Here is a 56,477-nt window from a genome sequence, read left to right on the forward strand (position 1 = left end):
CGTGCCGATGGTGAAGTCGTAGGCCTGACGGAAACCGTCGCCCTTGTCGAAGGCGCCCAGGTAGGCGTTGGCTTCGGCGCCTTCGAAGTTCTGGCGCAGGATCACGTTGACCACGCCGGCGATGGCGTCGGAGCCGTAGATGGTCGAGGCGCCGTCCTTCAGGACTTCGATGCGCTCGACAGCGGCGGTCGGGATGGTGTTGAGGTCGACTGCGCCACCGAGACCGGTGCCGCCGACCCAACGACGGCCGTTGACCAGCACCAGGGTGCGGTTGGAGCCGAGGTTGCGCAGGCTGACGCGGGTTTCGCCGCCGACCCAACGACGGCCGTTGACCAGCACCAGGGTGCGGTTGGAGCCGAGGTTGCGCAGGCTGACGCGGGTTTCGCCGTTGCCGCCGTTGTTGAAGGAGCTGTTGAGGGTCGAGCCGTTGGCCGTGATGTTCTGGATCACGTCGCCGACCGAGGTCAGGCCCTGCGCGGTGATGTCTTCGCGGCTGAGCGAGAAGATCGGCTGCGAGGTCTCGATATCGGCACGCTTGATGCGCGAACCGGTGACCTCGATGCGGTCAAGGGTGGTGGCTTCTTTCTCGGTTTCCTGTGCAAAGGCGACGCCGGTGCCTGTGGCAGCGGTGGCGCCCACTGCGAGGGCGAAGGTAATCGCCTCGCGGAGCTGGGTGGTCTTCAAGGTCATCTCTCTCTCCAAGTCAGTCTTGGTGTCCCATGGGAGCCTGCCGGGTGGCGCAAAACGAGTGGCCTAAGTCGGCAAGGCTGGGCCGATACTAGCCGCCCCCCGTGAGTAATTAAAGTGTCGTTAACTGACTAGGGGCAGTCTCGAGAGTTGATGAGATGGCACACAAAAAGATACGGCCCCGTATGGGGCCGTATCGGGGTACTACCGGATTTGGAGCCGATCAGAACTTCTGCGCGTAGCGGAAGTAGACGAAACGGCCTGGGACTTCGTACTGCGGATCGAACGAGTTGGCGAAGGTGGTGGCCGACACCGGCGGGTTCTTGTCGAAGATGTTGTTCACGCCGATGGTGACCTTCGCGTTCCACGGAGCGTTCCAGAAGAAGCTCGCGTCGTGGTACGTGGTGGCACCGATATGGCGCTCGGCCGCGTTGCGCTGGGTGAAGCTGTCGCCGCCGGCCACGCCGTCCCAGACGCCGTTGGCGTTGGCGTCGGTGGGGATGGCGACGATGCGGTCCGGGTCGCTGCACAGGAAGGCGTAGCCGTAGTCTTCCAGGGCCTGGCAGTTTTCGGTCTGCGACGAGTAGTAGCGGATGTTCCAGGTCGCGCCGATGTCGCCCTTCTCCCAGCGCGTGGCCAGGTTGGAGCGGATACGCCAGGCGTTGGACTGGTTCGGGCCGTCGTATTCGCCGACCTGGTTGCCGCCTTCGTTGAAGCGCAGNTGCGACGAGTAGTATCGGATGTTCCAGGTCGCGCCGATGTCGCCCTTCTCCCAGCGCGTGGCCAGGTTGGAGCGGATACGCCAGGCGTTGGACTGGTTCGGGCCGTCGTATTCGCCGACCTGGTTGCCGCCTTCGTTGAAGCGCAGCTTCTGGCCGATCACCGGCACGTCCTGCTCGTTTTCGCCGTAGATGCCGTTGCCGTTGAGATCGTCCTTCTGGCTGGCCAGGTAGGTGGTATCCCAGACGAAGCTGAACTTGCCCCAGGCGGTTTCCGGCAGACGGTAGTTGACGGTCAGGTCGTAACCCTCGACCTCGGTGCCGCCGATGTTGGTGGTGGCGTTGAGCAGGGTCTGGATGTTGCCGTCGGAACGGCGGGTATACAGGCCGCAGGTCAGGCCGGTGCCGGCGCTGTCCAAGCACTGCTGGATGATGTTGGCGCCGCCGCGGGTGGTGAGGGCGTCCTCGATCTTGATGTTCCACCAGTCCAGATTGATGTCCAGGCCTTCGATCCAGCTGGGGCTGTAGACCAGACCCAGGGTGGTGGTCTCGGCGCGCTCGGCCTTCAGGTTCGGATCGCCACCGACCGAGATGCGGATCTGCCGGTTGTCCTGCTGGTAACCGCCGTTCGGCACGCCCTCGGCGACGCAGCGCGCCCGAGCGGACGGGGTCTGATTGCCGAAGTTGGCATTGTTGCAGGGGTCGCTGAGGAGCGGGAACGAGTCGGCGATGCCGGAGAACAGCTCGGAGATCGACGGCGCGCGGAAGCCCTGCGACCAGTTGCCGCGGATCATCAGGTCGTCGATCGGCTTCCAGCGGAAACCGAACTTGCTGTTCAGCGTGTCGCCGAAGTTGCTGTAGTCGGAGTAGCGGGTCGCATCAGGTCGTCGATCGGCTTCCAGCGGAAACCGAACTTGCTGTTCAGCGTGTCGCCGAAGTTGCTGTAGTCGGAGTAGCGGGTCGCGACCGAGAAGTCGAGCAGCTTGGCGAACGGCACATCCGACAGCACCGGGATCGCGAGTTCGAGGTAGGCCTCGTCCAACGAGTAGGAGCCGCTGGTGGAGGCGCGGCTGTTACCGGTGGTGTTGCCCGAGTTGATCAGCGCGTCCGGCGAGTCGTAGCCGGACTCGGAACGGTGCTCGATGCCGAACGAGAAGCCCAGCGGGCCGCCCGGCAGGTTGAACAGGTCGCCGCCGATGTTGGCGTAGTAGCTGTTCTGGAGATAGTTGTACTCGTCGTGCGCGGTGAACGAGACGAAGTTCAACATGTCCGGGGTGATGCTGCCGACGCCGCCGAGCAGGTTCAGCGGCACGCAGCCATTGATGGTGGCGGTGGGGGTGCCGCAGCGCGCCGCGCCGCGTGCGTCGCGGAACGACGGGCCCAGTGCCTGCTGCAGGGCGATCATGTTGAACAGGCCGTAGGTGGTGTTATTGGCCTTGTTCTCGCCGCGGAAGTAACCGGCTTCCCAGTCGAAGTACTTCTCGCCGACGGTCAGCGTGCCTTCCAGGCCGGCGTTCATCGCGAACGTGCGCACGTCCTGGTTGAACGAACGACCGCCCGACTCGGTGATGCGGCGGTTGATGCGCGAGATGTCCTGGCCGAACGGGTTGTAGATGCTGTTGCGGCTGATGAAGATCTGCTGNAACGAACGACCGCCCGACTCGGTGATGCGGCGGTTGATGCGCGAGATGTCCTGGCCGAACGGGTTGTAGATGCTGTTGCGGCTGATGAAGATCTGCTGGCCCGGCACCGTGGCGCCCGGGGCGGTGCCCAGCACGATCGGCATCGAGGCGAGCAGTTGCTCGGACTCGCGCTGGTTGTAGGTGATGGTGGTCTTGAAGCGCAGGCTATCGGTGATGTCCAGGGTGCCGGACGCGAACACCGAACGGCGTTCCTGCGGAGTCAGCAGGTAGTTCTCGGGCGCGAAGTTGTAGATGTCGCCGGGCGCCACGAACGGACGCGGGGCGCTGTTGCCGCCCGCATTGTAGGTGAAGGTGCCGGGGCCGCCGTTGAAGTTGGTCTGACCACCGGTGCACGCGCCATTGCTGTAGCCACCGGGGCACAGGGCGAAGCGGCCGCCCGGGCTGGTGCCCGAGCCGAAGCCGGTGCCGGTGCCGATCTTCGGCTCCTTGGAAATGTAACGGTCGCCGGCCATGACCGGCTCTTCCTTGACGTAACCGAAGCCGAGCATCGCGCTGAAGCGGTCGGAGGTCGCGCCGATGGTGAAGTCGTAGGCCTGACGGAAACCGTCGCCCTTGTCGAAGGCGCCCAGGTAGGCGTTGGCTTCGGCGCCTTCGAAGTTCTGGCGCAGGATCACGTTGACCACGCCGGCGATGGCGTCNCGTGCCGATGGTGAAGTCGTAGGCCTGACGGAAACCGTCGCCCTTGTCGAAGGCGCCCAGGTAGGCGTTGGCTTCGGCGCCTTCGAAGTTCTGGCGCAGGATCACGTTGACCACGCCGGCGATGGCGTCCGAACCGTAGATSGTCGAGGCGCCGTCCTTYAGGACTTCGATGCGCTCGACCGCGGCGGTCGGGATGGTGTTGAGGTCGACCGCGCCACCGAGACCGGTGCCGCCGACCCAACGACGGCCGTTGACCAGCACCAGGGTGCGGTTSGAGCCGACGTTACGCAGGTTGACGCGGGTTTCGCCGTTACCGCCGTTGTTGAAGGTGCTGTTCAGCGTCGAACCGTTGGACGTGATGTTCTGGATCACGTCGCCGACCGAGGTCAGGCCCTGCGCGCTGATGTCTTCGCGGCTGAGCGAGAAGATCGGCTGCGAGGTTTCGATATCGGCACGCTTAATGAGATCGGAAGAGCANTAGGACTTCGATGCGCTCGACCGCGGCGGTCGGGATGGTGTTGAGGTCGACCGCGCCACCGAGACCGGTGCCGCCGACCCAACGACGGCCGTTGACCAGCACCAGGGTGCGGTTGGAGCCGAGGTTGCGCAGGCTGACGCGGGTTTCGCCGTTGCCGCCGTTGTTGAAGGAACTGTTGAGCGTCGAGCCGTTGGCCGTGATGTTCTGGATCACGTCGCCGACCGAGGTCAGGCCCTGCGCGGTGATGTCGTCGCGGCTGAGCGAGAAGATCGGCTGCGAAGTTTCGATGTCGGCACGCTTGATGCGCGAACCGGTGACTTCGATGCGATCGAGGGTGGTCGGGTCCTTGCTCTCTTCCTGAGCGAAGGCCACGCCCGTGCCGGCGGCGGCAGTAGCGCTCACGGCGAGCGCGAACGTAATCGCCTCGCGGAGCTGGGTGGTCTTGAAGGTCATCTCTCTCTCCAGAAATCGGAATTGGTGTTGCCCATGGGACCCAGCCGGAGGAGTCAAGCAAGACGCCAATTTCAGCAAGGTGCGCCGGATCGTAGCCGCTCGTTATGCGAATTCCAACACGGTTTTAACGATATTTTTCGCGCACTACATGCATTGGCACGCAATGCGCTGAGTGCGCGCACACAATGCGTTTCTTCGTAACTTCGTATCGGTGACTAATGCTCAGAATCCAGGCACATGTCTGATGTGAAGTTGATTGTCATAGGCACGCGAAGAGCATGCTTTTACGAATAGCGCGTGCGCGTTTGGCGCTACTAAGTACAGGCTGTAGCGAGAGTATTCAGTGCGCAGACGTGCGCGCGCTGTGCGGTGCGAATGCAGGCGATGACGGTGCATGCCCGATCGCTACGCCGGGTCGAGCGGTGTCGCCGATAGCGGGACGGCGCCGCGCGCCGCCAAAAAAACTACGGCCCCGTGAGGGGCCGTAGCGGTTACTGCGGATGTCGCGGAGTCGATCAGAACTTCTGCGCGTAGCGGAAGTACACGAAGCGGCCCGGGACTTCGTACTGCGGGTCGAACGAGTTGGCGAACGAGTTCAGAACCACCGGCGGGTTCTTGTCGAAGATGTTGTTGACGCCAATGGTGACGCGAGCGTTCCACGGTGCATTGAAGAAGACGCTGGCGTCGTGGTACGTGGTGCCGCCGATGCGGTGCTGCGATTCCTTCAGCACGTTGATGCGATCGCCGCCGGCCGTGCCGTCCCAAACACCGTTGCGGTTGGTGTCGGACGGGACACCGATGAAGCGGGTCGTATCCGAGCACTTGCCCAAAGCCTCGAACTGCGCCGAGCAAGCTTCCGTCTGCGACGAGAAGTAGCGCATGTTCCAGGACGCACCGAAGTCGCCCTTCTCCCAGCGCACGGCCAGGTTGGAGCGGATCCGCCAGCGGTTGTTGTTCTGGGCGAATTCGCCGACCAGGTCGCCGCCTTCATTGAAGTTCAGGCGCTCGCCGATCTTGGGCTCGCGCTGGCGGTCCTCGCCATACTTGCCGTCGCCGTCGAGGTCCTGGAGGCTCTTGGCCAGGTAGGTGGTGTCCCAGATGAAGCCGAACTTGCCCCACGCGGTTTCCGGCAGACGGTAGTTGACCGTCAGGTCGTAACCCTCGACTTCCCGGCCACCGATATTGATGGTGGAGTTGAGCAGGGTGTTGATGGCGCCGCCGGGGCTGCGCGTGTACAGGCCGCAGGTCGAATCGGTACCGCCGGAGTCGACGCACTGCTGAATGATCGTGCTGCCGCCGAGCGTGGTGATGGCATCCTCGAGCTTGATGTTCCACCAGTCCAGGGAGATGTCCAGGCCTTCGATCCAGCTCGGGCTATAGACCAGGCCCAGGGTCTTGGATTCGGAGGTTTCCGGCTTCAGCTGGGGGTTGCCGCCGACGGTGATGCGGATCTGCGTGTTCGGCTGGACGTAGCCGCCGACCGGCACGCCTTCGGTGACGCAGCGTGCCTGGGCGACCGAACTCTGCTGACCGAACTGCGCGGTGTTGCAGGCGTCGGTGACGGTCGGGAACGAGTCGGCCCGACCGGCGAACAATTCGGAGATCGACGGTGCACGGAAGCCCTCGGACCAGTTGCCGCGGATCATCAGGTCGTCGATCGGCTTCCAGCGGAAACCGAACTTGCTGTTCAGCGTGTCGCCGAAGTTGCTGTAGTCGGGGACCAGTTGCCGCGGATCATCAGGTCGTCGATCGGCTTCCAGCGGAAACCGAACTTGCTGTTCAGCGTGTCGCCGAAGTTGCTGTAGTCGGAGTAGCGGGTCGCCACCGAGAAGTCGAGCAGCTTGGCGAACGCCACATCGGCCAGCACCGGGATCGCGAACTCGACGTAGGCTTCGTCGACCTTGTAGCTGCCGGCGGTCGCGGTGCGGGCGTTGCCGGTGGTGTTGCCGGAGTTGATCAGCGCGTCCGGCGAGTCGTAGCCGGACTCGGTGCGGTGCTCGAGGCCGAACGAGAAGCCCACCGGGCCGCCCGGCAGATCGAACAGGTCGCCGCCGATGTTGGCGTAGTAGGTGTTCTGTTCGTACTTGAACTCGTCGTGCGCGGTGAACGTCACGTAGTTCAGCATATCGGGCGTGATCGAGCCCGGCGCGCCGAGCAGGTTCAGCGGCACGCAGCCGGTGATGGTGGCGGTCGGGGTACCGCAGCGGGCGATGCCACGGCCGTCACGGAACGACGGGCCCAGCGCCTGCTGCAGGGCGATCAGGTTGAACAGGCCGGTGGTGGTGTTGTTGGCCTTGTTCTCGCCGCGGAAGTAGCCGGCCTGCCAGTCGTAGAAGTTATCGCCGAAGGTCAGCGTGCCTTCCAGCATCGCGTCCATCGCGAAGGTGCGCACGTCCTGGTTGAACGAGCGGCCGCCGGTTTCCCTGGCGCGGCGCTCGACCGCGGTCACGGTCTGGCCGAACGGGTTGTAGATGTTTTGCGCGCTGATGTTGATCGCGCGCTGCGCCGGCGTGGTGTTCGGCGCCGTGCCCAGGCTGATCGGCATCGAGGCGAGCAGCTGCTCGGACTCGCGCTGGTTGTAGGTGATGGTGGTCTTGAAGCGCAGGTTGTCGGTGATGTCCAACGTGCCGTTGGCGAACACCGAACGGCGCTCCTGCGGGGTCAGCAGGTAGTTCTCGGGCGCGAAGTTGTACAGGTCGGCCGGCGCGACGAACGGACGCCAGTTGGTGCCGCTCTGGCCCGGGTTGTAAGTGAAGGTGCCGGTGGTGCCGTCGGGACGGCGGCCGTTGAGCGAGAAGTTGCCGAAGATCGTATTGGTGCTACCGCGGGCGTTGCCCGTGCCGACCGTCGGTTCCTTGGAGATGTATCGGTCGCCGGCCATGATCGGCTCTTCTTTGACGTAGCCGAAGCCCAGCATGGCGCTGAAGCGGTCCGAGGTCGTGCCGATGGTGAAGTCGTAGGACTGGCGCCCGCCGTCGCCCTTGTCGTAGATGCCGATGTAGGCGTTGGCTTCGGCGCCTTCGAAGTTCTGACGCAGGATCACGTTGACCACGCCGGCGATGGCGTCGGAGCCGTAAATCGTCGAAGCGCCGTCCTTCAGGATTTCGATGCGCTCGACCGCGGCGGTCGGGATGGTGTTGAGGTCGACCGCGCCACCGAGGCCGGTGCCGCCGACCCAGCGCTTGCCGTTCACCAGCACCAGGGTGCGGGCCGCGCCCAGGTTACGCAGGCTGACGCGGGTCTCGCCGTTGCCGCCGTTATTGAAAGAGCTGTTGAGGGTCGAACCGTTGGCGGTGATGTTCTGGATCACGTCGCCAACCGAAGTCAGGCCTTGCGAGGTGATGTCTTCGCGGCTGAGCGAGAAGATCGGCTGCGAGGTCTCGATGTCGGCGCGCTTGATGCGCGAACCGGTGACCTCGATGCGGTCGAGGGTGGTGGCTTCCTTGCTCTCTTCCTGAGCGAAGGCAACACCGGTGCCGGCCGCGGCGGTGGCGCCCACCGCGAGCGCGAAGGTGATCGCGTCGCGAAGCTGGGTGGTTTTGAAGGTCATCTCTCTCTCCAGAAAATCAAAATAGGTGGAACCCATGGGACCCGGCCGGGGGAGTCAAGAAAGACGCCAATATCAGCAAGGTGCGGCGGATCGTAGCCGCTAGTTCCAGCGAATCCAACACGGTTTTAACAGTGTTTTTTTGGCGCTACATGTATTGGCACTCAATGTGATGAGTGCGTGCGCGTAATGCGTTTCTTAGTGAGTTCTTATTGGTGCCTAACGCAAAAAATATCTGTGCGCTTATGGTGTGATGAGTATCAATTTAGACACTCGAAAGGCATGTTTTTCGCGCTGTTATTGCTCGCATGGCGCTCGGCATGCAGACGATCCGCTAGGTCTGCCTTGCTGCGTCGCGCACGTCTCGATGACGCGTTGCTGCGCTTGTTGGAAACATGCGCAGCTATGCCGTCGTTCTGCCGCGGTGGCATCAAAGGATGAGGATTTGGTTTTGGCTGGCGAGATGCCTGCCAAAAAACACGGCCCGCACCGGGGCGCAATGTCAGCGGGCGATGACGCGATGCGCGCGCTGCGGCGCGTTATGTCGCGACGAAGTTAGAGGTGGGCGAGATTCGCCGCGTCGTCTCGCGGTGGCGTCGTTGACCGATTAATCGCGTGCGACGCGAGCACACCGCGACACATGATGTTGCGACGAAGTCGGAGGCGGGCCAATCGCTACCTCGTCACTCGGCAGCGTCGCTGCCGATTCATGCATGTGACATGCGCGCGTCGCGATACATGATGTCGCGACGAAGTTGGCGGCGAGCGAGTCGCTGCATCGTCCCGCGCTGGCGTCGTCGGCCGATCGCTGTCGGGCGAGACGGGTGCCGTACAAAAAACTACGGCCCCGTGAGGGGCCGTAGCGGTTACTGCGGATGTTACGGGGTCGATCAGAACTTCTGCGCGTAGCGGAAGTAGATGAAGCGGCCCGGGACTTCGTACTGCGGGTCGAAGCTGTTGGCGAAGGTCGACGCGGAACGCGGCGGATCCTTGTCGAACAGGTTGTTCACGCCAACGGTGATGCGAGCGTTCCACGGCGCGTTGAAGAAGACGCTGGCGTCGTGGTACGTGGCGCCGCCGATGCGGTTCTGCGGACGCAGCTGCGGGCCGTCCGGAGCGGTGCCCGGGTCGTTGCCGTCGAGGTTGGTGATGCGGGTCGGATCCGAGCACAGATTGACGCGCTGTGCGGCGGCGATGGTGGCGCAGGACTCTTCCTGGTGCGAGAAGTAACGCACGAACCAGGTCGCGCCGAAGTCGCCCTTCTCCCAGTTCAGGGCCAGGTTGGAGCGGATGCGCCAGTTGTTGGTGCGTGCCGAACCGCCCTGATACTCGCCTGCCGTGTTGCCGCCTTCGCCGGTCACCGGATCTTCGGAGACGATGCCGTCGCCGTTGACGTCGGTGGTCGACTTGGCCAGGTAGGTCGTGTCCCACACCACGCGGAACTTGCCGTACGAGGTTTCCGGCAGCTTGTAGCCGACGGTCAGGTCGTAGCCTTCGTTGAAGATCGTACCGACGTTGGACGGGGTCGACTGCAGGCCGGAGATCTGGCCGTCAGGCGCGCGCTGCACCAGGGCGCAGGCACTGGCGGTGCCGTTGCGGTAGCAGTTGTCCAGGATGGCCTGCGCGGTCTGGGTGAAGATCGCGTTTTCGATCTTGATCTCCCACCAGTCCAGCGAGATGTCGAGACCTTCGGCCCAGCTCGGGCTGTACACGAAGCCCAGGGTCTTGGAGGTGGAGTTCTCCGCGCCCAGGTTCGGGTTGCCGCCGGTGGTGGTACGGATCTGGGTGTTGATCTGGTTGTACGCCGGCACCGAGCCGCACGCCGCCGGGCGGTTGGTGTTCGGAGCGCCCTGCAGCGAGCCGTTGCAGGGATCGGTGATGGTCTGGAACGTGTCCGAGACGCCGGTGAACAGCTCGGCGATCGACGGAGCGCGGAAGCCTTCCGACCAGTTGCCGCGGACCATCAGGTCGTCGATCGGCTTCCAGCGGAAACCGAACTTGCTGTTGAGCGTGTCGCCGAAGTTGCTGTAGTCCGAGTAGCGGGTCGCCACCGAGAAGTCGAGCAGCTTGGCGAACGGCACGTCGGCCAGGACCGGCACCGACAGTTCGAGGTAAGCCTCGTCCAGCGAGTAACCGCCGGCGGTCGCCTTACGGGCGTTGCCGGTGGTGTCGCCGGTGTTGACGATCGCGTCGGGCTGGTCGAAGCCGGACTCGGTGCGGTGTTCCATGCCGAACGAGAAGGCCAGCGGGCCGCCCGGCAGGTCGAACAGGTCGCCGCCGACGTTGGCGTAGTAGGTCTTCTGCTTGTAGCCACGGGTGTCGTGGGCGACGAAGCCGGAGTACGCAGCCATTTCCGGGGTGAAGCCGCCACCGCCGCTGAGCAGGTTCAGCGGCACGCAACCGGCGATGATCGCGGTCGGGGTGCCGCAACGGGCCACGCCCTGGCCGTCGCGGAACGACGGGCCCAGCGCATTGCGCAGCGCGCTGATGTTGTACAGGCCGAAGGTGGTGTCGTAGCGCTTGTTCTCGCCGAAGAAGTAACCGGCTTCCCAGTCGAACGCACGCTCGCCGACTTCGAAGCTGCCTTCGAGGCTGCCGTCGAACGCGAAGGTGTTCACTTCCTGGTTGAAGCTACGGCCGCCGAGCTCGGTCGGACGGTACTGGATGCCGGTGACGGCCTGGCCGTAGGGGTTGTAGATGTTCTGCGCCGAGATCGAGATGTTGGCGCCGTTGGTGCCCGGAGCCGCGGTGCCCAGGGTGATCGGGCTAGCCGCCAGCAGCTGCTCGGAGATGCGCTCGTTATAGGTGATCGTCGTCTTGAAGCGGACGTTGTCGGTGATGTCGAACGAACCCGACGCGAACACCGAACGACGCTCCTGCGGGGTCAGCAGGTAGTTGTCCGGAGCGAAGTTGTAGGCATCCGGCGCGGTGAAGGGACGGAACGCCGTCGAACCGGCGCCGGTCGGGGTCGGGATGAAGGTGCCGACAGTGCCGTCCGGGCGGCGGCCGCCGGCCAGCGAGAACTGACCCTGCGGAGTGGTGCCCGAGCTGCCGAAGCCAGCGGTCGAGCCGAAATTCGGCACGGCCGAGATCTTGCGATCGCCAGCCTTGACCGGCTCTTCCTTCACGTAGCCGAAGCCCAGCATCGCGCTGTAGCGGTCGCCGGACGTGCCGATGGTGAAGTCGTAGGCCTGACGCTCGCCGTCGCCCTTGTCGAACGCGCCGATGTAAGCGTTGGCTTCAGCGCCTTCGAAGTTGCGACGCAGGATCACGTTGACCACGCCAGCGATGGCGTCCGAACCGTAGATCGTCGAGGCGCCGTCCTTTAGGACTTCGATGCGCTCGACCGCGGCGGTCGGGATGGTGTTGAGGTCGACCGCGCCACCGAGACCGGTGCCGCCGACCCAACGACGGCCGTTGACCAGYACCGCCGTTGTTGAAGGTGCTGTTCAGCGTCGAACCGTTGGACGTGATGTTCTGGATCACGTCGCCGACCGAGGTCAGGCCCTGCGCGCTGATGTCTTCGCGGCTGAGCGAGAAGATCGGCTGCGAGGTTTCGATATCGGCACGCTTAATGCGCGAACCGGTCACTTCGATGCGGTCGAGGGTGGTCGGGTCCTTGCTCTCTTCCTGAGCAAAGGCCACACCCGTGCCGGCAGCGGCAGTGGCGCCCACGGCGAGCGCGAAAGTAATCGCGTCGCGGAGCTGGGTGGTCTTGAAGGTCATCTCTCTCTCCAGAAAATCGGAATTGGTGGTACCCATGGGACCAAGCTGGCGGAGTCAAATAAGACGCCAATTCCTGCAAGGTGGCGCCGATACTAGCCGTCAGAAGTGAGTAATTAAAGTGTCGTTAAACGTCGTCTTTTGACAAATTCTTCACACTATTCAGCTGGCGTTCCAATTGAGCGGGTTTACGTTCAATTTCAGGCCTAAATACGCATGCGTACAGTGTTTTTGTGCGTGATTAGCGCGACGGACGGTGCGAATTCACGACACGATTGGTGCGGTGGATCACCGCTTTGGCGCAAACGAGGCACTACTCAGCGACGCGCGCTCACGCGGGGGCGTTGCGCGTCGTTACAGGGGCGCAACGAGGCCATCGGCATCGTCTTGGGCGCCGATTCGGGGCGGTTCGGGAGTGGCGCATCGAGGGCCAAGCGCCGAAGGCCATGCTTCTCGTCCGAGGCGCGCTAGTCAGAGGGGCTTGCGAGCCGGCGCAAAGGCAGGCTGAAGCCACCGGCTTTGGCTGCCGGTTCGGTCTGGGCGATTCGATAGCGCGCGTCGAAAGCCCGACGCGGCGAAGGCGTTGCCTTAGAGGTCTTGCTCGTAACGGACGTAGGGCACGGTGCCTTCGTCCTTGTCGGTGTTGCCCGGCGCGAACGGGTTCTTGCCGCGCGTAATCACGTTTTCGGCGCCCACCGTGAGCTGGCCGCTCCAGGGCGTGCGCCAAGTCAGGCCGACGCCCAGACCTTCCCACTGACCCGGCTGGCCGGGGGTGTCGACCACGCGGCCGACGATATTGGCGCCGAAGTTGCCGTAGCCGGCGCCGATGGTGAGGCTCTTGCTGTTCCAGCGGTCGGCGATGGTCGGCATTTCGCCGGCCGGGATCAGGCGCGCGCGCGCCCAGGTGCCGCCGATCGACACGGTGGCCTCGCGGCCGATGTTCTTCTGGCCGTAGACGGTCAGGGTGTTCTGGTCGAGCTTGCTGTTGCGGCCGTTCGGGCTCAGCCAGGCCGGCAGGGTGTCCTTGCCGTTGCCGATCGAGAGTCCGATCTTGCCGCCGGGGCGGCTCAGCGCGGCGCCCGCGGACACCTGACGCGAACCGCCGCGATCGTCTTCGTCGAGCGCGGCGAGCATGCAGTGATTGGCGAGGTTGCCGATCGCGCCGGCCAGGCCGGTCTTGCGGTCGCAGACCAGGCCCAGGGTATCGCCCGCATCCAGACCGAATGCGGCGTCCAGCGAATTGCTGCCCACGCGCCAACGCGCGCCGGCCACCGGTGCATTGGTGGGCTCGAGCTGCAACAGGTATTCGACCTTGCCGTTGGACTGGTTCCAGACCGGCAGATACGTCGTATCGCTGCGCTTCGCGGTTTGCGCATGCGCAGCCGATGCCGCGCCGAAGGCGAGCATCAAGGCGAACGACAGACGTAGCGAGCGTGCGTGCATGGTGACGATACGACCGGGCTGGGCCGGTCAAGTTCCCCTAGAACCTGGAATGGGACTATAGACGGTTTATGTTTATTTAACAAACCGAGACGGCCGTGTGAAGGGCCTATTGCAACCGGTCCGGTGCCGCGACCTCGGTGGCCGCAACCGCGAACAAGTGACTGATTTGGTTACTGTTGAAACGATAGGTCTGGCCACAGAACTCGCACCGCACCTGGGCCTCGCCGTCGGCCGCGGCGGCGGCCGCTTCGGCCTCCTCCTGACCCAGCGAGACCAGCATGGCCTCGACCCGCTCGCGCGAGCAAGAGCAGGCGAAGCTCAGCGGCTTGCCGCCCAGCAACTGGACACCGTCCTCATGGAACAGGCGGGTCAGCACGGTGACGGTGTCCCAGCCCAGCAGCTCGCCGGGTTGGAGGGTGTCGAACAGGGCCCCGGCCCGGGTCCAGCCGTCCTCGTCGCCGCCGTCGCCGGGCAGCTTCTGCAGCATCAGGCCGGCCGCGCGCTCGCCGTCGGCGGCCAGCAGCAGGCGGGTCGGCAGTTGTTCGGACTGGCGGAAGTAGTCCTCGAAGGCGCCGCTGAGGGAGTCCGAATCCAGCGCCACCAGGCCCTGGTAGCGGGCCGGATCGCGGTCGTCGCCGGCGCGCCCGCCGATCGGCGGGTTCTCGATGGTGATCGCCAGCACCGCATCCGGGCCGAGCTGGCGCAGGTCGCGCGAGACCTCGCCGCCGTCCTCGGCCAGCTGGGCGATGCCGCGCAGGGTGCCGGCGGCGGTGCACTCGGCGAACAAGGTGCGCAAGGCGCCGTCGCCGCGCAGCTGCACGGACAAGCGGCCCTCGACCTTGGCGTGTCCGGTGAACAGGGCGGCCGCGGCGGCGGCCTCGCCCAGCAGTTCGGCCGCCGCAGGCGGATACTCGGAGCGCTCGCGGATCTGGCGCCAGGTCTGGTCCAGGTGCACGTGCACGCCGCGCACACCGGCGCCCTCGATCAGGAATCGGGTCAGGCGGTCGTGGTCGTGGTCGGGGCCGACGGCGTCGGTGGGGCTGGAATCGTTCATCGCTGGACTCGTGCGGCGGCGCGCGCTCTATCGCGGATAATGCGCGCGACCGCGTGAAAGGGGAGACCGGGCAAGATGGGGATGGAGTGCAGACAGTGCAAGTCGTGAACGAGACCGTCCCCGCGCCCCCGGCCACGCGCCGGCGCCGTCGCTGGCTGCGCTGGCTGATCGCGCTGCCGTTCCTGTTCCTGGCCGCTTCGATCCTGCAGGTCGCGGTGCTGCGCTTCATCGATCCGCCGTTCAGCGCCTTCATGGCCGCGCGCCAGTTCCAGGCCTGGGGCAGCGGCGATTTCGGCTTCCGCGTCGCCTACGACTGGCGCGACCTGGACGAGATCTCCTCCAACGTGCCGGTGGCCCTGGTGGCCTCCGAGGACCAGAACTTCGCCGAGCACTTCGGCTTCGATCTCAAGGCCATCGAGAAGGCGCGCAAGAACAACGCGCGCGGCCGCAAGGTCCGCGGCGGCAGCACCATCAGCCAGCAGACCGCCAAGAACCTGTTCCTGTGGAGCGGGCGCAGCTGGGTGCGCAAGGGCGTCGAGGCCTGGTACACCCTGCTGATCGAACTGATGTGGCCCAAGCACCGCATCATCGAGGTCTACGCCAACATCGCCGAGTTCGGCGACGGCGTGTACGGCGCGCAGGCCGCCGCGCGCACCTACTACCGCAAGGACGCCGCGCGCCTGGGTCCGGCCGAGGCCGCGCGCATGGCCGCGGTGCTGCCCAATCCCAAGCGCTACAGCATCGCGCGCCCGGGCCCTTACGTGCAGCGCCGCGCCAACGCGATCCAGCGCCAGATGCGCTACATCGGCGGCAGCGGCTACCTCAAGCAGATCGACTGAGGCGCGCTCAGGCGCCGCGGCCGATGTCGCGCAGGCGATCCTGCGCGACCAGACGGCCCAGCTTGTCCAGCGGCAGCGACAGCAGCAGTTCGACGCGCCGGCGCAGCAGCGCGAACGCCGCCACATAGGCCTGGCGGCGCGCGTCCTCGTCGCCGACCGCGGCGGCAGGATCGGCCACGCCCCAATGCGCGGTCGCGGCGTCGCCCAAGCGCACCGGGCAGGACTCGCCGGCGGCGTCGTCGCAGACGGTGATCACCATGTCCATGCGCGGCGCGTCGGCGCCGGCGAACTCGTCCCAGCTTTTGCTGCGCAAGCGCGCCGGGTCGTAGCCGAGCTTGGCCGAAAGCTCGGCGGCCATGGGCTGGATGAAGCCGGCCGGGCGGCTGCCCGCGCTCCAGGCGCGGAAGCGGTCCCCGCCCAAGGTGTTGAGCAGGGCTTCGGCCATCGCGCTGCGCGCGGAATTGCCGGTGCACAGGAACAGGACGTGATAGCGGGCATCGGTGGGCATGAGCGGCTCCGGAACGGTGGCGGGCGGCACCGGCTAGGGTCGCGCGGCCAGTTTTCAGCGACGTTGCGATGAGATCGAAAACCCCCGCCCGCGCCGCCGGCTATGATTGAAGGCATGAATCGCGATCTGCTGACCGTCGTCGTCGCCGCCTACAACGAGGCCGAGAGCCTGCCGCTGCTGCAGCCGCGCATCGCCGCGGCCCTGGACGCGATCGCCGCCGACGGCGTCGAGGGGCGCGTGCTGTACGTGGACGACGGCAGCCGCGACGCGACCTGGCGCGTGCTGGAAAGCCTGGCCGCGGCCGATCCGCGCATCGCCCTGCTGCGCCTGTCGCGCAATTTCGGCAAGGAACTGGCGCTGACCGCCGGCCTGGACCGGGTCGAGCGCGGCGCGGCCCTGATCCTGGACGCCGACGGCCAGGACCCGCCGGAGTTGATCGCCGCCTTCGTCGCCAAGTGGCGCGAAGGCTACGACGACGTCTACGGCACCCGCATCGAACGCGAGGGCGAAAGCTGGCTCAAGCGCAGCACCGCGCATGCCTTCTATCGGGTGATCGGACGTCTGTCGAAGACTCCGATTCCGGCCGACACCGGCGACTTCCGCCTGCTGTCCGAGCGCGCCCTGACCGGGCTGCGCCAGCTGCGCGAGCGCCACCGCTTCATGAAGGGCCTGTTCGGCTGGGTCGGCTACAACCGCGTCGCCTTGCCCTACCACCGCGAGGCGCGCGTGGCCGGCGCCAGCAAGTTCAATTTCTGGCGGCTGTGGAACCTGGCCCTGGAAGGCATCACCAGTTTCTCGACCGCGCCGCTGCGGCTGGCGACCTATATGGGCCTGGCGACCGCGCTGTTCGCGTTCGGCTTCGGCGTGTGGGTGGTGGCCAAGGCCCTGCTCTGGGGCGACCCGGTCGCGGGCTGGCCGACCATGATGGCGGTGATCCTGTTCCTGGGCGGCGTGCAGCTGATCGCGCTGGGCCTGATCGGCGAATACCTGGGCCGGCTGTACGAGGAATCCAAGCAGCGGCCGCTGTACCTCGTCGACACCTGGCAGCCGGCGGCAGGAGTATCCTCGGGACAGGGCTCGCTGCCCCCCTCCCAGATCGCCGAAGGAGAAGGCCATGCGCACCGTGCGGCAACTGCTAGAAGCGAAAGCATCTGAAGTGTTCGCGATCGGCCCGGACGCGCCGGTGATCGACGCGATCCGGCTGATGGCCGAAAAGCGCATAGGCGCGGTACTGGTGATGGAAGGCCCGCGTCTGACCGGGATCCTGTCCGAGCGCGATTACGCGCGCAAAGTCGTGTTGCAGGGTCGCTCCTCGGCCGACACGCCAGTGCGCGACATCATGACCGCCGAGGTGGTCAGCGTCGGTCTGGAAGACAGCGCCGAGCGCTGCATGCAGATCGTCACCGACCGCCGCATCCGCCATCTGCCGGTGGTGCACGGCGGCCAGGTGCAGGGCGTGGTCTCGATCGGCGACCTGGTCAAGGCGGTGATCGAGGACCAGCAACTCGAGCTGGACCAGTTGCAGCGCTACATCGCCAGCTGAGCGGCCGCGTCGCCGTAGGATGCGGTGAGCGCCAGCGAACCGCATCATCGTCCCGCCCGGATTCGCATGCTGCTGCGGTCGTCACCGCGCCCGAAGGTGCGCGCCGCTCAACGCGCGTACTTGCCGCCACACGCGGCGTCCTTGCCCGGTCCCAGTTCTATCGTCGCCAGCAACGCCGCCGGCGGCGCGATCGTGCCCAGGGCCAGCGCTGCGGCGCCGCGCAGGCCCAGGCGCGCGTAGTCGGGTTTGGCCTTGGGGTGCTTGAACGTGCCCGACACCTTCAGCGGCGAGCGCAGCGTGAACAGGCTGCGGTCCTTGGGGCGCGCGCGCAGGATCAGGTCCAGGGTCTCGTCTCCCAGGTCGATCTTGCCGTCGCCGACCAGCAGGGTGTCGCTGGTGTCGAAGGCCAGCGCGCGCGTGCGCATCACGCCATCGCGCACTTCGAAATCGCCGAACGCGCAGCGGATCGGGATCTGGCGGTCGTGGCCGAGCTTGAACTTGATGATCTCGGCGATGTCGATGCCGGTGAACTCCATCAGCAGATTGCTGATCTTGCCCGAGCCCATGCCCAGCGCGATGTCGCCGTCGCTGCTGCCGAGCATGTCGGCGATGGAGTTGCCGCGTCCGTCCAGGGCGATCTGTCCGCCGACCTTGCCGACCGCGTCGCGCGCCAGGTCCACCGTCGGCAGCAGCTTGGCCAGGGTCAGGCCGCGCGCATCGATCTGCGCGTGCGTGGCGATGGTGGGCTGGCGCGCGTCCATGCGTACCGTTGAGCGGATGCGGCCGTCGGCGACGCCGAAATCCAGCGGTTGCAGGCGCAGTACGCCGGCTTCCAGCAGCAGATGCGCGTCCATGTTGTCGATCGGCCAGCCCGGCGCGTCGATGCGCTGCGCCTTCCAACGCACGTCGGCGTCCATCGCGCGCAGCTTGTCCAGGCGGTAGGGCGTATCCGGCAGCACGCGTGCGCTCGCGCGTTCGCGCGCGGCCAGGGCCGCGAGTTCGGGATTGCTGGACTCGCCGCGTCCGGTTTGCGGCGCGGCGCCGACGAAGCCGCCTAGGTCGTCGAAGTCGAGCCGGCGCGAACGCAGATCGGCGCGCAGATAGGGGCGCGCGCCGCCGGTCTCCACGCTCGCGCGTCCGCCCAGGTCGCTGTCGCCGACCTTGCCGGTGAAATCGTCGTAGTGCCAGGTGGTGCGTGCGCCGGCGATGTCGCGGGTGAGACGTCCGTCCAGCGCGTAAGGCGGCGTCGGCGGCGTGGCCACGCCGATCAGCGGGTACAGGTCGGCCAGATCCTGGCCCGACAGCGCCAGGCGCAGGTCGAAGTCGCGCAGCCGCAGCGGATCGACCAGGCTGCCGCGCGCATGCGCGCGGGTGGCGCCGGCAGTCGCGCGCAGATCCAGACGGTACGGACGTTCGCGATCGCGCAGTTCCAGCGGAGATTCGGCGCGGCCCTGCAAGCTGAAGCGATTGCCCTTCCAGCGTCCGCCGCCGCGCGCGGCGATCGGCGCGGCGGCGTCGTTGGCGCCCGGCGCCAGGCTGGCGATCTCGAAACGCATGTCGCTGCGGCTGACCGGGTCGAGGAAGCTCAGCTCGCCCTGTTCGATCCAGACGCGGCCGAAGCTTGGCCCGGCACCGCCGGTTTCGCCGAACACCCAGTTGCCACCGCGTTTGCGGTCGTTTTCCAGATGCAGCCTCGGGCGTTGCAGGCGCAGATCGGGGATGCGCACATCGCCGCGCAGCAGCGGCCACAGCTCGATATCGAATTGCAGACGATCGGCGACCGCCATGTCGCGGCGCCGCGACCAGTCGGCGTCGCCGAAGCGCACGGCATCGGCGCGCACGCGCACGGTGCGGCCCAGCGCGATATCCAGATCGCCGCCGATGTCGAAGTCGCGACCTGTGCGCGCCTGCACCTGGCGCTCGATCGGGCCGCGCAGCCAGTTCCAATCCCACAGCGCGATCAGCGCCAGCAGCGCGATCGCCAGCAGCGCGGCGGCGCTGCGCCAGGGATGAAGACGCATGGCCCGCGCAGCGCGCGCCGCACCGGACGCGGGTGTTGCGGCGCCGTCGTTGGCTGGGGTCGGCTCGGGGCTGGAGTGGGGCTCGCTCTCGCGCATGTTGATCGGCCGACTCCGGGCCGCCCGATCGGGCCGCACCCGGACGGCGCGCATCGATGCGCGCCAGTGCCGCTGTCCTTCGTTAGGAGTGGCCTCACCATCCCCACCCGGCGGTCAAGCGCAGGTGAACGCGTTGTGCGGCGTTCAGCGAACGCCAGCGCACGCTCAGCGCGCGGGGATCACCTGCGCCATCACCGAGATGTAATGGCAGACGCTGCCGGCGATCACGAACATGTGCCAGATCGCATGCGAATACGGCAGCTTGGGCCGGTGGTAGAACACCGTGCCCAAGGTGTAGCAAAGCCCGCCGGCGAGCAGCCAGCCCAGGGTCCAGGTGTCCAGCGCGCCCAGCAGCGGCTTGATCGCCACGATCACCAGCCAGCCCATTGCGATGTAGATGCCGGTCGACAGCAGCTTGAAGCGGCCGGTGTAGAACAGTTTGAACACGATGCCGGCGAAGGCCAGCGCCCAGATCGCCGCGAACAGGCCCCAACCCCACGGGCCGCGCAAACCGATCAGGGTGAACGGGGTGTAGGTGCCGGCGATCAGCAGGTAGATCGCGCAATGGTCGAAGACCTTGAGGCGCGCCTTGGCGATCGGGTGCTGGATCGCGTGGTAGAGGGTGGAGGCCACGTAGAGCAGCAGCAGGCTGATCCCGAATACGGTCGCGCCCACCAGTTGCCAGCCGTCGCCGTACAGCGCGGCGAGGGTGATCAGAACCGCCCCGCCGGCCAACGCGGCGGTCGCGCCCAGGCCGTGGGTGAGCGCGTTGGCGATCTCCTCGCGCACCGACGCCACGTGCGGGTTGAGCGCGTTCGCGCGGTCGGGCCTTTCGCTGCCAGGGCGTGCGCTGTCCATCGATGCAGCATCCTCGGGGGAGGTGGAGCAAATGCTCGGAATCGGAGCGGCGAAGCCGGCGCGACGGGCCTGGGCGATGCCCTGCGCGCCCGCCGCTGGCTTAGGATAGGCCGATTCCAGGGCCAGACGCATGATCATCTCCCACCAGCACCGTTTCGTTTTTGCCGCGATCCCCAAAACCGGCACCCACTCGGTCCGCCAGGCCCTGCGCGAGCACATGAGCGCCGACGACATCGAGCAGGTCGGTTTGTTCGTCAACAAGCGCTTCCCGTTCGAGGAACTGGCCGCGATCAAGCACGGCCACCTCAGCTTGCAGCAGGTGCGTCCGTTCCTGGGCGAGGAGGCCTTCGCGAGCTATTTCAAGTTCGCGTTCGTGCGCAACCCCTACGATCGCTTCATTTCCTATTGCGCGTTCATGACCCGCGCCGACGGCGCCTTCCTGCAGCGTCCGCAGGCGGTCATGCGGCATATCCTGTTCGAGGCACGGCCGATGCAGCACGTGCTGTTCCAGCCGCAGCACAGCCTGGTCACCGGCGCCGACGGCGAACTGCTGGCCGACTACGTGGGCCGGGTCGAGGAGATGCAGGCCTCCTACGACAGCATCTGCGCCCGCATCGGCATCCCCAGCGCCCAACTGGGCCAAGTCAACAGTTCCCGCCGCGGCGGGTATCGGGACTACTATGACCAGCCCTTGATCGACGCGGTGGGCGAGCTCTACCAGCGCGATCTGGAGCTGTTCGGTTATTCGTTCTGACCCGGTCCGATGCCATGAACGCGACGCCCATGAATGCCAGCCCGATCCAACCCAACCCGCGCAAGACCACCTCGATACGCCGACTCGGGCCGGTCGACATCGCGGCGCTACGCGCGGCGGTGCTGGAGATCCCCGAAGCGGTGTGGGACGCCGAGAACGCCGACAAGCCCAACCGCTTCGAGGCCTTGGACAAGACCCGCCACGTGGTCTTCCGCTTCGTCAGCAACTTCCAGGATTGGCGCGATTCCTACGACCGCCCGCTGTGGGCGCAGTGGCGCGAGCTGCTGGAGCCGGTGCTGGCGCAGGCGGTGCGGCCCTACGGCTACGCCAACGCCGCGTTCCCGCGGGTGATGCTGGCGCGGATGGCGCCGGGCGGCGTGATCAAGCCGCATCGCGACGCCAACCCGGCCGCGAAATGGCCGCACAAGGTGCACGTGCCGCTGATCACCAACGAGCGCGTGACCTTCTTCGTCGACGGCGTCGGTTACCACTTCGTCGAAGGCGAGGCGGTGGAAGTCAGCAACATGGCGGTGCACGCGGTGGAGAACGCCGGCGACAGCGACCGCATCCATCTGATCTTCGAGTATTACGACCGCGACCAGCCCGAACCCGACTGGCTGCCGCGGCGTTGAAACAGGCCCGGCGCGACGCGCGCGCCGGGCCAGTGCCTTCAGGCCGCCGGTTGCGCGGTGGCGGCGATCTCGGACATGGACGGCATGCCCATGATGGTCAGCACGGTGCCGACCACGCAGATCAGCAGCGGGATCTTGTTCTCGGAAAAGTTCATGATCGCGAAGACCAGCGCGACCAACGGGATCAGCAGCGATCCCAGCCCCCAAAGCACGCTTTCGCGAAACGCGTTGACGATGATCCACAAGCCGCCGATCACGCTCAGCGCCAAACCCAGTAGATACATTGCATTCCCCTTGCAGTAGGTTGCCGCGGTCCCCGCCGCGGTGGATCGATGCTAGCCGATCCCGGGGAAAAGTGTGATGGGGTGCGTGGTTTGGCTCGGCGCCGGGCGCACCCTTATTCCAGGGTATTGAGCCGCCGCACCCGCCGTAGCCGGCGCTGGATCTTGCGCGGGCGCGCGAAGCGGTATTCCTCGACCTCGACCAGCAGCGCGCAGTCTTCGCCGAAGGCCTCGCGCATCGCGTACAAACGGCCGTTGCCCTCGAACGCGAGCCAACGCTCGCCGTCGCGCACGACCTTGATCTGCGACACCGAGGGAATGATGTCGGTCAAGGCGGCCAGGTCGAGGCGGCCGTGTGCCAGCAGTTCCTCGCGTCGCGCGGCCAGGGCCTGGGCGCGCGCCTGCGTGGCCTGTCGCGCGGACTCGCGATCGATGCGGTGGATCGGCTGCAGCGCGTGCAGCGGCACCATCGCCTGCGCCTTGTCGCCGCGCAGGCGGTGGATGTCCATGATCACCTTGGCCATGTAGGCGTCCTTGTAGTCGAGCGCGGCGACTTCGCTGCGCTTGCTCAACAGGTACAGCCACCACTGCCGCAAGCGCGACATCAGTCGACGGACACCGCGTGCGCGTGTTCGCGCGTGGCCAGGAATTGCACGCCCGGGGCGCGCTCCTGAGCGAGCTGCAGGTTGACCCGGGTGGGCGCCAGGTAGACCAGCTCGCCGGCCGCGTCCAGGGCCAGGTTCATCGCGTTCTTGTCGCGGAACTCCTCCAGCTTCTTGGCATCGGCGCAGCGGATCCAGCGCGCGGTGGCCACGCCGACCTGCTCGAAGCTGGCGTCCACGCCGTATTCGTCCTTGAGCCGGTAGGCGACCACGTCGAACTGCAGCACGCCGACCGCGCCCAGGATCAGGTCGTTGCTCATCAGCGGACGGAAGAACTGGGTCGCGCCTTCCTCGGACAGCTGGGCCAGGCCCTTCTGCAACTGCTTGAGCTTGAGCGGATCGCGCAGGCGCGCGCGCCGGAACAGTTCCGGGGCGAAGTTGGGGATGCCGGTGAACGACAGCGCCTCGCCCTCGGTGAAACTGTCGCCGATCGAGATCGTGCCGTGGTTGTGGATGCCGATGACGTCGCCGGAGTAGGCGGTTTCGGCGATCTCGCGGTCGGAGGCCATGAAGGTCAGCGCGTTGGCCAGCTTCACTTCCTTGCCAGTGCGTACCTGGAAGGCCTTCATGCCGGCGCTGAACTTGCCCGAGCAGATGCGCATGAACGCCACCCGGTCGCGGTGTTGCGGGTCCATGTTGGCCTGGATCTTGAACACGAAGCCGGTGAGCTTGTTCTCGGTCGCCGCGACCTCGCGGCCGGTGGTCTCGCGCGGCTTGGGCGGCGGCGCGTGCTCGACGAAGAAGTCCAGCAGCAGCTGCACGCCGAAGTTGTTGACCGCCGAGCCGAACGACACCGGCGTCTGCTTGCCGGCCAGATAGGCCTGCTTGTCGAACGGATGCGATGCGCCCTGCACGAGCTCGAGTTCCTCGCGCACTTCGCGCAAGGCATCCGCGCCGATGCGCGCCTCCAGCGCCGGATCGTCGATCGAGGCGAAGATCGTCGAATCCTGACGGGTGAAGTTGCGGCCCTGTTCGAACAGATGCACCTCGCCGGTGAGCAGGTGGACCACGCCCTTGAGGCGCTGGCCCATGCCGATCGGCCAGGTGATCGGCGCGCACTGGATGCCCAGCACCGATTCCACTTCGTCCAGCAGGTCGATCGGGTTCTTGCCCTCGCGATCGAGCTTGTTGATGAAGGTCATGATCGGCGTGTCGCGCAGGCGGCACACCTCCATCAGCTTGATCGTGCGCTCCTCCACGCCCTTGGCGACGTCGATCACCATCAGCGCCGAGTCGACCGCGGTCAGCACGCGGTAGGTGTCCTCGCCGAAGTCGGCGTGGCCGGGCGTGTCGAGCAGGTTGACGATGCGGCCCTCGTAGGGGAACTGCATCACCGAGGAGGTCACCGAGATGCCGCGCTCCTTTTCCAGCGCCATCCAGTCCGAGGTCGCATGACGCGCGGCCTTGCGGCCCTTGACCGAGCCGGCCATCTGGATCGCGCCGCCGAACAGCAGCAGCTTCTCGGTGAGGGTGGTCTTGCCGGCGTCCGGATGCGAAATGATCGCGAAGGTGCGGCGGCGGAGGGCTTCTAGGGAAACGTCGGACATGGCGACGGCGCGCACCGGGCGCGCCGGAAGGTGAGGAGTAGGGGCGCGATTATAACCGCCACCCTAGAGAAAGCCCTTCTTCCTTGCTCCCTTCCCCCGCCTAGCGGGGGAAGGTGGCCCGCAGGGCCGGTTGGGGGCGCGCGAATCCCGGCCACCCCGTCAGCCCGGAAGCACCGTTCCAACCCTTAAAGCCCGCCCGAAATCCGCAACGGCCCCGCCGGCCCGGTCATCCGGAACGGAATCGACTCCAGGCGCATGCCGCGGTTGACCTGGATCGCGAAGTGCAAGTGCGGCCCGGTGGTGAAGCCGGTGTTGCCGGACAGGCCGATCTGCTGGCCCGCGCGCACGCGCTGACCGACCCGGACCAGGGCGCCATCGGCCTTGAGGTGGGCGTACAGGGCCATGCTGCCGTCGTCGTGGACGATGCGCACGAAGTTGGCGCGGCCGCCGTATTTCTCGCGATTGAGCCCGGCTTTGTCGAAGTCGGACTCGACCTGCATCACCACGCCCTCGCGCGCGGCCAGCACCGGCGTGCCGATCTGCGCCGCGAAGTCGACCGCGTACCGGTTCTCCGGGTCGCTGTGGCTGAACTGGCCGCCGTAGCCCTGGTCGATGCGGAAGTTGTTCTGGCGCAGCGGCAGCACGTAGTCGACGTTGCGCGGCTGCGCGCTGGGGTCGCCGGGCAGGCTTTCCATCTGCAGCTCGATGCCGCGCCCGGAATCCTCCGGGCTCAGCACCGCCACCAGCGTGCTCGCGCGCGCGGCCACGGTGGCGCGCGCGGGCAGGGTCGAGGTGCCGCCGCCGCCGTAGCTCTGGCTGTAGTCGACCTTGACCTCGATCGGTCCGGACAGGTTGTTGTCGGCCCAGGCCAGGTAGCGGCTGCCGTCCGACTCGATGCGCAGGCGCGCGATCGCGCCGGGCTCGCTGTGGACCGGGATCACCCTGACCTCGGACGGCGGTGCGGCCTCGGGCACGTGGTCGCCGTAATGGGTGATGCCGCTGCGATCGGTCCAGCGGTAGATCTTGCCGGCGTGCGCCTGCGGCGCGGCGGCCACAGCCGCCACGCACAGCGATACGGCCAAGGCGCGCGGCCCCCAAACCATGCGGATTCCTACTCGGTGCAGCCCGGCTTCAAGTTTAGCGCGTGGGCCACGTCGGCGAGATCGAACGCGGTCACGGCTTTGTCGTCGTGCACGGCGAACAGCGCGCCGCTGGGAAAGGCCGCGGTCGAGGCCGCGTGCAGGGCGACGCCGTCGGTATGCGAGGTGACCTTGCCTTCGAAGCTGCCGACCGGAGCCAGGCTGACGCGATCGAACAGGTGGAACACGGTCAGCGGCGCGAGCTGGTCGACCGCGATCCAGTAGCCGCCGCCGTCCGGGCAGGTCCACAACGCCACGCCCTCGGCCTCGGCGCCGAAGCTGCGGTCGGGCAGGCTGCGGCCGGTGTATTTGCCGCCGAAGGTGTACTCGCGCAGGGTGGATTCGTGGCGGCGGTCCTCGTCGGCGATCAGCAGGCGGTCGTTGGCCGGGTCGCCGGCGATCGACTCGACCATGCGCAGCGCCGCGGCTTCGCTGGTGTCGCCGAACGCGCCGCCGTAGTTGGCGCGCAGGCGGCCGTCCTGGTCGAACTGGACCCGGTAGCGGCGCACGCGCTGGTCGAGCTCGGCCCACGGCGGCACCTGATCGAACTTCTTGCCGTACATGAAGCTGTCGGTGACGTAGACCTCGAGTTCGCCCGGTTCGGTCTCGGTCAGCCAGATGCCGTAGGGGCTGCGCAGTTCCTTGTCGCCGAAGCTGCCCAGCGGGGTGAAGTCGGGCAGGGCGAACACCTGTACGCGGTGGTTGTCGCGCTCGACCACGAACACGTGGTCGGCGTACACCGCGATGCCGTTGGGGCGGTCGAACTGGCCGATCGCCTTGCCCTCGCCGCCGACCGTGCGCAGCGCGGCGCCGGTGTCGGCGTCGTAAACGTCCAGGCGGTGGGTCGACTTGGCGGTCGCGATCAGCCAGGTCTTTCCGTCCTCGGTCGGCCAGGTGGCCAGCGAATCCAGCTCTTCCTTCGGCGTGTCCGCCGATACGTAGCGCTCGGCGATCGAGGTGATGCCGGGGGTGCCGGCGGCCGGCGCGGAAGCGGGTTGCGTGGTCGCGCAGGCGGCGAGCAGGGCGGCGAGCGTCGCCGCGACAAGGAGGCGTGGGGTCATGGGCACGAAGTGTATGCGGGGCGCGCACCTTTTTGTGATGCCGGTCGCGAGCTTATGATTAATCGCTATATGCGGATGAAGCGATTGACACGCCCTCGGAGCGCGGGCAGACTGGCCGCATCCATCGAGACCGGCTGAGGGACAGGCCCTTAGAAGCCGGGGCAACCCAACGCGACGCAAGTCGCGTGAAGGTGCCAATTCCTGCGGCCCGCCTAGGCGTTGGTCGGAAGATGGTTGCGACGTGCGCTGCTGCGCACGAGCGACTTGCAAGCTCGATGGCCCCGTCACTTCGGATGCCCGCCATGAGCTTCGCCCCCGCTACCGCCTACGCAGACTCCTCCCTATCGCAGGCCCCGGCCGCGTTCGAACGCAGCGACGCCTACGTCGCCCTGAGCGGCGAGCGCGACGCCGCGCGCGGCGAGCTGCGCATCGAGCTCGACCTACGCCATGCCGGCCGCCGCAGCGTGGTGCTGCGCTACGAAATCCAGGGTGAGGCCTCGCTGCCGGTGCTGTTCGTGGCCGGTGGGATCTCCGCGCACCGCCATCTCGCGCCCAGCCGCGCCTATCCCGAAGGCGGCTGGTGGGAGACCCAGGTCGGCCGCGGCCGCGCCCTCGATCCCAGCCGCCATCGCCTGCTCGCGTTCGATTGGCTGGGCGCCGACGGCGCGCTCGACGTGGCCCTGGACCCGGCCGATCAGGCCGACGCGATCGCCGCGCTGCTGGATGCGCTGCGGATCCAGCGCCTGGAGGCCTTCGTCGGCTATTCCTACGGCGCCATGGTCGGCCTGCAGTTCGCCGCGCGCCACCCGCAGCGCGTCGGCGCGCTGGTCTCGATCAGCGGTACCCACCGCGCCCACCCCTATGCCGCCGCCTGGCGCGCGCTGCAGCGCCGCGCGGTCGCGCTGGGCGCGCTGCAATGCGACGAGAGCCAGGGCCTGGCGCTGGCGCGCGAACTGGCGGTGCTGAGCTACCGCACGCCGGAGGAGTTCGCCGAGCGCTTCGGCGCCGCCCAGGTGCGCGACGGCCGCGTGCGCGTGGACGCCGAGGACTACCTCGACCATTGCGGCGCCAAGTACGTGGCGCGCACCCCGACCGCGGCCTTCCTGCGGCTGTCCGAATCGATCGACCTGCAGCAGGTCGATCCCAGCCTGATCCGCGTGCCCGTCACCGTGGTCGCGGTCAGCGAAGACCGCCTGATTCCGCTGTCCGAATCCTACGACCTGGTCGAGCGCCTGCGCGGCGAAACCCGCCTGCGCGTGCTGCGCTCGATCTACGGACACGACGCCTGCCTCAAGGAGGCCGGCGACATCGACACCATCCTGCGCGAAGCGCTGGCCGACTGTACCCAGGCGGCGGCATGAGCACCCATAACGAAGGAACGACCGCCGTGACCCAGATCCGCACCCGCAACGCCTGCACCGCCGCCGTCCGTGCCGGCATCGACCGCGACGCGGCCTACGGCGCGGTCACGCCGCCGATCGTGCTGTCGTCCAACTTCAGCTTCGCCGGCTACAACGACAAGCGTCAGTACGACTACACCCGCAGCGGCAATCCCACCCGCGATCTGCTGGGCGAGGCGATCGCCGAGCTCGAAGGCGGCGTCGGCGGCGTCATTACCAGCACCGGCATGGCCGCGATCACCCTGGTCCTGCACGCCTTCCTCAAGCCCGGCGATCGCATCGTGGTACCGCACGACGGCTACGGCGGCAGCTGGCGCCTGTTCAACGCGCTGGCCGCCAAGGGCGCGTTCGAGCTGATCACCGCCGACCTCACCGATCCGCGTTCGCTGACCGAGGCCCTGCAGAGCAAGCCGGCCGTGGTCTGGATCGAAACGCCGTCCAACCCGCTGCTGCGCATCACCGACCTGCGCTTCGTGATCGAGGCCGCGCACGCCCAGGGCGCGCTGACCGTGGTCGACAACACCTTCCTGTCGCCGGCCCTGCAGCGCCCGATCGCGTTCGGCGCCGACCTGGTCGTGCACTCGACCACCAAGTACATCAACGGCCACAGCGACGTGGTCGGCGGCGCGGTGGTGGCCAAGAGCGCCGAGCACCATCAGCAGCTGACCTGGTGGGCGAACGCGCTGGGCCTGACCGGCTCGCCCTTCGACGCCTTCCTGACCCTGCGCGGCCTGCGCACCCTGGACGCGCGCCTGCGCGTGCATCAGGAGAACACCCAGGCCATCGCCGCGCTGCTGGACGCGCACCCGGCGGTGCGGGTGGTGCATTACCCGGGCCTGGAATCGCACCCGGGCCACGCCCTGGCGGCGCGCCAGCAGCTCGGCTTCGGCGCCATGCTCAGCGTCGAGATCGAAGGCGGCGAAGCGGCGGTGCGCGCCTTCGTCGAGGGCCTGGAGTGCTTCACCCTGGCTGAGTCGCTGGGCGGCGTGGAAAGCCTGATCGCGCATCCGGCCACCATGACCCACGCGGCGATGTCGCCCGAAGCGCGCGCCGCGGCCGGCATCGGCGACGGCCTGCTGCGTCTGTCGGTGGGCATCGAGCATGTGGACGATCTGATCGCCGACCTCGAGGCCGCGCTGGAGCGCGCGGCCGACGCGGTGGCCACGGCGGCGCGCGCGAAACGATGAGCGCCGCGGCCGACGTCCTGCAGACGCAGGCGCAGCAGGCGCTCGCGCCGCATCCCTATCGCAGCGCGGCGCCGGCGCGCGTGGCCCTGCTCGGCACCGGCACCGTCGGCGGCGCGGTGCTCGCGCGCTTGCAAGCGTGGCAGGGCTCGCCGCTGGGCGAGCGCCTGGCGCTGGTGCACGTGGCCAATTCGCGGCGCGCGCTGGCCGATGGCGCCGGCCTTGCCCCCGAACGCGCGGCCGCCGCGCTGGCCGAGGCCAGCCAGGCCAGTTCGCTGGACAGCGTCGCCCTCGCGTTGGGCGACGGCGGCGCGCGCGTGGTGATCGACGCCACCGCCAGCAGCGCGGTCGCAGAACGCCATGCGCAGTGGTTGGCGCAGGGCATCCATGTGGTCACCGCCTGCAAGATCGGGCAGGGCACCTCGCTCGCGCGCTGGCGCGCGATCCGCGGCGCTTGCGCGGTCGGCGGCAGCGGCTACGGCGACAGCGCCACGGTCGGCGCGGGCCTGCCCTTGCTTCGATCCTTGCGCGAACTGCAGGCCGGCGGCGACCGCATCCGCGCGATCGCCGGCGTGCTGTCCGGCTCGCTGGCCTGGCTGTTCAATCACTACGACGGCATGCGCCCGTTCTCGTCGCTGGTGCGGCAGGCGCGCGACGCCGGCTACACCGAGCCCGACCCGCGTGACGATCTGTCCGGCGAGGACGTGCGCCGCAAGCTGCTGATCCTGGCGCGTGCCTCGGGCGTGGCATTGGAGGCCGGCGAAGTCGAGGTCGCCTCGCTGGTGCCGCCGGAGTTGGCGATCCTGTCGCGCGATGGCGTCGATGCCGCGCTGCCGGCGTTGGACGCGCCGCTGCGCGAACGCTACGCGGCCGCCTACAAGAACGGCGAGCGTCTGCGTTTCATCGCGCGCCTGCAGGACGGCGCGGCGCGGGTGGGGCTGGAGTCGCTGCCGGCCGATCATCCGCTGGCCGGCGGCGCCGGCACCGACAACAAGGTCGCGATCTGGTCCGACCGCTATCGCGAGCAGCCGCTGGTGATCCAGGGCCCGGGCGCGGGCGCCGAAGTCACCGCCGCCGGTTTGCTGGACGATGTGCTGCGCTTGGTGAGCTGAGCGCGGAGGTCGCCGTCGAGCTGCCACGGCCTAGGTGTGGGATCGGCGCAAGCCGCGACCACGAAGCTTCGGCCACGACGTGCTCGCGGCTTGCGCCGCTACTACCCCGGCGGGACCGGGCTGCGGAGATGTCGCCGTTCGCTCTCTGTGGGAGCGGCGTAAGCCGCGATCGCGCTACCGCAGATTCCATCGAACGCCCCGATGGCGAAAGCAAGCCCCTCCGCCGTCGCGATGTCATCGGCGTATCTGGATCCGCGGCCGTGCGTGTTGCCGCGATCGCGGTTCACGCCGCGCCCACACAGAGCTAGTGCTTCGGCGAATGTGTCGCACACAAAACGGCCGCATGCGCGCATGCGGCCGTTCGCGTTCAACTGATTCGATACGTTGGGATAAATCCGGGGCGCCGGCCCGAGGGGAGGCCGGCGCCCCGAGGCAAGCGCCGGACCGCGAACGGTCCGGCGCTGCGCAAGCTCACTGCAGGCCGTCGCGGATCGCGGTGGCCAGACTGCCCTGCGGGTCGTCGCCGCTGAACTCCCAGAAGAACGCGCCGCCGAGGTTCTGCGCCTTCACGTAGCCCATCTTCTCGATGATCATGGCCGGCGTGTCGTAGCTCCAGAACGTGCTGCCGTCGTACTTCCAGGTCGCGCGCGCATTGGCGTCGGTGTAGATCGTGCCGGGCCGGTTCTTGAGCACCTTGTAGTCCTCGTTGCCGGCCTCGTAGGTGCCGGGCGCCGCGGTGCCGTTCTGGTACAGGCCGTTGTTGACGTTGGCCACGCCGGTCCAGCCGCGACCGTAGAAGCCGATGCCCAGGTTGAGCTTGGCCGCCGGCACGCCGCGCGACAGGAAGGCCTCGAGCGCGTCGTTGGTGTTGTAGAACTTCTGATCGCCGGTAGAGGGATCGTTGGGCGAATCGAACAGCGCCGAGTGATGGTTGGTCTTCGCATCCCAGGTGCCGTGGAAGTCGTAGGTCATCACGTTGATGTAGTCCAGGTACTGGTGATACGCGGCCGGGTTGGTCACGCGCACCTTGTCCACGCCCGCGCCGGCGGCGATGGTCAGCAGCAGGCCGGGGCGCACCGCGTTGAGCTGGCTGCGGAACTCGGCCAGCAGGGCGGTGAAGTTGGCGCTTTCCTCCGCCGTGCCGCAGGTCAGGCCGCACGCGGCCGGGTATTCCCAGTCCAGATCGATGCCGTCGAACACGCCGGCCGCCGCGCCCACGCCGCCGGCGCCATCGGTCACCGGCAGGTTGCCGCGGATGTAGGCGTCGATGCACGAGGCGACGAAGGCCTGGCGGTTTTCCGGACGCGCCGCGCTGGCGAAACCGCGCGACCAGGTCCAGCCGCCCAGCGAAATCAGCACCTTCAGGCCCGGGTACTTGGCCTTGAGCTGCTTGAGCTGGTTCCAGTTGCCGCGCAGCGGCTGGTCCCAGGTGTCGGCCGCGCCGCTCACGCTTTCGCCGGCGCCGAAGGACTTGCTGTAGTCGGCGAAGGCGTCGCCGCCGGCACCGGTGTTGGGATCGGAGGGCTGGATCACGCCGACTTCGCAGCGGTTGTTGCGCACGTTGCCGAAGGCGTAGTTGATGTGGGTCAGCTTGGCGGCCGAACCGCTGGTGTCGATGTTCTTGACCCGGTAGTTGCGGCCGTAGATGCCCCACTGGGTGAAGTAGCCGATCACCCGCTTGTTGCCGCCGCCGCCGCCCTGGGTGGTGCTGGCGCTGATCTGCGCGCTTTGCGCGGAGGCGTTGCCGGCGTTGTCGCGGGCGCGTACGCGGAAGGCGTAGGCGGTGTTGGCGGTGAGGCCGCTGGCGGTGTAGCTGGTCGCGGTCGGCGAGCCGACCAGGCTGCCGTCGCGGTAGACGTCGTAGCCGGCCACGCCGCTGCCGCCGCTGTTGTCGGTGGACGCGTTCCAGGTCAGCGAGATGCTGCTGGAGGTCTGCGCGGGCGAGCTCAGGCCGCCCGGCACGCTGGGCGGCGTGGTGTCGGTGGACGGCGCGGTCACGGTGATGGTCGAGGTCGACGAGGTGGTGCTGGCGCCCTGGTTATCGGTGGCGACCGCCTTGAAGGCATGGCTGCCGGCGCTGGCGTTGCTCCAGATCGCGCTGTAGGGCGAGCTGGTGTCCACGCCCAGCGAGACGCTGCCGCGGAAGAATTCGACCTGGGCGACGCTGCCGTCGCTGTCGGAGGCGTTGGCGCTCACCGCGATGTTGGCGCCGGTGTTGTAGCTGCCGCCGTTGGCCGGCGAGGTCAGGCTGACGCTGGGAGGCTGATTGCCGCCCGCGCCGCAGGCGCCGAGATCCTGATACCAGCCGCAGCTGGGGCAGTGGGTCGGCGGCGCGTTCCAAATCTGGATGTTGGCCTGGTAAAGCCGGTTCTGATAGACCAGCTTGTCGCCGGGGTTATAGATGGTCGCCGAGTTCCAGGCCGGAATATTGGCGCAGCTCGCGCTTTGCGCCAGCGCGTTGGAGCCCCAGGACGCCGCGAGCAGGCAGGTCCATAGCGCCAGTGTGGTCGATCTTGCGTGCTTCATGAGCGTCCTCTCCCTTGCGAAGTCCGATGCGAAATCCCGCGCCGTCGCCGGCCGGTGCTGTCCCTCTGTGTCTGGAAAGGAGGCGCGTGGCCTCGGTGCTGCGCGGGAGGTTCGAACCTCCTCGTAGGTCGCCGTGGAACGGCGTGAAACGGTCGGGCAGGGCCCGTGCGTGCCTGGTGGTTCCCTCCCCGCAGCCCGTGTGGCGGCGCGCGGGGCCGTTTCAGCGCCCCGCTCGCCTGTGTCGAGGGCCGAGGCTGTTTTTTGCTGACAACGTTGTCAATCGCGTGCGTATGGGTTTGCGGTGCAGTTCACAGAATTACATGACAACGTCGGTCACCAGAGGTCGTGTATGTTGCGTTGCAGCGAGGTGTAAATGACCGAGAGACAATCGCGGTGTGCCTTGCGACGGCACGCGGCGGTTGCGGGAGGGCGATCGGCGCGGCTCAAGAGGGGCGGCGCGAGCCGCGATCGCGCCTCTACGCGCAGGGGCGTCGACGCGGTCGTCCGATGGATCACGGTCGCGGCGTGCGCCGCTCCTGCACCGAGCGCAGCAGCGCTCAGTGCGCGCGCTTGCCCTTGCGCAGCTCGGCGACGGCGTCTGCGTTCACGGGGGCCGCGCCGCTTTGCGCGCGCAGCCAGTTCGCGAGTTCGGCGACCTGAGCGTCGTCCAAATCCTGGGCGAAGCCCGGCATCGGCTGCATGCGTTCCAGGCCGACCAGGTCGTGCTCGGGCAGGCCGTCGAGCACGGCGACGATCAGGTTGTGCGGATCGCGATCGCGCACGCTGCTGTTGTCGCGCAATCCGGGCGCGACATGCGGTACGCCTTCGCGGTCGCGGCCGTGGCAGCCCGCGCACAGGTCCAGGTAATGGCGGCGTCCGCCCTCGGGCGCCGCGGTGCCGGCTTGAGCGATCGCTTGCGCGGCAAGGGGCTTGTCGCCAAGCAGGTAGACGGTCATCGCATCCAGATCGCCGGGCGTGAGCCGGCTGGTCGACAGCCGCACCACGGTCAGCATTTCGTCCGAGGCCACCGCGCGCGGGTTGAGTCCGGTCGCCAGATAGCCGCGCAGCTGCGCCGCGTCCCAACCGCGCGCGGCCAGGCCTTGCGGGGTGATGTCGGGCGCGGCGAAACGCCCGAGTTCGTTGTTGCCGGCCAAAGGCTGGGCGCGCTTGAGCTGCCCGGCCCAGCCGCGCGGGCTGTGGCATTCGCCGCAATGGCCGAGGGTCTCGACCAGGTAGCGGCCGCGCTGCCAGGCCGGCGACGCGCCTTGCGAGGCCGGCGTCGCGTCCGCGCCTGCCCCGGCGAAGGCCAGATTCCACAGCGCGATGCCGCTGCGGATATTGAAGGGAAAGCTCACGCCGTTCTTGCGATTGGGCTGCGCGACCGCGGGCTGGTTCATCAGATAGGCGTAGATCGCGTCCGAGTCCTCGCGCGCGATCGTGCGGTACGACACGTAGGGCATGGCCGGGTACAGCTGGTGGCCGTCGCGGGCTTCGCCGCGGCTGAGCGCGTGGTGGAAATCCTCGGCGGTGTAACGGCCGATGCCGTGTTCGGGAGCGGGGGTGATGTTGGTGCCGTGGATGGCGCCGAACGGCGAGGCCAGCGCCACCCCGCCCGCGAACGGCGCGCCGCCGGGCGCGGTATGGCAGGCGGCGCAGTCGGCGGCATCGGTGAGGTAGCGTCCGCGCGCGAGTTGCTGGGCGCTGGCCTCGACTTTCTGAGTCGGGCCGCGTCCGGCCCACCATTGCAGCAGCCAGCTCGCGATCAGCCAGATCGCCAGCAGCAGCACCGCCCAGGCCAGAATGCGCCGCCAGCCGACCCGGGTCATGGCGTGCGCTCCCGCACCAGGCCCGGCGTGGCCAGCACCAGCGCTTTCACGGCCTGGTAATAGCGCACGTAACCGGTGCAGCGGCACAGGTGCGGGTCCAGGGCCTCGGTGATGGTGGTTTCGACCTCGGCCGCGGCCACCGGGTTTTTCTTCAGCCGTTCCAGCAGCACGGTGGCGGCGTTGACGAAGCCCGGCGTGCAATAGCCGCACTGGAAACTGAAATGGTCGAGGAAGGCCTGCTGCACCGGCGAGAGTTCGACGATCGCGCCGGCCGCGTCGCGCCGCGCATGGCCTTCGACGGTGCGGATGCGCTTGCCGGCGAAGTAGTGTGCGCCGGTGATGCAACTGCGTACTTCGCGCGGGCCGTGCTCGTCGTCGACGATCACCGTGCACGCGCGGCACACGCCCTGGCCGCAGCCGAAGCGGGTGCCGGTGAGGCCGAGGTACTCGTGCAGCACGTCGACCAGCATCATGTCCTCGGGCACGTCGATCGGGCCGTGGGCGCGGCCATTGACGTGCAGGGCCAGCGGTCGCTTTACGATGGGCGCGCTCATGCGGCGTTCTCCGAGGTGGCGCTGTCCGAGCTTGACGGCGTGGCGCCGCCGGCGAGCGCCGCCAGCACCTTCTCGGGCGTGATCGGCAGTTCGCGCAGGCGCCGTCCGGTGGCGTGCGCGACCGCGTTGGCGATCGCCGGCACCACCGCGATCATCACCACCTCGGCCATGCCCTTGGGCGGATCGGTGTCGGACAGCGGCGCCAGCACTTCGCCGCTTTGCTTCCATACCGCCACGTCGTGCGCGCGCGGCAGGGTGTAGCGGTTGAAGTTCCAGGTGCCGTTGCCGGGGCCGTCCTCGTACAGCGGCAGAAATTCGTGCAGGGCATGGCCGATGCCCATCGCCAGCCCGCCCTGGAGCTGGCCGGAGACCAGTTCGGGCACGATCTGGTTGCCGCATTCCAGGATGGAGTGGTGGTTGAGCAGTTCGACCGCGCCGGTGGCGGTGTCGACCGCGACCTCGGCCAGAGTGCCGATCGCGCTGTAGTAGACGACGCCGGCGTTGTTGCGCTGGGTCGGCGGGTAGTGGGCGCGCGTGCGCTCGATCATGCGGTAGCCGTTCGCGGTCGGCGTGCCGACGCCCGCGCCGCTGCCGTCGCCCCAACGCAGCGCCACGCCGTCCAGCGGCAGGCGTGCGTCGTCGCCCGACAGCGGGAACTCGGCTTCGGCCCATTGCCAGCGGTTGAAGGTGTGCACGATCGCGCCGGTCGCCAGGCCCAACTCATGCGCCTTGGCCGCCAGTTGCGCCAGGGTCAGCGGCACCAGACCGGCCGCGGTGAGCTTGCCTTCGATCCAGCGCGCGTCCTCGCGCCGCACCACCAGCGGCGCCAACTGGCCGCCGCCGTAGCCCTGGCCCCACAGGGCGCGCGCGGCCGGCCACAGGCCCTGGGTGAACAACAACCGCGCGGCCTCGCGCGTGGCGTGGCCGAAGAAATACGCCGAGTTGCTGGCGCTGCTGGGGATCACCCGGTTCGGCGTCCAGCGCGGATCGCCCTGATGGCGGTCCTGATCGGCTTGCGACATCAGCCAGGGATCGCCGGTCGCGACCATGGGCAGCTCCGGCCAGTCGATCTCGCCGGTGCGCACCTCGTCGGCGGGCCGGCCCAGCCATTGCGCGCAGATCGCGGCCTGGCTGGTGGTCATGCCGGTGCCCATCTCGATCGCGACCTGGCGCAGCAGGATATGGCCGTCCTTGGACAGCGCGACTTCGGCGAAGCCGGATTCGGCGCCGGTGCCGAAATCCTTCTGCACGCAGCCGAAGCCCACGCCGTAGCGCTTGCCCGGATGCGCGGCCTCGTACTCGCGCTTGCGCTTGCCGCGCTCGCGCCACAGCGGATGCGCCTTGGCCTGGGCCAGCACTTCGTCGGCGCGCTGGGCGCCGCCCGGGATCGCGCCCTGGGTGTTCTTCATGCCGGACTTGAACACGTTGCGCTCGCGCAGCTCGATCGGGTCCAGCCCGAGTTCGCTGGCGACCTCGTCGACCAGCATCTCGGTCGCGCCCATGCTCTGCAGGGTGCCGTAGCCGCGCGCCGAACCGGCGTCGAGCGCGCGCGAGGCGATCACGGTGCTGGCCAGGTCGCTGCGCGGGAAGTAATAGATCGACTGCGCCGCGGTCGCCGCGACCAGGCACACCGAGGGCGAGAAGTTGCGCCGGCCGCCGCCGTCGCCGGTCATGTCGCCTTGCAGGATCTCGAAGCGGCCGCTTTTGCGATCCACCGCGATCTTGTAGCGCATGCGGAAGCTGTGGCGCTTGAGGCTGGCCTGGAACTGCTCGTAGCGGTCGTTGGCCAGGCGCACCGCGCGGCCGTCGCCGTACAGCCCCGCGATCAGGGCGTAGAACGGGAACGGGTTGTGGTCCTTGGAGCCGTAGCCGACGGTGTAGCAGGGGTGCAGCACCAGCCGCTTCACGCCCAGCGCGCTCGCCGCCAGCATGCGCGCGCCGTCCTCGGCGATTTCCTGCGGCGACTGGGTCGCGGCGACCAAGTGCAGCGTGGCGTTGTCGCGGTCGTACCAGCCGTTGCCGTTGTCGGGTTCCAGCGCGGCGGTGTCGATGGATTGCGAGTAGTACTCGCGCTGCAGCACCAGGCGCCCTTCGGCGGGCGCGTCCAGGCTGGCCGCCATCGCCGCCGCATGCGCCGCGCCCTGTGCGTCGATCGCGCCGTCGGCGTTCGCGGCCGGCCACTGCGGCTGGTTCTTGCGATAGCCGGACGGGAACAGCGGCGTGTCCTTGAGGCTGGAATAGGCGTCGTCGTCGTAAGCGGTGGCGCCGCCCACGCGCACGTAGCGGAAGCTCGCCCAGGGATCGCGCTGTAGCGGGCCAGTCTCGGCGCCCCAGCGAATGAGATCGTCGCGGAACTTGAGCCGGGTCTTGGCGGCGCGGAAGCGGTCGAAGTCGTGCCAGATCAGCAGCGCGACCGCATGCCCCAGGTAGGCCGGCGTCTGGCCTTCGGGCAGCAGCATGTGCTCGCCGTAGAAGGGCGGAAAGCCGACGCCGTCGCGCGCGAGATCGGCGGCGGTGACGATGCGGTCGGGTTGCAGGCCCGCGCCCAGCACGGACAGGTCGTAGCCGGCATAGGCGCGATCGGCGCGGGTCACGCGCAGCAGCATCGCGTGCGCCTGCTGCCGCGGCCAGCCGGGTAGGTCGCGCGCGCGCATGTCGAAGCTGAAGACTTTTTCGCCGGTGACCTTGGCGGTGGCGTCGGTGCGGTAACGGATTTTGCCGGTGGCCGCATCCCAGGGCATGGGCCGCAGGCGCTCGCGTTCGAACAGGGCGGCCAGCGCGGCGCTGCCCGGCGCGGCGACGTAGACCGAGATCCCGGCCACCACGCTGCATTTGAGGAAATCGCGACGGCTGAGGCGGGCTGGCATGGAGGGCGTCCTAGCTGGCTCCAGCGCATAGTAACCACAAGTCCGGCGGGAAAAATCGCCGTGCGCCGCATGGCCGGCGCAGGGCGCGCTTACGCCGTCGGCGATGTGTAGACCTTGTGAGGACGAGGGCGCCGGCCGGTCAGCCTGGCCGCTTCGAGGCCTCGTCCACGCCGGCGGGCCAGGTCGCGTCCGGGGCCAGCCGCATCACGATGACGTTGCCCACGCCGAACAACAGCCACAGCGGGAACGGCAGCGACATCAACACCATCATCAGCGTGCCGAAGAAACCGCGCATGCGTTCGCGCGCGCGCCGGCCCGTCGGGGTCGGTGCGAACCAAGGCATGGCGAACAGCAGGCAGTCGATGAAGCGCGGGGTCCGATCGCGCAGCTGTTGCGCAGGCAGGCCTTCCAGGCCGTCGTTCATGTAGCGGCGCAGCAGCTCCCACTGCTCCTCGTACTGGCCGGTCGTCTGCGCGCCCTGTTGCAGCCGGAAGCGGTCGACTTCCTCGAAGGAGCCCGGCGCGCAGGCCACGAGTTCGAACGCATAGCGCCACGTCGCCACTTCGCCGCCGGAGTCGATCTGCTGGGTGATCTCGGCCTGCAGCGTGGACCAAGCGAAGACTTTCGCGTCGCCGCCCCAGCGGCCGAAGGGGTTGTGGTTCCAGAGGTAGCGGTTGGCGTAGACCAAGCCCTGGCGGCGATTGAAGCGGACAGGCCGGTCCTTGGGCAGGCGCAGATCGAGGCGCAGGAAGAACAGGGCCAGACAGAACATCGGCAGCGACGCGGCAATCAACACGCCATCGGCCCAGATGTCGAAGCCACGCGCCGGCCAGGTGATGGACATCAGGTAGCCGGGAAACAAGCCCGTGGCCAGGCAGATGATGCCGCACCAAAACAGGGGGCCTCTGGGAATGTCCGTGGCCATCGAGAACTCCAGATAGGTCTCGTCCAGATGGTTCAACTCATCCCAGCTGTCGGCCTTGCCGGAAGGCGGCGCATCCCGCAATGCCAGGTCCTGCTCCCACCGCGGGTGGGCGGGCTGGATGCGGGGCGTACGCTGAAGTTCCGTCTCGAGGGTCATGGTCGTCCTGTTCGTCGAGACATAGTAACCATCGGGCGCCGCCGCCATCCGCGCCGGCCTGGCCGTACCGCTGTGCGAACGGGCCCGGTCGTCCGCCGGGGCAGCGCGTTCAAGTCTCGAACGCGCGCTTGATAGCGGCGGCGGCCTCGACGGCTTTCGCCTGCAGCAGGAAGTGCGGGCCGTCGAGTTCCACGCACTTCGCCTGCGTCAGCGTCGCGCGTATGTGTTCCCAACTGCGCCGCGACACCAGCCGATCGTGGCGGCCGCGCAGGTACAGCAGCGGGCAGGCGACGCGGCTCAGGGCGGCGGTTTCATCGGCTGTGCTGCCCGCGCGCATGCGCGCCCGGATCGTCGCCGGGTCCAGCGTGGCCAGTACCTCGCGAGTGCGCGCCAGCCATTTATCGTCGGCCCAGGCCCCCAGCATCGTCGCCGCCGTCAGGCGGGTCGGGACACGGTCGATCGGCAAGACGGTACCGATCCATCCCAGCCACGAGGCAGGTAACAGCCAGCCCGGCGGACTGGGAGCGCGTGCGAAGGACGCGCATAGCACCAGGCCGCGCAGACCGGCGGGCCGCGAGGCGGCGATGCGGATCGCAATGGGGCCGGAAAAGGACTCGCCCAGCAACACGAAGGGCTGGTCGTGCGGCAGGCGCGCGCGTACGTAGTCGGTGAGTTCGTCGTAGCCCAGCGCGGCGTCGTCCGGGTAGCGCACGATGTCGGCGTCGAATTCGGGCGCCAAGGCTGCGACGAAATCGCCGAGCAGTTCGCCGGTGCCATCCATGCCGGGGAGCAGCAGGCAGCGGATGGCTAGGCCCCGTCTGCGGGCGTCAGGCGGGTCTCCAACCGATCCAGCATGCGCAATACGTACTGGCGATTGCGCGCGAGTTTGATCCAGGTCGGAAGCCGCGACATCATCGAGCGTCCGTTCAAACCCTGACGTTCGCGGTGCTGCGCACCTACATAGCGGCGGAGTTCTTCGAGATGGTCGCGGTTGTATACCCACAGCGGTCCGGAGCGAGTCGTTACGATCAAACGCAGCGGTAGACCGAAGTGCGGATCGTGTCCGTCTCCGACATGCAGCCGATGGGCCGATACATCCACCATGCTGCTATGCGCGCAGATCGGGCATGTCCTGGCGATGCTGCCGAAACCTGGGGTCAGTCGCAGGTCGGGCACGGTCGACGAGTCCGCTTTAAAGTCGCGCTGTTCGCTGACGTGCAGCCATTGGTGGCCGCAGTAGCCGCACGGGCGGCGGCCCCATAGGCAGATCGAGCCCAGCCAATCGTCGCGTTCGCTGCGGGCTTCCAGGCCGCAGTGAGCGCACATGTAGCGGGCCACCCAATGGCGGCTGGTCCAGGACGCATGCACCGCGCCGGATCGGTCGCAGCGGGCGCAGCGTACCTCGACGCGCTCGGCGAACGATGACAAGCGCATGCCGACATCGCGATGGCGCGTGGGTGCGGCGATGTTCGCGGCTGGCGTCATTTGACCCGCGTCAGCCCGCGATACCCGTCGTCGGCGGTTTCGACATGAATGCCCAGCGGTTCGGCGCCGGCGGTGATCTTGAGCCGCGCGCCGGGCGCCAGCTCCGATTCGATCACCGTCTGCGCCGGCGTGGTGATCTTCACCCGCATGCCGACGCTGCCGCCGTTGTCGATGTTGAGCACGTCGCCGGGCTTGAGGTCCTGGGTACGGGTGTCGCTGCTCATGTCGTGATCCGTGGCGCGCGCCTCAGCACTCGATCACGTTGACCGCCAGACCGCCGCGCGAGGTTTCCTTGTACTTGTCCTGCATGTCGCGGCCGGTGTCGCGCATGGTCTTGATGACCTTGTCCAGGCTGACCTTGTGCTTGCCGTCGCCGCGCATGGCCATGCGGTAGGCATTGATCGCCTTGACCGCGCCCATGGCGTTGCGCTCGATGCAGGGGATCTGGACCAGGCCGCCGATCGGGTCGCAGGTCAGGCCCAGGTTGTGTTCCATGCCGATCTCGGCCGCGTTCTCGATCTGGCTGGCGGTGCCGCCCAACGCCGCGACCAGGCCGGCGGCGGCCATCGAGCAGGCCACGCCGACCTCGCCCTGGCAGCCGACTTCGGCGCCGCTGATCGAGGCGTTTTCCTTGTACAGGATGCCGACCGCGGCCGCGGTGAGCAGGAAATCGCGCACGCCCTGGATGTTCGCGCCCGGGCAGAAACGGTCGTAGTAGTGCAGCACCGAGGGGATGATGCCGGCTGCGCCGTTGGTGGGCGCGGTGACCACGCGGCCGCCGGCGGCGTTCTCTTCGTTGACCGCTAGCGCGTACAGGTTGACCCAGTCGAGCACGGTCAGCGGATCGCGCATTGCCGCTTCGGGCTTGCTCGACAGTTCGCCGAACAGCGCCGGCGCGCGCCGCGACACGTGCAGTCCGCCGGGCAGGGTGCCGGTCTGGCGGATGCCGCGCTCGACGCAGGCCTGCATCGCCTTCCAGATCTCGTCCAGGCCGCTGTCGATCTGGTCCGGTGTGCGCCAGGCCTGTTCGTTGGCGTACATCAGCGCGGCGATGCTCAAGCCGCTGCGCTGCGCCTGCGCCAGCAGTTCGTCGCCGGAATGGAAGGGGTAGGGCAGGTCGGTGGTGTCGGCGACGATGCGGTCTTCGGCCGCTTCGTCCTGATTGACCACGAAGCCGCCGCCGACCGAGTAGTAGTCGCGCGTGGCGATCACTTCGCCGTCGCCGTCGTAGGCGGTGAAGCGCATGCCGTTGGTGTGGAACGGCAGCTTCTGGCGCTTGTTCATGATCAGATCGTGCTTCTCGTCGAAGCCGATCTCGCGCTGACCGAACAAACGGATGCGCTTGCTGCTACGAATGCGCTCCAGCGCCTCGGGAATGATGTCGGGATCGATCTGGTTCGGCCAATGGCCTTCCAGGCCCATCAGCACGGCCTTGTCGGTGCCGTGGCCGCGGCCGGTGAGCGCCAGCGAGCCGAACACTTCGGCGCGCAGCCGCGCGCAGCGTTCGAGCTCGCCGTTCTCGACCAGCCAACGTTCGACGAAGCGCGCCGCGGCGCGCATCGGGCCGACGGTGTGCGAGGAACTCGGCCCGATGCCGATTTTGAAAAGATCGAAGGTGCTGACGGCCATGGGGCGGGGGATGCTCGGCTGGAGGGCGATGGGACGCGGTCAGCGTCCGTTGGCGATCTTGCGGTAGCGGGCGCTGCTGGTTTCGTCGGCTTCGCGCAGCAGCAGGATGTCAGGGCCGCTCATGCGCACCGCGTAGTCCCAGCGCTGCCCGCTGGCGGCGTGCTCTATGCGCAGGCGACAGGTCTTGGGGTCGAAGCTCCAACGGCCGTCGAGCAGGTCCGGGCGCTCGTGCAGCCAGGAGTCGAAGCCGCGCTGGCCGTCGCGTTGGTTTAGCTCGAACTGCTCGAAATGGCCGCCGTCGTCGCTTTCCCAGGCCGCGATCAGCTGCGCGGGTTGGACCTTGCAGGCCGGAGCGGCCCACGCCACGGCCGGCGCCAGCAGCAGCGCGCCCAGGATCGCAGCGTGGATCGAGCGGAAGGCCATGAGCCGTCCCAAGATGGACTCTAGGTATTCTAGACGCTCGCGAACCCCTCCACCTCAGTACGCAAGCGCATGCACCTGATCCTGTACCAACGCGACGACTGTCATCTCTGCGACCTGGCCCTGGAGGTCCTGGCGCAGGCGCGCGCGCCCGAATTCGACAGCGTCTTCATCGACGAGGACCAGGCGCTGGAGGCGCGTTACGGCACGCGCGTGCCGGTGTTGCGCGACCAGGCGCGCGGGCTGGAGCTGGAGTGGCCGTTCGACGCGGCGCGGCTGCGGGCGTTTCTGGGCGGCTGAGCCGGCACGCCCGCGAGCGGGCGATGGTGCGGTGCGCCTTCGGCTTACCGCACCCTACGCGAGGCGTAAGGTGCGGGGCGATCGCGCTTTCGGGCTTACTTCGCCGGCACCAGAATGACCTTGGTGCTGACCGCGACTTCGTTGGGGATGACCGAGGTGTCGGCCCAATCGCCGCCGCCGACGCCGAAGTCCAGGCGCTTGACCGTAGCCTTGCCGCTCAACACCGGCTTGGCGCCCGGGGTCCAGGTGAACGTCAGGGTGACCGGCTTGCTCACGCCGCGCAGGCTCAGGCTGCCGTCGGCGGCGTAATTGTTGCCGCCCAGGCTGCGAAACTTGGTGGCGGTGAAACGCGCCTGCGGGAACTTGGCGATGCTGAAGAAGTCCGCGCCCTTGAGGTTGTCGTCGCGTTCGGCGTTGGCGGTGCTGACGCCGGCCAGGGGAATGACCACGTCGAGCTTCGAGTTCGTCAGGTTCGCCGGATCGAAGCTGAGCTTGGTGGTGAAACCGGGCAGGCGGCCGCTGAACACTTCGCCCTGGTACTTGGTGGCGAAGGTCAGGGTGGAGCCGGGCGCCTGCGCGTAGTCGGCGGCGTAGACCGGTGCGGCGGCGAACAGCAGGGCGACGGCGAGCGGCTTAAGGGACATCGGGATTCTCCGGAATGGGGGTGGGGGCGACGGCGGCGACGGGCACGGCTTGGGCAGCGGCCGGCGCCTGGCGCAGGCGCATCGGCAGCATGCGCCGCAGGGTGTCGTCGTTCTGGAACAGGTGGTGGTAGAAGGCGGCGCCCGCGTGCGCGAGCACCAGCACCAGCAACAGCCAGAAGCCGTTCTCGTGCAGCGATTCGCTCAGATCGGCCAGGCCGGAGTTGACCGCGGCGATCTTGGGCAGGTTGAACAGGCCGAAGTACTGCAGCGGATAGCCGGAGCTGGAGTTGAACAGCCAACCGGTGATCGGCATGGCGAACATCAGCAGGTACAGCGCCCAATGGGTGAGCGAGGCGATGCGCTCCTGCCAATGCGGCGTGCCCGCGACCGGCTTGGGCGCGCCGGCGTAGAAGCGCCACAGCAGGCGCAGGACCACCAGCGCCAGCAGGGTCAGACCCAGCGATTTGTGCAGGGCGTAGATCTTGATCTTGGGCAGGCCGTTGGCCATGTCGGTCATGGTCAGGCCGATGATCGCGATCGCCGTGATCAGCAGCACGATCGCCCAATGCAGCAGCTGGCTGATCGCGCCCCAGCGGAGTTCGGTGTTCTTGATCGTCATGCGTGCGGTACCGGGGCGGGTTCGTAGGGGTCGTTGTCGGGCTTGCTCGGCGGCGCGGACGGCGCGACTTCGGGTTCGGCGGCCGGTGGCGGCTCGTCGGCTTCGCCGGCCTGGCGATCGCGCACGGCCTCGGCCTCGATGCGCAGTTCGACGCTGTCGCCGATCACCGATTTCCAGGCGTCGATGCCGAACGCGGCGCGACTGAGGGTGGCGGTGGCGGAGAAGCCGGCGGTGCGGCGGAACGGCGGCAGCGGATGGCGCTTGAGCGCGTTGAGGGTCACGTCCATGCACAGCGGCGCGCTGCGGCCGTGCAGGCTGAGCTGGCCGCAGACCTTGGCATGATCGGCGTCGACCGGCTCGACGCGGTCGGAGACGAAGCGCGCTTCCGGATAGCGTTCGCCATCGAGCAGGTTGCGCGCCAGCGCGGCCGCGTTCCATTTGGCATCGCCCAGGTCCAATCGGGTCAGCGGCACGCGCACGTCCAGACGCGCGCTGCGCCAGTCCTCGCGATCGAAGCTCAGCGTGCCGGTGCTGCCCGATACGGTGCCCAGGGCCTTGGAGAAGCCGGCATGCGAGATCGCGAACATCACCCGCGTGTGCACCGGATCCAGCGCGTAGGTGTCCGGCCCGGCCGCACGCGCCTGCGGCGCCAGCGCGCACAGCGCCAGCGCGCACCACAGCGGACGGTAGGACGGATTCGGCACGCGGCGCTCCTAAGGCAGGTCCGACCTGCATCGTCCGGGGATTCTATGGACCGCACGATGAACCCGTAGACGCGTGTCCGCAACGGTCCGTTGCGGCTTGGTCGCGGAACGCGGGGGTGGGGCGCGCGGTCGTGGGCCTTGCTTCGCCGGGCCCGGATCGGGGAGCCTAGCGGCCGTACAGCAAGGAATCGGACCCGAGGATGCTCAGGCCAGCGGTCGTGCATGGAAGCCCGGGATGGGCGCGTTGGCTGTGCTGGCTGCTGCTCGCGGCGCTGGCGCTGCCGGTGCGCGCGGCGCTGCCGGAGACGCCGCAGTTCCGCTACTACGGCGTCGCCGAGGGCATGCCCTCCAGCACCGTGGCCGCGCTCGCCCAGGATGCCGAGGGCTACATCTGGCTGGCCACCCACGATGGCCTGGCGCGTTACGACGGCATCAGCTTCCGGGTCTGGCGCCACGTGCCCGGCGATCCGGGCTCGCTGCCCAGCAACATGGTCCAGGCCTTGCACGTGGATGCGCGCAACCGGGTCTGGGTCGGGCTCAGCGGCGGCGGCCTGCACATGCTCGACCGCGAGCGTCAGAACTTCGTCCACTACAGCCGCGACACCCATCCCGACATCGGCAGCGACGAGATCTACACGATCACGTCCACGCCCGACGGCGCGATCTGGTTCGGCACCGACGGCGCGGGCGTGCACCGCCTCGACGCCGAAGGCCGCATCACCCGCTACATGCCCGACAAGGCCGGCGCGGCCAAGGGCGCGCCCGCGGCGCAGAGCGGTCTGCCCGGCGAATACATCTGGACCATGAAGACCGACAGCAGCGGTCGGCTGTGGGTGGGCACGACCACCGGCCTGGCCTACTGGGACGGCGCGCGTTTCCGCACGGTCGCGCATGCGGGCATCAGCGGCGCCTGGGTCACCGCCTTGACGCCGGCCGCCGACGGTACGCTGTGGATCGGCGCCGGTCTGCGCGCGTTCCGGCGCACGCCCGACGGCCGCATCGCGCAGATGCCGTGGTTTCAGCCCGCCGACAAGATCGGTGTGTACGGCGTGGTCGGCGACGGTCCCGGCAGCTACTGGGTCGCGACCCATCGCGGTCTGCGTCGCGTGCTCGGCGGGCGCTTGATGCCGCCGGCTGGCGACATCGCGATCTCGGAAATCAACACCCTCGATCTGCTGCAGGACCACGAAGGCGGTTGGTGGTTCGCGACCGAGGAGGAGGGCGTCGCCTATCTGGCGCCGAACTGGCGGCAGTTCACCGTGCTCAAGCCCGGCACCGGCCGCCCCGGCGCGACGCGCGTGGGCTACATGCGCGACCTTGCGACCAGCCGCGACGGCAACGTGTGGATGGTCGGCGAGCGCGGCGTGGTCGATCACCTGAACCTGGCCGACGGCCGCTCGACCCAGCGCAAGGTGCCGGCGGTGGCCGACGCCGCGCTGTATTCGATGCTGGAGGCGCGCGACGGCGCCTTGTGGTTCGGCGACAACCACGGCCTCTCGCGGGTGGCGCCGGATGGCAGCGTGCGCAACTGGAGCGCGAGCTCGCCGCGCGACGCGGCGCTGGGCGACGACGGCATCACCGACCAGCTGGTGCAGACGCCCGATGGCAACGTCTGGATCGCCTACATGCCGCCGGCGCTGCAGATGCGCGACAGCGAGGGGCGGGTGCAGCTGTCGGTGAAGCCGGAGGACGACCGCGGCGTCGACAGCCTGTACATCGAGCAGATCGATGTCGGCCCCGACGGCGCGCTGTGGATGGCCGGGCCCTCCGGCCTGTCGCGCTGGAACGCGGCCGCGCGCCGCTTCGACGCCTTGCCGGGCGGGCCGGCCGGGCGCGTGTTCGGCTTCGCGATGGCCGGCAAGGACCGGCTGTGGCTGCATCGTCTGGAAGCCTTGGAGCAATACGCCTGGGACGGTCGCGAGCTGCGCCTGCTGGCGCGCGTGAGCGGCGACGAAGGCCTGCCGGCGACCGAGTCCGGCGGCGTGCTGGCCTGGGGCGACAACGTCTGGCTGACCACGCGCCGCGGCCTGATCTGCTGGAACCAGACCCGCCAGCGCCTGCGCATCTACGGCATGCGCGACGGCCTGCCCAGCCAGGAGTTCACCGAGCGCAATCCGCTGCTCACGCCCTCCGGCGTGGCCGCGGCGGTGACCATGGACGGCGTGGTCCTGTTCGACGCGGGGCGCGCGCCGGAGGCGGCCAAGTCGCCGCGCCTGGTGATCGAAACCCTGAGCTACCGCCGCGACGAGGACGAGTTCAAGCTCGATCCCGAGCGCCCGGTGGTGCTGGGCCCGCAGGACCGCGACCTGCGCGTGTCGGCGCGCCTGCTGTCCTTCGTCGATCTGCAATCGCATCGCTACCGCTTCCGTTTGCACGGCTACGACCCGGATTGGGTGATCCAGTCCGGCAACGGCGAGCGCGTGTTCTCCAAGCTGGAACCCGGCACTTACCGCATGGAAGTGCAGGCGGCCAACGCCGACGGCATCTGGTCGCAGTCGCGCCAGTTCTCGCTGACCGTGCAGCCGCCGTGGTGGCGCACGCCACCGGCGCTGGCGGCGCTGGTCGGCATCGCGATCCTGGGCGCGTGGTGGGCGGCCGATCGTTACCGCAGACGGCTCAAGCGCCGTCTCGACTGGCAGGCCGCCGAGCACGAGCGCGAGATCGCCAAGGAGGCCTCGCTGGCCAAGACCCGCTTCCTCGCCACGCTGGGCCACGAAGTGCGTACGCCGATGACCGGCGTGCTGGGCATGAGCGAACTGCTGCTGGACACGTCGCTGGATACCCAGCAGCGCAGTTACACCGAATCGATCCAGCGCGCCGGCAAGCACCTGCTGCGTCTGGTCAACGACGCGCTGGACCTGGCCCGGATCGAATCGGGCAAGCTGGAGCTGGCCGACGAGGCCTTCGATGTGCGCGCGCTGGTCGAGGACGCGAGCGCGCTGATGGCGCCGCTGGCGCGCAAGCGCGGCCTGGCCTTCGAGCTGGACATCGCGCACGACGCGCCGCGCGGTTTGCGCGGCGACCCGCATCGGGTCCGGCAGATCCTGCTCAACCTGCTCGGCAATGCGATCAAGTTCACCGAACAGGGCCAGGTCTCGCTGCGGGTATCGGCGATGGCGCCGCAGGGCGTGCGCTTCGAAGTCGCCGACACCGGCCCGGGCTTGAACGAAGAGCAGCAGTCGCGCTTGTTCCGCCGCTTCGAGCAGGCCGAGGGCGCACGCACCGCCGCGCGCTACGGCGGCAGCGGCCTGGGGCTGGCGATCTGTCAGGAGCTGGCGGCGGCGATGAACGGATTGCTTACCGTGGACAGCCGGCCCGGCGAAGGCGCGCGCTTCTGCTTCGAACTGCCGCTGCCGGCGGCGATCGTCGCCAGCGGCGCCAGCGCGCCCGACCGGGTCGGCGCATCGCGGCGCGCGCCGCTGGCGCTGCTGTTGGTCGAGGACGATACGACCGTGGCCCTGGTCATCGCCGGCCTGCTGCGTGCGCAGGGGCATTGCGTGACCCATGTCGGCAACGGCCTGGGCGCGCTGACCGAGGTGGCGACGGCGAACTACGACGCGGCCTTGCTCGATCTCGATCTGCCCGGTCTCAACGGCCTGGACCTGGCCCGCCAACTGCGCGCCCAGGGCTACGCGCGCCCGCTGATCGCGGTCACCGCGCGCGCCGATGCCGATGCCGAACCGCAGGCGATCGCGGCCGGCTTCGATCGCTTCCTGCGCAAGCCGGTGACCGGCGCGATGCTGGCCGCGGTGCTGGACGAGGCGCTGCCGCCGACCGCGTGAAGGCCGGCTGTCCCGGCGGCGTGCGGCAGGCTGGCAGGTGCCGCCGAAGCGGCGCATGATCGCGACGTAAGCAGGGTCGCGGAAGCGGCGCTGCAGGCAGGCGGAATCGGGAGCGAAGATGATCGGTACAGCGGTGCGCGGGGTGGGCTGCGCGGGGGCGATGGGCTGGGCCTTGCTCGGTGCGCTCGCGTGGATACCGGCCGTCGCGCGCGGCGCCGACGCCGTCGCCAGCGCCGATACGGCGCAGACGCAGACGGTGCCGCTGTTGGGCGGTTACCTGCGCGAGACCCGGGTGGTGTATCCGCTGCGTGTGGGCAAATGGCAGGCGGTGGACGAACACCGCTACGACCGCCAGGAATTCGGCGTGTCGGTACGCTACGCGCTGAGCAACCGCAGCGATCGTTGGATCGACGTGTACTTCTATCCGGCCGGCGTGCTGTCGCCGGACGAGTTCGAGCGCGTCGCCGGCGAGGAGCGCGAGGCCCTGGCCGAGGTCGGCCGTCAGCCCGGCGGTTACCAGGACATGGACATGGGCGAGCTGCGCAGCTTCGCCTCGGCGCGCCGCAAGGACGGCGCGGTCAGCGGGCGCTCGCTGGACCTGGCCTACACCAGCCAGGGCGAGCGCAAGAGTTCGGCGATGACTCTGCAACTGGATCGCATGTACCTGGTCAAGGGCCGCTACAGCGTGCCGGCCAAGGCGGCCACGCCCGCGCAGGCGCGCGCCTCGCTAGAGGAATTCGCGTCCGATCTGTCCGGGCGCCTGACCGTGGCCAGCACCGGCCGCTGCTGGGACCCGCTGCCGATCGAAAAACTCGAAGCCGGCGCGCCCACGCCCAGCGGCGCGGTGTCCACGCTGTCCAAGGACGGCGTGGACAGCGTTTACCTGATGAGCGACCGCGTGCTTGCGCGCGAGCCGCAGTCGGACGAGGCGCGCGCGCTGATGATGATCGGTATGGGCCTGCACAAGCGCCTGCAGCCGGGCTGTGAACCGCCGGAGGAGATCGAGCAGGCGGTGCCCAAGGACATGCGCGAGATCCGCCTCGAGTACGGCGCGCCCAGCGACGCGCCGGCGGACCCTTCGCGGCTGCTGCGCAGCAATAAGATCGACGTGGGTTGAAGGCCGGGATTGGGGATTCGGGATTCGGGATTCGCAAGAGCGATCCCTAAAGCTTGTCCCTAATCCCTAATCCCTAATCCCGGCTCCTAACACTGAGTTCGTGCACCGCGCTCACCATCGCCGCCACGTGGTCCGGGCTCATGTCCGGCGACAGGCCGTGGCCGAGGTTGAACACGTGGCCTTCGCGCGAGCCGCCGTTGCCGTCGCGGTAGTCGTCCAGCGCGCGTCCGACCTGCTCGCGGATCGCCGCGGGCGTGGCGTACAGGGTGACCGGGTCGAGGTTGCCCTGGATCGCGACGCGGCCGCCGATGCGGCGCGCGGTGTCGCCCAGGCCGATGGTCCAGTCCACGCCCACCGCTTCAGCGCCGCTGCCGGCCAGGTCTTCCAGATAGGGATCGTTGCCCTTGCCGAACAGGATCAACGGCGCGCGCTGCGCGCCCGCGCCGCGCGGCAGCTCGGCGGCGATGCGCTGCAGGTAGCGCAGCGAGAACTCGCGGTACATCGCCGGCGACAGCACGCCGCCCCAGGTGTCGAACACTTGCAGCGCCTGCGCGCCGGCGGCGTGCTGGGCCTGCAGGTAGGCGATCACCGCGTCGGTGACCACGCCCAGCAGCTTGTGCATCGCCGCCGGATCGTTGAGCGCTAGCGCCTTGACCTTGGAATAGTTGTCGCTGCCGCCGCCCTCGACCATGTAGCAGGCGATGGTCCAGGGGCTGCCGGAGAAACCGATCAGCGGCACCGAACCGTTCAATTCGCGGCGGATCGTGCGCACCGCGTCCATCACATAGCGCAGCTCGCCTTCCATGTCCGGCACCGCCAGGCGGTCGATGTCGGCCGCGCTGCGGATCGGGCGTTCGAACTTCGGACCCTCGCCGTCGGCGAAGTACAGGCCCAGGCCCATCGCATCGGGCACGGTGAGGATGTCGGAGAACAGGATCGCGGCGTCCAGCGGGAACCGGCGCAGCGGCTGCAGGGTGACCTCGCAGGCCAGCTCCGGGTTCTTGGCCAGGTTGAGGAAGCTGCCGGCCTGGGCGCGGGTGGCGCGGTACTCGGGCAGGTAGCGGCCGGCCTGGCGCATCAGCCACACCGGCGTGCGATCGACCGGCTCGCGGCGCAGGGCGCGCAGGAAGCGGTCGTTGGCGGGTGCGGCGTCGGTAAGGCTCATGCTGGATTCCTGGTGCGCGGGGGCGTCGGCTGGGCGCGCATTATCGCGGTGCGGCGGGGCCGAAGCGAGCCGCGCAGCGCTGCGTGGCTGCGTTGCTGTGTTCCGCGCGGGCGCCCGCGCGGCGCGCCGTCACTCCGTCGGCGCTTCCGCGCCCTGGGCGAACATCAGCTGGAAGCCGCGCTTGAGCTGCTGATCGCGCGCATGTTCCAGCGCGGCGAAGGCGCTGTCGCGGTCCATGAACTGCTCGCGGCGCACGCTGCTGCGGCCGCCGATCTGGCCGGTTTCGCGCACCAGGGTCCAGCCGCCCAGCAGATCGGGCTGCAGCATCAGCTGCACGAAGCGCGGGGCTTCGCGGCCGTCGGGGCGTTGTTGTAGGAGTAGGCGCACGCCTGGATTGTAGCGGCAGGCGGCGCCGCAACGGGGTCAGCCGCCGCGGAACTCGCGCCGATAGGCCGAGGGCGAGGTCTTGAGCGCGGCCGCGAAGTGCTGGCGCAGCGACACCGCCGAGCCGAATCCGGTGTCGGCGGCGATCGCCTCGATCGGCCGATCGGTGCTTTCCAGCAGCCGCTGCGCGCGCGCCAGGCGCTGGTTCGCCAGCCACTGCGCGACCGTGGTGCCGGTGCTCTGACGGAAGCGGCGGGTGAAGCTGCGCCGGCTCATCAACGCGCGTTCGGCCAGCGCGTCCAGGCTGTGCGGCTGCTCCAGATGGGCCAGGGCCCAGCTCAGCACCCCGGACAGGCGCTCGTCCTGGGCCGAGGCCGGCACCGGCCGCTCGATGTACTGGGCCTGGCCGCCCTGGCGGTGCGGGGCCACCACCAGCCGCCGCGCGACCCGGCTGGCGAGGTCGGCGCCGCAGCGCCGGCGCAGCAGGTGCAGGCAGCAGTCCAGCGCCGCCGCGGTGCCGGCCGAGGTGGTCAGTTCGGCGTCGTCGACGTAGAGCACGTCCCATTGCAGGCGCACCTGCGGATAGCGCTGGGCGAAGTGCTCGCTCCAATGCCAATGGGTGGTGGCGCGGCGGCCGTCGAGCAGGCCGGCCTCGGCCAGCACGTAGGCGCCCAGGCACAGGCCGACGATCTGCGCGTCGCGCGCATGGGCCCGGCGCAGGGCCTGCAGCAGGGCCTCGGGCGGGCGTTCGTCGGCATCGCGCCAGGACGGCACGATCACCACGCCGGCCTCGTCCAGGCCTTCCAGCCCATGTTCGACCGCGATGCTGAAACCGGCCTGGGTGCGCAGCGGGCCGGGTTCGGCCGCGCACACGCGCAGGTCGAAGCGCGGCTGGCCGTCGAAGCCGCGGTCCTCGAACACGATGCAGGGCACCGACAGATGGAAGGGGCTGATGCGGTCGAAGGCGACCACGGCGATGGTTTCAGCGTTCATGGCCCGATTCTATCGAATATTGGCAATCGGGCCACTGTCGGCGATTCCGCCTCAAGCGGAGCATGTGCCTCGTCCGATCCCTTCCCCACTCATTAGGAATTCCGCCATGACCCGCAAGCGCGCCCTGATCGTCGTCGACGTCCAGAACGAGTACTTCAGCGGCGGCCTGCTCATCGAGCACCCGCCGGTGAGCCAGACCCTGCCCAACATCGGCCGCGCCATGGACGCCGCGCGCGCCGCCGGCGTGCCGGTGGTGGTGGTACAGAACACCGCGCCGCCGGAGGCGCCGGTGTTCGTCAAAGGCACGCCGGGCTGGGAGCTCAACGAGGTCGTCGGCGGCCGTCCGCGCGACCACTACATCGAAAAGAATTTCCCCAGCGTGTTCACCGGCACCGATCTCAAGGACTGGATCGCGGCCAACGGCGTCGACACCCTCAGCGTGGTCGGCTACATGACCCACAACTGCGACGCCTCGACCATCTTCGAAGCCGCGCACCTGCAGCTGAACGTGGAGTTCCTCAGCGACGCCAGCGGTTCGCTGTCGTATGAGAACAGCGCCGGCCAGGCCAGCGCCGAGGAGATCCATCGGGTGTTTTCCGTTGTCTTCCAAAGCCGCTTCGCCGCGGTGCTGAGCACGCAGCAGTGGATCGAGGCGATCCAGGCCGACGCGGTGCCTTATCTGGACAATCCGTACGCCTCCAACCAGCGCGCCCTGGCGCGGGTGAAGGCGGCGGCGTAAGCGCGACTCGCCGGCCCTTCGCTCGCTATCGGGCGAGGGGCGGCGCAGGCGGACGAAGCTAGGTCCGACTCCCTAGCGGGCTGCGCGGCAACGCCGTTTACTGCTGCGACAACTCAACCGGTCCGACCAAGGTTCCGGACAGATGTTCGAAGTGAGTGACCTCGCCCAGTTGCGGCGGATTGCCGACCGCGCTCGCCTTCAGCTGGACCGTGCCGTCGCGGTACTCGTTGACCCGGTAGGTCGCGCCGCCGCCCTGCGAGTAGCGCCCGGCGCTGACGTAGCGCATGCCGGTGAGGACGATGCGCCACTCCTTGCCGCTGGCGTCCAGCGTGGCCGTGCCCGCGCGCGATGCCGCGCCGCGTTGCGCATAGGCGCGCACCACGTCGGCGATGGTGTCGGTCCAGGCCTGCCAGTCGATGGCGTAGACCGCCACCGCGGTGCGCGCGCGCGGATACGGGCCGTAGCGTTCGAACACGGCTTGCGCCGCGACCTGCACCGACTCGGTCGCGCAATAGTGTTTGTCGAGAAAGTCGAACTGCGAACTCATGCGGTGCCCCTGTGCGCCTGCAACGGATGGAACCGCTCGTTGCGGCAGCGGGCCGGTGGCGCACTGTGCGGCTCCGGGGTCGGCGAGGCAAGGCCCGCCGGTAACGGGCTCGATTAGCCGCTGGCGAGGACGTTCAACACCGCTTCGTCGGCCACCCCCGACACGATCCGGGCCAGGCCGGCGCGATCCCACAGAATGAAGCGCAGGCCGCTGGCGTCGGCTTTCTTGTCCAGGCGCATGCGCGCGAGCAGGGCGTCGGGCGACAGGCCTGCCGGGATCGTGGTCGGCAGGCCCAGCGCTTCCAGCAGGCTGCGCAAGCGTTGGGTGTCGGCGGCGTCGGCCATGCCCAGCTCCGCCGACAGTCGCGCCGCCAGCACCATGCCGACCGCGACCGCTTCGCCGTGATTGAGGCCATCGCCGGTGGCGCCGGCGTAGCCCTGTTCGGTTTCGATGGCGTGGCCGAAGGTATGGCCGAAATTGAGCAGGGCACGATCGCCGCGCTCGTAGGGGTCGCGCGCGACCACGTCGGCCTTGTAGGCGCAGCTGCGCGCGATCGCCTGCGCCAAGGTCGCGTCGTCGCCGCTGAGCAAGGCCGTGGCATGCGCCTCCAGCCAGGCCAGGAAGCTCTCGTCGAAGATCGCGCCGTACTTCACCACTTCGGCCAGACCGGCGCGCAGTTCGCGCGCGGGCAGGCTGCGCAGGGTGGCGGTGTCGGCGATCACCGCGCGCGGCGGATGGAAGGCGCCGACCAGGTTCTTGCCGCTGGGCAGATCGACCGCGGTCTTGCCGCCGACCGAGGAGTCGACCATCGCCAGCAGGGTGGTCGGCAGCTGCACCACATCGACGCCGCGCATCCAGCAGGCGGCGGCGAAACCGGCGAGGTCGCCGACCACGCCGCCGCCCAGGGCCAGCACGGTGGCGTCGCGGGTCGCGCCGAGCCGGGCCAGCGCGTCCAGGCATTCGCCGAAGCGCGCCAGGGTTTTCTCGTGTTCGCCCGGCGGCAGCACGTAGCGCGCCAGCGACAGGGTGGGGCGGGCCGCCCGCAGCGCGCGTTCCAGCGCATCGGCGTACAGCGGCGCGACGTGGCCGTCGCTGACGATCAGGGCGTGGCGGCCGCGCAGGTGCACGGCGACGTGCTCGGCGTCGGCGAGCAGGCCGGGGCCGATGTCGATCGCATAGGCGGCGTCGCCCGACACCTTCACTCTGTGCAAGGGCTGGGAGGCGGGGGTAGTCATGCGGAGGCTCCGTGCGCGTGCGCGGGACGGCGCCAGCAAAGGTCGAGTTCGTCGGCGAGCTTGGCCGCGGCGTCGGCCGCGGTCATGCGTTCGGTGTCGAAGCGCAGATCGGCCACTTCGGCGTACAGCGGCGCGCGCTGCGTCGACAGCGTGCGCAGCACGTCCTCGCGGTCGTCGCGCGCCAGCAGCGGGCGGGTGCGGTCGCGCGCCAGGCGCTCCAGTTGCGCCTCCACGCTGACCTGCAGGTGCACCACATAGCCGCGCTCGCGCAGCAGGGCGCGGTTGTCCGGGTCCAGCACCGCGCCGCCGCCGGTGGCCAACAGCAGGCCGTCCTCGGCCAGCAGCTCGGCCAGGGTCGCGCGCTCGCGCGCGCGGAAGCCGGCCTCGCCCTCGCATTCGAAGATGGTGGCGACGGTGGCGCCGGTGCGCTGTTCGATCTCGCGGTCGGCGTCGGCCAGGCGCAGGCCGTAGCGCTCGGCCAGGCGGCGGCCGATGCAGCTCTTGCCGGCCCCCATCGGGCCCACCAGGATCAGATTGCTCGCGGGATTCATGCCGCGATTGTAGCCAGCCGCGGCCCCGCGCTGGCGGCGGCTGTTGCGTGGCCTTAACGCCGGCCGGCCTAGGCTCGCGGTTCCGGTCGCAAACCCGCGCGCCGGCCAGACAGGAGCACGCCCATGGCGATCGCCAAGATCATCGAACTCAACGCCTCTTCCAAGACCAGCATGGAGGACGCGGTCAAATCGGGACTGAAGAAGTGCGGCGAATCGGTGAAGAACATCAAGGGGGCGTGGGTCAACGAGATCAAGGTCGTGACCGAGGACGACGGCACGGTGACCGAGTGGCGGGTCAACCTGCGGGTGAGCTTCATCGTCGAGTGACGGCGCCGTCGCGCGCCAGCGCGCGGCTCTAGGCGAGCACGCGCCGGCGCGCGTCCACCGGCACCGTCCAGTCGGCGATCTCCGGCAGCCGCGCCAGCGCCTGCCGGCTCACCCGTTCGAACAGGCGCACGAAGCGTTCGATCCGGGCGCGGTCCATGCCCGCGCGCCCGGGGCTGGCGGCCTGCAGCGCACGCTCCTGTTGCCAGCGCCACTCCGGTACGTGTTCGAAGCCCGGCGGCTGCAGGAACAGCAGCCGGTCCAGGCGCGCCCACAGCGCCGGGTAGTCCTGCGCCAAGGCCTGGTTGCAGTAGCCGCGCCAGACGCCGTCGCGGTCCTCGTCGCGCTCCAGGGCGTTGATCGGCTCGATCAGCTCCGCCCCCGTCTGCGCCGGGGTCTTGAGGAACCAGCCTTCGAACAGGGTCAGATCGACCGCGCGCAGGCGCGGCCAGCGCGAGGGCGGCAGGCGGCGGTCGCCGAGCTTGTCGAAGCGCGGCAGGCGCGCGGCGCCGCCGGCGCGCAAGGAGTCCAGGGTGGCACAGGCCAGTTCGACCTCGTGAGTGCCCGGCGGGCCGCGCGTGGCCAGCAGCGGATGCACCCGGCGGCCCAGTTGCGCGCGTTCGCGCCGGCCCAGGTAGCAGTCGTCGATCGACAGCACCGCCACCCGCAGTCCGCGTTCGCCGGCGAGCGCCGCGACCTGCGCGGCCAGGGTCGACTTGCCGCTGCCTTGCAGGCCGGCGATCGCGTAGACGCGGGCGTCGTGGCGCAGGGCGTCGGTCAGCACGCGTTCGACGAAGTCCGCAGCGTAGGCGCTGGCGGCGGAGGGATGCGTAGCGGGCGGCATCGCGCGACAATAACCCAATGAACCCACATCCCTTGTTAGCCGAAGCCATCGCAGGATT

At 68.6% G+C, this 56,477-nt stretch carries 44 protein-coding genes, 7 pseudogenes and 1 riboswitch (1 of these 52 running past the window's edge); of the genes and pseudogenes, 14 read left to right on the forward strand and 37 right to left on the reverse strand.

Annotation, left to right across the window (positions count from 1 at the left end; genetic code table 11):
- From ASE43_RS20225 to ASE43_RS20260, 9 genes and pseudogenes are all read right to left on the reverse strand, one after another.
- Nucleotides 1-690 (reverse strand): TonB-dependent receptor plug domain-containing protein (locus tag ASE43_RS20225; protein WP_157500147.1); only part of this gene is annotated, 690 nt, incomplete at its 3' end.
- A 220-nt stretch (nt 691-910) separates the two neighbouring features.
- Nucleotides 911-1,408, reverse strand: a pseudogene (locus ASE43_RS22755) (TonB-dependent receptor); the annotation flags it as partial.
- Between the two features lies 1 nt (nt 1,409).
- Nucleotides 1,410-2,308: pseudogene (locus ASE43_RS22760) on the reverse strand (TonB-dependent receptor); the annotation flags it as partial.
- Nucleotides 2,242-3,048, reverse strand: a pseudogene (locus ASE43_RS22765) (TonB-dependent receptor); the annotation flags it as partial. The pseudogenes ASE43_RS22765 and ASE43_RS22760, both read right to left, overlap by 67 nt.
- 1,178 nt (nt 3,049-4,226) lie before the next feature.
- A pseudogene (locus ASE43_RS20240) lies at nt 4,227-4,679 on the reverse strand (Plug domain-containing protein); the annotation flags it as partial.
- A 515-nt stretch (nt 4,680-5,194) separates the two neighbouring features.
- A pseudogene (locus ASE43_RS20245) lies at nt 5,195-8,229 on the reverse strand (TonB-dependent receptor).
- A gap of 887 nt (nt 8,230-9,116) precedes the next feature.
- A pseudogene (locus tag ASE43_RS20250) lies at nt 9,117-11,952 on the reverse strand (TonB-dependent receptor).
- Nucleotides 11,953-12,537: 585 nt separating this feature from the next.
- Nucleotides 12,538-13,356, reverse strand: coding sequence for a hypothetical protein (locus ASE43_RS20255; protein ID WP_175488960.1), 819 nt, complete (start codon nt 13,354-13,356; stop codon nt 12,538-12,540).
- A gap of 142 nt (nt 13,357-13,498) precedes the next feature.
- Nucleotides 13,499-14,446 (reverse strand): Hsp33 family molecular chaperone HslO, encoded by a 948-nt coding sequence (locus tag ASE43_RS20260; RefSeq protein WP_056182632.1) that lies wholly within the window; start codon nt 14,444-14,446, stop codon nt 13,499-13,501.
- Between the two features lie 104 nt (nt 14,447-14,550).
- Here ASE43_RS20260 and mtgA point away from each other — a divergent pair, with 104 nt between their 5' ends.
- Nucleotides 14,551-15,285, forward strand: a complete 735-nt coding sequence (mtgA, locus tag ASE43_RS20265) for a monofunctional biosynthetic peptidoglycan transglycosylase (RefSeq protein WP_235567276.1) — start codon at nt 14,551-14,553, stop codon at nt 15,283-15,285.
- Nucleotides 15,286-15,292: 7 nt separating this feature from the next.
- Here mtgA and ASE43_RS20270 read toward each other — a convergent pair whose 3' ends face one another.
- A complete protein-coding gene (locus tag ASE43_RS20270) occupies nt 15,293-15,793 on the reverse strand; it encodes an arsenate reductase ArsC (protein WP_057161727.1) in 501 nt (166 codons plus the stop codon).
- A gap of 114 nt (nt 15,794-15,907) precedes the next feature.
- Here ASE43_RS20270 and ASE43_RS20275 point away from each other — a divergent pair, with 114 nt between their 5' ends.
- Nucleotides 15,908-16,948: a glycosyltransferase family 2 protein gene (locus ASE43_RS20275; protein ID WP_056182641.1), complete on the forward strand. Its 1,041-nt coding sequence runs from the start codon at nt 15,908-15,910 to the stop codon at nt 16,946-16,948.
- Nucleotides 16,908-17,336 (forward strand): CBS domain-containing protein, encoded by a 429-nt coding sequence (locus tag ASE43_RS20280; protein ID WP_056183175.1) that lies wholly within the window; start codon nt 16,908-16,910, stop codon nt 17,334-17,336. The genes ASE43_RS20275 and ASE43_RS20280 overlap by 41 nt, the downstream gene beginning before the upstream one ends.
- Before the next feature lie 107 nt (nt 17,337-17,443).
- Here ASE43_RS20280 and ASE43_RS20285 read toward each other — a convergent pair whose 3' ends face one another.
- Nucleotides 17,444-19,357 carry an AsmA family protein gene (locus tag ASE43_RS20285; protein WP_057161728.1) on the reverse strand — a complete coding sequence of 638 codons (1,914 nt, stop codon included), beginning with the start codon at nt 19,355-19,357 and terminating at the stop codon, nt 17,444-17,446.
- A 261-nt stretch (nt 19,358-19,618) separates the two neighbouring features.
- A complete protein-coding gene (locus ASE43_RS20290; protein ID WP_057161765.1) occupies nt 19,619-20,311 on the reverse strand; it encodes a hemolysin III family protein in 693 nt (230 codons plus the stop codon).
- 130 nt (nt 20,312-20,441) lie between these two features.
- Here ASE43_RS20290 and ASE43_RS20295 point away from each other — a divergent pair, with 130 nt between their 5' ends.
- Nucleotides 20,442-21,065 (forward strand): sulfotransferase family 2 domain-containing protein, encoded by a 624-nt coding sequence (locus ASE43_RS20295; RefSeq protein ID WP_056182648.1) that lies wholly within the window; start codon nt 20,442-20,444, stop codon nt 21,063-21,065.
- A gap of 29 nt (nt 21,066-21,094) precedes the next feature.
- Entirely contained in the window at nt 21,095-21,697 is a 603-nt protein-coding gene (locus tag ASE43_RS20300; RefSeq protein ID WP_056183183.1) for an aspartyl/asparaginyl beta-hydroxylase domain-containing protein, read from the forward strand.
- Nucleotides 21,698-21,735: 38 nt separating this feature from the next.
- Here the strand turns inward: ASE43_RS20300 and ASE43_RS20305 are convergent, their stop codons facing one another.
- The 5 genes from ASE43_RS20305 to ASE43_RS20325 form a co-directional block, all read right to left on the reverse strand.
- Nucleotides 21,736-21,981, reverse strand: coding sequence for a hypothetical protein (locus ASE43_RS20305; RefSeq protein ID WP_056182651.1), 246 nt, complete (start codon nt 21,979-21,981; stop codon nt 21,736-21,738).
- A gap of 113 nt (nt 21,982-22,094) precedes the next feature.
- Nucleotides 22,095-22,583 (reverse strand): hypothetical protein, encoded by a 489-nt coding sequence (locus ASE43_RS20310; RefSeq protein ID WP_057161729.1) that lies wholly within the window; start codon nt 22,581-22,583, stop codon nt 22,095-22,097.
- On the reverse strand, nt 22,583-24,187 hold the full coding sequence (locus ASE43_RS20315) for a peptide chain release factor 3 (protein WP_056183186.1): 1,605 nt from the start codon (nt 24,185-24,187) through the stop codon (nt 22,583-22,585). Before ASE43_RS20315 ends, ASE43_RS20310 begins: the two co-directional genes overlap by 1 nt.
- Nucleotides 24,188-24,372: 185 nt before the next feature.
- Nucleotides 24,373-25,290, reverse strand: a complete 918-nt coding sequence (locus ASE43_RS20320; protein WP_082607417.1) for a M23 family metallopeptidase — start codon at nt 25,288-25,290, stop codon at nt 24,373-24,375.
- Nucleotides 25,291-25,298: 8 nt separating this feature from the next.
- The gene (locus ASE43_RS20325) at nt 25,299-26,387 is read right to left on the reverse strand and encodes a hypothetical protein (protein WP_057161730.1); all 1,089 of its coding nucleotides are present in this window, start codon (nt 26,385-26,387) and stop codon (nt 25,299-25,301) included.
- 118 nt (nt 26,388-26,505) lie between these two features.
- A riboswitch (SAM riboswitch) is annotated at nt 26,506-26,624 on the forward strand.
- A 65-nt stretch (nt 26,625-26,689) separates the two neighbouring features.
- Here ASE43_RS20325 and ASE43_RS20330 point away from each other — a divergent pair.
- From ASE43_RS20330 to ASE43_RS20340, 3 genes are read left to right on the forward strand one after another with little or no spacing between them, the layout of a single operon-like run.
- Complete coding sequence (locus ASE43_RS20330; RefSeq protein WP_082607418.1) at nt 26,690-27,748, forward strand: homoserine O-succinyltransferase; 1,059 nt, start codon at nt 26,690-26,692, stop codon at nt 27,746-27,748.
- A complete protein-coding gene (locus ASE43_RS20335) occupies nt 27,745-28,974 on the forward strand; it encodes an O-succinylhomoserine (thiol)-lyase (protein ID WP_057161732.1) in 1,230 nt (409 codons plus the stop codon). Before ASE43_RS20330 ends, ASE43_RS20335 begins: the two co-directional genes overlap by 4 nt.
- The gene (locus ASE43_RS20340; RefSeq protein ID WP_056182665.1) at nt 28,971-30,083 is read left to right on the forward strand and encodes a homoserine dehydrogenase; all 1,113 of its coding nucleotides are present in this window, start codon (nt 28,971-28,973) and stop codon (nt 30,081-30,083) included. Before ASE43_RS20335 ends, ASE43_RS20340 begins: the two co-directional genes overlap by 4 nt.
- Before the next feature lie 471 nt (nt 30,084-30,554).
- Here the strand turns inward: ASE43_RS20340 and ASE43_RS22940 are convergent, their stop codons facing one another.
- The 10 genes from ASE43_RS22940 to ASE43_RS20390 form a co-directional block, all read right to left on the reverse strand.
- Nucleotides 30,555-32,609 (reverse strand): glycosyl hydrolase family 18 protein, encoded by a 2,055-nt coding sequence (locus ASE43_RS22940; protein ID WP_057161733.1) that lies wholly within the window; start codon nt 32,607-32,609, stop codon nt 30,555-30,557.
- A 557-nt stretch (nt 32,610-33,166) separates the two neighbouring features.
- A complete protein-coding gene (locus ASE43_RS20350; RefSeq protein ID WP_057161734.1) occupies nt 33,167-34,435 on the reverse strand; it encodes a cytochrome c in 1,269 nt (422 codons plus the stop codon).
- Nucleotides 34,432-34,989, reverse strand: a complete 558-nt coding sequence (locus ASE43_RS20355) for a (2Fe-2S)-binding protein (RefSeq protein ID WP_057161735.1) — start codon at nt 34,987-34,989, stop codon at nt 34,432-34,434. The genes ASE43_RS20350 and ASE43_RS20355 overlap by 4 nt, the downstream gene beginning before the upstream one ends.
- Complete coding sequence (locus ASE43_RS20360; RefSeq protein ID WP_057161736.1) at nt 34,986-37,856, reverse strand: molybdopterin cofactor-binding domain-containing protein; 2,871 nt, start codon at nt 37,854-37,856, stop codon at nt 34,986-34,988. Before ASE43_RS20360 ends, ASE43_RS20355 begins: the two co-directional genes overlap by 4 nt.
- A 139-nt stretch (nt 37,857-37,995) precedes the next feature.
- A complete protein-coding gene (locus ASE43_RS20365) occupies nt 37,996-38,985 on the reverse strand; it encodes a DUF6708 domain-containing protein (RefSeq protein ID WP_157500155.1) in 990 nt (329 codons plus the stop codon).
- A 61-nt stretch (nt 38,986-39,046) separates the two neighbouring features.
- Nucleotides 39,047-39,718, reverse strand: a complete 672-nt coding sequence (locus tag ASE43_RS20370) for an alpha/beta fold hydrolase (RefSeq protein ID WP_057161738.1) — start codon at nt 39,716-39,718, stop codon at nt 39,047-39,049.
- Between the two features lie 26 nt (nt 39,719-39,744).
- Complete coding sequence (locus ASE43_RS22780; protein WP_235568848.1) at nt 39,745-40,422, reverse strand: hypothetical protein; 678 nt, start codon at nt 40,420-40,422, stop codon at nt 39,745-39,747.
- Nucleotides 40,419-40,646, reverse strand: a complete 228-nt coding sequence (locus tag ASE43_RS20380) for a hypothetical protein (RefSeq protein ID WP_057161739.1) — start codon at nt 40,644-40,646, stop codon at nt 40,419-40,421. The genes ASE43_RS22780 and ASE43_RS20380 overlap by 4 nt, the downstream gene beginning before the upstream one ends.
- Before the next feature lie 22 nt (nt 40,647-40,668).
- Entirely contained in the window at nt 40,669-42,051 is a 1,383-nt protein-coding gene (locus tag ASE43_RS20385) for an L-serine ammonia-lyase (protein WP_057161740.1), read from the reverse strand.
- Between the two features lie 39 nt (nt 42,052-42,090).
- Nucleotides 42,091-42,474, reverse strand: a complete 384-nt coding sequence (locus tag ASE43_RS20390; RefSeq protein WP_057161741.1) for a hypothetical protein — start codon at nt 42,472-42,474, stop codon at nt 42,091-42,093.
- A gap of 69 nt (nt 42,475-42,543) precedes the next feature.
- Here ASE43_RS20390 and ASE43_RS20395 point away from each other — a divergent pair, with 69 nt between their 5' ends.
- On the forward strand, nt 42,544-42,771 hold the full coding sequence (locus tag ASE43_RS20395) for a glutaredoxin family protein (RefSeq protein ID WP_057161742.1): 228 nt from the start codon (nt 42,544-42,546) through the stop codon (nt 42,769-42,771).
- Nucleotides 42,772-42,866: 95 nt separating this feature from the next.
- Here the strand turns inward: ASE43_RS20395 and ASE43_RS20400 are convergent, their stop codons facing one another.
- The 3 genes and pseudogenes from ASE43_RS20400 to ASE43_RS20410 form a co-directional block, all read right to left on the reverse strand.
- Complete coding sequence (locus ASE43_RS20400; RefSeq protein WP_056182698.1) at nt 42,867-43,415, reverse strand: YceI family protein; 549 nt, start codon at nt 43,413-43,415, stop codon at nt 42,867-42,869.
- Nucleotides 43,416-43,497: 82 nt separating this feature from the next.
- Nucleotides 43,498-44,034 (reverse strand): annotated as a pseudogene (locus tag ASE43_RS20405) (cytochrome b); the annotation flags it as partial.
- The gene (locus tag ASE43_RS20410) at nt 44,031-44,702 is read right to left on the reverse strand and encodes a YceI family protein (protein ID WP_057161768.1); all 672 of its coding nucleotides are present in this window, start codon (nt 44,700-44,702) and stop codon (nt 44,031-44,033) included. The gene ASE43_RS20410 and the pseudogene ASE43_RS20405, both read right to left, overlap by 4 nt.
- A gap of 254 nt (nt 44,703-44,956) precedes the next feature.
- On the opposite strand from ASE43_RS20410, the gene ASE43_RS20415 reads away from it, so the two are divergent.
- Nucleotides 44,957-48,520, forward strand: coding sequence for an ATP-binding protein (locus tag ASE43_RS20415; protein ID WP_057161743.1), 3,564 nt, complete (start codon nt 44,957-44,959; stop codon nt 48,518-48,520).
- Nucleotides 48,521-48,638: 118 nt separating this feature from the next.
- The gene (locus ASE43_RS20420; protein WP_157489420.1) at nt 48,639-49,637 is read left to right on the forward strand and encodes a hypothetical protein; all 999 of its coding nucleotides are present in this window, start codon (nt 48,639-48,641) and stop codon (nt 49,635-49,637) included.
- Between the two features lie 73 nt (nt 49,638-49,710).
- Here ASE43_RS20420 and hemE read toward each other — a convergent pair whose 3' ends face one another.
- The 3 genes from hemE to ASE43_RS20435 all read right to left on the reverse strand — a co-directional run bounded on the left by hemE (nt 49,711) and on the right by ASE43_RS20435 (nt 52,179).
- The gene (hemE, locus tag ASE43_RS20425) at nt 49,711-50,802 is read right to left on the reverse strand and encodes a uroporphyrinogen decarboxylase (protein WP_057161745.1); all 1,092 of its coding nucleotides are present in this window, start codon (nt 50,800-50,802) and stop codon (nt 49,711-49,713) included.
- Between the two features lie 129 nt (nt 50,803-50,931).
- Entirely contained in the window at nt 50,932-51,189 is a 258-nt protein-coding gene (locus ASE43_RS20430; protein WP_056182710.1) for a WGR domain-containing protein, read from the reverse strand.
- 36 nt (nt 51,190-51,225) lie between these two features.
- Nucleotides 51,226-52,179, reverse strand: coding sequence for a helix-turn-helix domain-containing protein (locus tag ASE43_RS20435; RefSeq protein WP_057161746.1), 954 nt, complete (start codon nt 52,177-52,179; stop codon nt 51,226-51,228).
- A gap of 106 nt (nt 52,180-52,285) precedes the next feature.
- On the opposite strand from ASE43_RS20435, the gene ASE43_RS20440 reads away from it, so the two are divergent.
- Nucleotides 52,286-52,918, forward strand: a complete 633-nt coding sequence (locus ASE43_RS20440; RefSeq protein WP_057161747.1) for a cysteine hydrolase family protein — start codon at nt 52,286-52,288, stop codon at nt 52,916-52,918.
- Between the two features lie 97 nt (nt 52,919-53,015).
- On the opposite strand, the gene ASE43_RS20445 is transcribed toward ASE43_RS20440, so the two are convergent.
- From ASE43_RS20445 to ASE43_RS20455, 3 genes are all read right to left on the reverse strand, one after another.
- The gene (locus ASE43_RS20445; RefSeq protein WP_056182722.1) at nt 53,016-53,465 is read right to left on the reverse strand and encodes a hypothetical protein; all 450 of its coding nucleotides are present in this window, start codon (nt 53,463-53,465) and stop codon (nt 53,016-53,018) included.
- A gap of 113 nt (nt 53,466-53,578) precedes the next feature.
- Entirely contained in the window at nt 53,579-54,700 is a 1,122-nt protein-coding gene (aroB, locus tag ASE43_RS20450; RefSeq protein ID WP_057161748.1) for a 3-dehydroquinate synthase, read from the reverse strand.
- Nucleotides 54,697-55,251, reverse strand: a complete 555-nt coding sequence (locus ASE43_RS20455; RefSeq protein WP_056182727.1) for a shikimate kinase — start codon at nt 55,249-55,251, stop codon at nt 54,697-54,699. The genes aroB and ASE43_RS20455 overlap by 4 nt, the downstream gene beginning before the upstream one ends.
- 123 nt (nt 55,252-55,374) lie before the next feature.
- Here ASE43_RS20455 and ASE43_RS20460 point away from each other — a divergent pair, with 123 nt between their 5' ends.
- Nucleotides 55,375-55,578 carry a dodecin family protein gene (locus tag ASE43_RS20460; protein ID WP_056182730.1) on the forward strand — a complete coding sequence of 68 codons (204 nt, stop codon included), beginning with the start codon at nt 55,375-55,377 and terminating at the stop codon, nt 55,576-55,578.
- A gap of 28 nt (nt 55,579-55,606) precedes the next feature.
- Here the strand turns inward: ASE43_RS20460 and ASE43_RS20465 are convergent, their stop codons facing one another.
- Nucleotides 55,607-56,419 carry a kinase gene (locus ASE43_RS20465; RefSeq protein WP_057161749.1) on the reverse strand — a complete coding sequence of 271 codons (813 nt, stop codon included), beginning with the start codon at nt 56,417-56,419 and terminating at the stop codon, nt 55,607-55,609.
- 17 nt (nt 56,420-56,436) lie between these two features.
- Between ASE43_RS20465 and pdxH the strand changes: the two genes are divergently transcribed.
- On the forward strand, nt 56,437-56,477 hold the 5' portion of the coding sequence (gene pdxH / locus ASE43_RS20470; protein WP_057161750.1) for a pyridoxamine 5'-phosphate oxidase. 562 nt of this gene lie beyond the right edge of the window; 41 of the gene's 603 nt are visible here — the first part of the coding sequence; its start codon is at nt 56,437-56,439; its stop codon lies beyond the right edge, outside the window.

The organism is Lysobacter sp. Root983 (assembly GCF_001429345.1).
GTDB lineage: Bacteria > Pseudomonadota > Gammaproteobacteria > Xanthomonadales > Xanthomonadaceae > Lysobacter.

Bases quoted from the DNA above. Each gene is read 5' to 3' on its own strand.
- ASE43_RS20255 (WP_175488960.1), bottom strand. From the start codon at position 13,356: ATGCTCGCCTTCGGCGCGGCATCGGCTGCGCATGCGCAAACCGCGAAG.
- ASE43_RS20260 (WP_056182632.1), bottom strand. From the start codon at position 14,446: ATGAACGATTCCAGCCCCACCGACGCCGTCGGCCCCGACCACGACCAC.
- ASE43_RS20270 (WP_057161727.1), bottom strand. From the start codon at position 15,793: ATGCCCACCGATGCCCGCTATCACGTCCTGTTCCTGTGCACCGGCAAT.
- ASE43_RS20275 (WP_056182641.1), top strand. From the start codon at position 15,908: ATGAATCGCGATCTGCTGACCGTCGTCGTCGCCGCCTACAACGAGGCC.
- ASE43_RS20280 (WP_056183175.1), top strand. From the start codon at position 16,908: ATGCGCACCGTGCGGCAACTGCTAGAAGCGAAAGCATCTGAAGTGTTC.
- ASE43_RS20285 (WP_057161728.1), bottom strand. From the start codon at position 19,357: ATGCGTCTTCATCCCTGGCGCAGCGCCGCCGCGCTGCTGGCGATCGCG.
- ASE43_RS20290 (WP_057161765.1), bottom strand. From the start codon at position 20,311: ATGGACAGCGCACGCCCTGGCAGCGAAAGGCCCGACCGCGCGAACGCG.
- ASE43_RS20295 (WP_056182648.1), top strand. From the start codon at position 20,442: ATGATCATCTCCCACCAGCACCGTTTCGTTTTTGCCGCGATCCCCAAA.
- ASE43_RS20300 (WP_056183183.1), top strand. From the start codon at position 21,095: ATGAATGCCAGCCCGATCCAACCCAACCCGCGCAAGACCACCTCGATA.
- ASE43_RS20305 (WP_056182651.1), bottom strand. From the start codon at position 21,981: ATGTATCTACTGGGTTTGGCGCTGAGCGTGATCGGCGGCTTGTGGATC.
- ASE43_RS20310 (WP_057161729.1), bottom strand. From the start codon at position 22,583: ATGTCGCGCTTGCGGCAGTGGTGGCTGTACCTGTTGAGCAAGCGCAGC.
- ASE43_RS20315 (WP_056183186.1), bottom strand. From the start codon at position 24,187: ATGTCCGACGTTTCCCTAGAAGCCCTCCGCCGCCGCACCTTCGCGATC.
- ASE43_RS20320 (WP_082607417.1), bottom strand. From the start codon at position 25,290: ATGGTTTGGGGGCCGCGCGCCTTGGCCGTATCGCTGTGCGTGGCGGCT.
- ASE43_RS20325 (WP_057161730.1), bottom strand. From the start codon at position 26,387: ATGACCCCACGCCTCCTTGTCGCGGCGACGCTCGCCGCCCTGCTCGCC.
- ASE43_RS20330 (WP_082607418.1), top strand. From the start codon at position 26,690: ATGAGCTTCGCCCCCGCTACCGCCTACGCAGACTCCTCCCTATCGCAG.
- ASE43_RS20335 (WP_057161732.1), top strand. From the start codon at position 27,745: ATGAGCACCCATAACGAAGGAACGACCGCCGTGACCCAGATCCGCACC.
- ASE43_RS20340 (WP_056182665.1), top strand. From the start codon at position 28,971: ATGAGCGCCGCGGCCGACGTCCTGCAGACGCAGGCGCAGCAGGCGCTC.
- ASE43_RS22940 (WP_057161733.1), bottom strand. From the start codon at position 32,609: ATGAAGCACGCAAGATCGACCACACTGGCGCTATGGACCTGCCTGCTC.
- ASE43_RS20350 (WP_057161734.1), bottom strand. From the start codon at position 34,435: ATGACCCGGGTCGGCTGGCGGCGCATTCTGGCCTGGGCGGTGCTGCTG.
- ASE43_RS20355 (WP_057161735.1), bottom strand. From the start codon at position 34,989: ATGAGCGCGCCCATCGTAAAGCGACCGCTGGCCCTGCACGTCAATGGC.
- ASE43_RS20360 (WP_057161736.1), bottom strand. From the start codon at position 37,856: ATGCCAGCCCGCCTCAGCCGTCGCGATTTCCTCAAATGCAGCGTGGTG.
- ASE43_RS20365 (WP_157500155.1), bottom strand. From the start codon at position 38,985: ATGGCGGCGGCGCCCGATGGTTACTATGTCTCGACGAACAGGACGACC.
- ASE43_RS20370 (WP_057161738.1), bottom strand. From the start codon at position 39,718: ATGGATGGCACCGGCGAACTGCTCGGCGATTTCGTCGCAGCCTTGGCG.
- ASE43_RS22780 (WP_235568848.1), bottom strand. From the start codon at position 40,422: ATGACGCCAGCCGCGAACATCGCCGCACCCACGCGCCATCGCGATGTC.
- ASE43_RS20380 (WP_057161739.1), bottom strand. From the start codon at position 40,646: ATGAGCAGCGACACCCGTACCCAGGACCTCAAGCCCGGCGACGTGCTC.
- ASE43_RS20385 (WP_057161740.1), bottom strand. From the start codon at position 42,051: ATGGCCGTCAGCACCTTCGATCTTTTCAAAATCGGCATCGGGCCGAGT.
- ASE43_RS20390 (WP_057161741.1), bottom strand. From the start codon at position 42,474: ATGGCCTTCCGCTCGATCCACGCTGCGATCCTGGGCGCGCTGCTGCTG.
- ASE43_RS20395 (WP_057161742.1), top strand. From the start codon at position 42,544: ATGCACCTGATCCTGTACCAACGCGACGACTGTCATCTCTGCGACCTG.
- ASE43_RS20400 (WP_056182698.1), bottom strand. From the start codon at position 43,415: ATGTCCCTTAAGCCGCTCGCCGTCGCCCTGCTGTTCGCCGCCGCACCG.
- ASE43_RS20420 (WP_157489420.1), top strand. From the start codon at position 48,639: ATGATCGGTACAGCGGTGCGCGGGGTGGGCTGCGCGGGGGCGATGGGC.
- hemE (WP_057161745.1), bottom strand. From the start codon at position 50,802: ATGAGCCTTACCGACGCCGCACCCGCCAACGACCGCTTCCTGCGCGCC.
- ASE43_RS20435 (WP_057161746.1), bottom strand. From the start codon at position 52,179: ATGAACGCTGAAACCATCGCCGTGGTCGCCTTCGACCGCATCAGCCCC.
- ASE43_RS20440 (WP_057161747.1), top strand. From the start codon at position 52,286: ATGACCCGCAAGCGCGCCCTGATCGTCGTCGACGTCCAGAACGAGTAC.
- ASE43_RS20445 (WP_056182722.1), bottom strand. From the start codon at position 53,465: ATGAGTTCGCAGTTCGACTTTCTCGACAAACACTATTGCGCGACCGAG.
- aroB (WP_057161748.1), bottom strand. From the start codon at position 54,700: ATGACTACCCCCGCCTCCCAGCCCTTGCACAGAGTGAAGGTGTCGGGC.
- ASE43_RS20455 (WP_056182727.1), bottom strand. From the start codon at position 55,251: ATGAATCCCGCGAGCAATCTGATCCTGGTGGGCCCGATGGGGGCCGGC.
- ASE43_RS20460 (WP_056182730.1), top strand. From the start codon at position 55,375: ATGGCGATCGCCAAGATCATCGAACTCAACGCCTCTTCCAAGACCAGC.
- ASE43_RS20465 (WP_057161749.1), bottom strand. From the start codon at position 56,419: ATGCCGCCCGCTACGCATCCCTCCGCCGCCAGCGCCTACGCTGCGGAC.